Raw genomic sequence first — 57,671 nt, 5'->3', positions numbered from 1 at the left:
GTCGTCCCGCCATCGCAATGATCGACCGCCCTGATCGCATCAGGCGCGAAGTCCAGCCCCCAGATCAGCCCTGGCCCCATGCCCGGAACCGGCAAGACGATAGGGATCAGCGGGTCATTCCGGTCGCCGATATGCCGCTCCTGTCGATCAGAAGATCTGCGCGAAGACGATATATAGCAGCCCTGCGAGCAGGATCGAACAGGGCAATGTCAGCACCCAGGCCATCAGCAGGTTGCGCACCGTCGCCATCTGCAGACCCGATCCATTGGCTGCCATCGTGCCCGCCACGCCCGACGACAGGACATGGGTGGTCGATACCGGCAGGCCCATATGGTCCGCGCCGAAGATCGTCGCCATCGCCACCAGTTCGGCCGAGGCTCCCTGCGCATAGGTGAGGTGCGTCTTGCCGATCTTCTCGCCCACCGTGACCACGATCCGCCGCCAGCCGACCATGGTGCCCAGGCCCAGCGCAAAGGCGACGGCAATCTTCACCCAGGTTGGAATGAAGCGGGTGCCGGCATCAAGCGAGCCCTTGTAGGTCGTCAGCGCCTTCATTTTCGCTTCGGAAAGACCTGCCGCCTTTTCCTTGCCCAGCCGCTTGATCGCTTCGGACGCCAGATACATGTCGTTGCGGATGTTGGAGACAGCAGCGGCCGGCACCTGCGCCAGCGATCCATAATTCATCACCTGCCGATCGACATCGGCGATCAGCACCGACAGCGCCGGCATGGTCGTGTCGGCAAAGCGCTTGTCGGCGATATAGCGCGTGACCTGCGCGCGCGCCTCGACCGGCTGCATCATGGCGGGCGCGCGCTGGCCTAGCGCCGCCGTGGCGGCAATCGAATTGGCGTGGAATTCGGTGGTGTAGCGCGCCGGCACCGCGCGGTTGAGTGCATAGGCAGTCGGCACCGTGCCGATCAGGATCAGCATGATGAGGCCCATGCCCTTCTGCCCGTCATTGGAGCCATGGGCGAAGCTGACGCCGGTGCAGGTGAAGATCAGCAGCGCACGGATCCACAATGGCGGCGGCATGCCATTTTGCGGCTCGCGATAGAGCGCCTTGTTGCGGACCAGGACTTTCATCGCCACGAACAGCAGCGCCGCCAGGCCAAAGCCGATCAGCGGCGAAAAGAGCAGTGCCTGGCCGATCTCGGTCGCCTTGCTCCAATCGACGCCGGACGTGCCGCTCTCGCCATGCAACAGCGCATTGGCGACGCCGACGCCGATGATCGATCCGATCAGCGTGTGCGAGCTGGACGACGGGATGCCCAGCCACCAGGTGGCGAGGTTCCATAGGATCGCCGCGATCAGCAGCGCGAACACCATGGCAAAACCGGCGCTGGACCCGACCTGCAGGATCAGTTCGACCGGCAGCAGCGACACGATGCCGAAAGCGACCGCACCGGTCGACAGCAGCACGCCCAGGAAATTGAAGAAGCCCGACCAGACCACCGCGATATTGGCCGGCATCGCATTGGTGTAGATCACCGTCGCGACCGCATTGGCGGTGTCGTGGAAGCCGTTCACGAATTCGAAGCCCAGCGCGATCAGCAGCGCCAGGAACAGCAGCAGGAAGGGCAGATAGGCGGTCGGCGCAACGCCCACAGCCGTCGCATCGCTATAGACGCTGTAGACGACATAGATCAGCGCGGCGATGATGGCGGCGCCAAAGCCGATCGAGCTGGCCATGCCCAGCCCCTTGTCCATCTCGGGCCGGCGTGCCCAGTCCATTGCCACGCTTGCATTCATCGAATCGTCCCCGAACGGCAAATAATATTAACCGTCTAGGTCCGCTGCATGACAGCCGCGTTGCGGTGCTGAAATCGAAGGAAAATTCGCCCCCGGCGCTTGCCCATCGGCAATCCGTCCGCCTAGGGTCGCTCCACATATAAGTTGGAGCGAAGATTTGGACGTCATTTCGGTCGTATTATTCCTGTTGCTGGCTGTCGTCGTCAGTGGCGCCTTGTCGCGCATGATGCCGATTTCCATCCCGACACCTCTGGTCCAGATCGCCCTTGGCGCGATCATCGGGCTGTCGACATCGCACAGGGTCGCGCTCGATCCCGAAATATTCCTGCTCTTGTTCCTGCCGCCTCTGCTGTTCCTCGATGGCTGGCGCATTCCCAAGGATGAACTGCTCAAGGACGCCTCGACCGTGGTCGAACTGGCGCTGGGACTGGTGCTGACCACCGTCATCGGCATGGGCTTCTTCATCAACTGGATGATCCCGGCGATGCCGCTCGCCGTCGCCTTCGCCCTCGCCGCCGTGGTCTCGCCGACCGATCCGATCGCCGTGTCCGCCATCGCCGCGCGCGTGCCCATTCCCAAGCGCATGATGCACATCCTCGAAGGGGAATCGCTGCTCAACGACGCATCCGGCCTGGTCTGCCTGCGCTTTGCCATTGCGGCGGCGCTGACCGGCAGCTTCTCGGCCGGCGATGCCGCGCTCAACTTCCTCTGGCTCGCCTTTGCCGGCATCGCGATCGGCGTCGGGGTCACGCTGGTCGTGTCGCGCGCCAAGGCCTGGGTCACGCGCCGCTGGGGCGAGGAAACCGGGTCGCAGATCCTGGTCAGCCTGCTGATCCCCTTCGGCTCCTATATCCTGGCCGAACATGTCCATGCCTCCGGCATTCTCGCCGCCGTCGCCGCCGGCGTAACCATGACCTTCGCCGAAATCTCGCGCGAGGCGATGGCCGAAACCCGGATGCGCCGCAATTCGGTGTGGGACACGATCCAGTTTACGCTCAACGGCATCATCTTCGTGCTGCTGGGCGAACAATTGCCCGGCATCCTCGCCGAAGCGAAGCGCACGGTGGCGCTGACCGGCCATAGCGAACCCGGCTGGCTGGCACTCTACACGGTGGCGATCGTCGTCGGCCTCGCTGCGCTGCGCTTCCTGTGGGTGTGGCTGTCGCTGCGCTTCACCATCCTGCGCAACCAGTATCGCGGCGTCGATGGTCCGCGCCGGCCCAACTGGCGGCTGGTGGCGGCGACCTCCTTCGCCGGCGTGCGTGGTGCCATCACCCTTGCCGGTGTGCTCACCCTGCCGCTTGCGCTCAACGACGGCACGCCCTTCCCCGCGCGCGATCTTGCCATCTTCCTGGCCGCCGGGGTCATCATCCTGTCGCTGATCCTGGCCAGCGTCGCGCTGCCGCTGCTGCTCAAGAATCTCGACATGCCGGCCGAAGCCAGCAAGGCCGCGGAAGAGGACGCCGCCCGCATCGTCACCGCCGAGGCAGCAATCCAGGCGATCGAGCGGCATCAGCATGACCTGGCCGAAACCCATGGCCATGCCGAACGCTATGCCGAGGCTGGCGCGCGCGTAATGGACCTGTATCGCGAGCGGATAGAGGCCCTGGGGGCCGCCGAAGCCGACAGCCTGCGCGCGCAGGGCGCCCTGTTCCGCGATTTCCGCATGGTCGGCGTCGCGGCGGAACGCGCCGCCCTCCTCACCCTGCTGCGCAGCCGCAAGATCGGCAGCGAGGTCGGGCGCAAGCTCACCCGTGAGCTTGACCTGTCCGAAGCGCGCCTGCGCACATGAACGGCGGCGATGCGAACAAGCCGGCCCGGCGGCCGCGCCGATCCTCGGCGGAGGTCGCCAGCCGGCTGATCCTGGCAGCGCAGGAGGAATTTCGCCGCCATGGCTATGCCGGCGCGACCACCGCCGCCATCGCCCGCGCCGCCGATACGACCGAGGCGCAACTGTTTCGCAGCTTCGCGTCCAAGGCCGCCCTGTTCCAGGAAGCGGTGTTCCGCCCGCTCAGCCAGCATCTCGAACGCTTCAATGCCGATCATCCGGTGCCGCAGGACGATGCCAGCCGCGCCGACACCGCGCGTCTCTACATCGCCGAACTGCAACGTTTCGTCACCGAGCATGAGGCACTGCTGCGGGCGATGATGCTGGCCGGAGGCCCGGCGGGGGACAGCGGCAATCCGATCGAGAGCCTGGCCGCCTATTTCGAGCAGGGCGCCGCCGTCCAGTCGGCCCGGATCGAGGGTACGCCGCGCGTCGATCCACGCCTGATGGTCCGCGCCGCCTTTGCCGCAGTGCTCGCAAATCGGCTGTTTCGCGACTGGCTCTATCCGGCGGGCCTGGCGGACGATGCCAGCATCGACGCAGCGATCGCCGATTTCGTGCTGGACGGGATCAACGCCAATCGCGGCTGAGCGCCCGCCCGCATTTCCAGCCTATGTGTCAGCGCCGACAAAATCCCCGGCCCATCCCGTGATAGCAGGCCCTTCTGTCTGCAACGGGAAGGACCGGCGTGCTGGAATATCTGGGAAAGGGCGAGCATCTTCTCTCGCTATGGCTTGGCCTGTTTGTCGCGACCGGGATCGGCGCAGGCATCGTCAGCGGCTATTTCAAGGCGCGCAAGATCCAGCCGCGCGGCTTCAAGTGGAAGATTTTCCGGAACGAGGCCGGCTTTGCCGTCATCAACCTCGCCATCACCGGCCTGCTGCTCGGCACGATCAAGACCAGCCTGGTCGAAATCGGCGCGATCAGCTTCAATCCGGCGCCCGCCGTCTGGTGGACGATCGCGCTCGAATATGCGCTCTATTTCTTCCTGTTCGACACCTATTTCTACTGGCTGCACCGCTGGATGCACAAGGAACCGGTCTATAGCTGGGTCCACAAGCTGCACCATAAGTCGACCTCCCCCAACCTGCTCACCACCCTGTCGGTCAGCCCGCTGGAATCGCTGATCAATGGCGGCTTCGTGCCGCTGTTCCTGACCGTCTTCACCGTCCATGATGCGACCGTCGCGCTGATCGTCCCCACCAACATCATCATGGGCCTCTATGTCCATTCCGGCTATGAGATGCTGCCACGCTGGTGGAACCGCAGTTGGGCGACCAAATGGTTCATCTCCGCCACCTTCCACGATCAGCATCATCGCTATTTCACCGGCAATTTCGGTGGCTACACGACGATCTGGGACCGGCTGTGCGGCACCATGCGTCCGAAGTTCGAGGCCGATTTCGACAAGATCAAGCAGCGCCGGAAGACGGATGACGCCCCGGTTAGCACCGCCAGCGAAACTGCCTGATCCATGCGCGACATCGCCCTTCTGCTCGCCCTGCTGCCCGTTGGCGCGGCCCCGCTTCATGCCCAGACGGCGCCGCCGGTCGGCGCGACCCTGATGGCGCCCGGCCTGCCCGTGGCCAATCTCGACAAGGCGCTGCGCTTCTATCAGGTCGCGCTCGGCCTTGTCCCTGCCACCACGCTGCAACATGGGCCAGTGACCGAAGTCATGCTCTGCGCCGATGGCAAGGCCGGCCGGCTGACCCTGATCCTGCTGCACGACCAAGCGCAGAAGGCGCCGCCGGCCGAAAGTAGCATCGCCAAGATCGTGCTGCGCGTGCCCGACCTGTCGGGGGTTGCATCCCGCATGCAGGCGGCAGGCTATCCGGTCGGTGCGATCCGCGCATCGGGCAAGGGGCCGGCCATATTGATGATCCACGACCCCGACGGCCATGAACTGGAACTGGTCGGCAATCCGCCGAACCCGGCCTAACGCCAAAGCGATATCTCCGCCCCCTGCATGGTCAGGTGCGGGTGGCCTGGGTTAGCCAGATGCCTCAAGGAGAGAATGGATGAGCCAGACACCCAAGGTCGCGGTCGTCACCGGCGCCAGCCGAGGCGCAGGCCAGGGCATTGCCACCGCACTCGGCCAGCATGGCTGCATCGTCTATGTCACCGGGCGCTCGGAAAAGGCCGGCGACGCCCCCCTGCCCGGCACCATCTACGAAACCGCCGCCGCCGTGACGGCCGCCGGTGGTCAGGGCATCGCCGTGCGTGTCGACCATGGCGATGACGAGCAGACCCGCGCGCTGTTCGACCGGGTGTGCGCCGAACAGGGGCATATCGACATATTGGTCAATAATGTCGCCGCCATCCATGACGAACTCACTTTGCCGGGCCGCTTCTGGGAAAAGCCGCTGAAGCTGGCCGACATCATCACCGTCGGCATCCGCAGCTCCTATGTCGCCAGCTATCATGCCGCGCCGATGATGGTCGATCGCGGCCAGGGGCTGATCGTCTTCACATCGGGGTCGGGCGCCTCCCATTATGTCTATGGCCCCGGCTATGGCGCGCACAAGGTCAGCCAGGACAAGATGGCGGCCGACATGGCCATCGACCTGCGCGATACCGGCGTCACCGCCCTGTCGATCTGGATGGGCGCGCTGCGCACCGGGCGCCTGCTGCAACTGATCGCATCGGACCCGGCCAAATATGCTTATCTGGAAAAGATGGTCGAAACGCCCGAGTTCACCGGCCATGTCATCTGGGCGCTGTCGCAGGATCCGGCATTGGCGGATCATGCCGGCCAGACGCTGATCGGCGCGGAACTGGCCGAACATTATGGCCTGCGCGACGTGGGCGATCGCCAGCCGCCCTCCTATCGGCAAAGCTATGGCGTCGCGCCGCTGCCGCAATATGACCGGATTATCCGCTGACCCGATCGGCCAAGCATCGCCATGGCGACGCCCTTTTCAGGTCCGCCGGGCGCCCGGCTGGTTTACACCGAAGTTGACAGAGAGGAGGCCGTCATGAGCGACGACAGTTCCGCCGCCATCCGCGACACGCGCAAGGACTGGATCAGCGAGCATCGCGACATGTATCTGCGATCGGGCGGGGCGCAGGGCCATATCATGGACATCACCGCCGTCGGCGGCCATGGTTTCACCACCCACTGCATGATCCGCTATACCGGCCGCAAGAGCGGCAAGACCTTCATCACCACCCTCATCTATGGCGATATCGGTGGCGAAGTGGTGATCGTCGCGTCCAAGGGCGGCGCCGACCATCATCCCGCCTGGTATCTCAACATCCGCGACAGCGAGACGGTCGACTTCCAGGTCGCGACCCAGGCCTTCCGCGCGACCTGGCGCGAGCCGCAGGGCGAGGAACGCGATCGGGTCTGGGCCTTCATGTGCCAGGTTTTCCCGGCCTATGCCGGCTATCAGCAGTCGACCGACCGCCTGATCCCGCTGGTGATGATGAAGGCGATTGAACCGATCGACGGCTTCAAGGCGTCGGACGCTACCGGCGAACGGCAATATTGAGCGCGGGAGGAGAGCCATGATCAAGCAGATCGTCTTCCTCAGGAAGCGTGACGATCTCTCCATGGACCAGTTCATGGACTATTATGAGAACCAGCATTCGCGCCTGTCGCAGAAGATGGGCGCCAAGCCTGCCCTGCCCAATGCCCAGCGCTATGTCCGCCGCTATGTCACGCCCCAGCCCAACCCGCTGACCGGTGAGATCATTGATCCCGGCTATGACTGCATCATGGAAATCTGGTGGAACAGCCTGGCCGATTATCAGGCCGCGATGAAGGGCCTGTCAGACCCTGCGATGCTCGACATCCGCAAGGCCGACGAACTGCAACTCTTCGCCAGCAACAGCAACCCCGTCTGCCTGGTCGAGGAACATGACAGCCCGATGGGGCCAAATGGCGAAATGATGCAGGTGCAACTGGTGCCGCAGGACTGAAAGGGAAAGCTGGAGATGGACCTTGAACAGGAAGTCGCCGCGTTGCGCGCCACCGTGCGCGACCTGCAGGACCGGCAGGCGATCCGCGATTGCATCCTGCGCGAATGCCGCGGACGCGACCGGCAGGATGTCGACATCATCAACAGCTGCTGGTGGGAGGATGGCGTGGACGAGCATGGACCCATCATCACCCGCGCGCCCGAGTATGCGGCGCGGGCCAATATGGGCCATGGCAAATTCTTCCTGTCGACGAGCCACAACATCACCAACCATCTATGCGAGATCGACGGCGACACCGCCTATTGCGAAAGCTACACGGTCGGCGGCCTGTTCTGGCAGGATGGCAAGACCACGACGATCGCCTTTGGCCGCTATATCGACCAGTTGGAGCGGCGCGGCGGCGAATGGCGGCTGCTCACCCGTCGCTGCACGATCGAGATGACCGCCGACACCGATGCGAACTGGGTCTATTCCGCCAATGTGAAGGGCTTCCTCAAGCCCCACTGGAGCAGGGAAGACGCCTCCTACCAGCGCCCCGTCATCGCCTCGACCCAGGGCGAACGCTGGTAGCCCGGCGTGGCGAATTTCAGCACTAAAGCGCCCCCGCAGAAAAATTCTGCTTGCTTCACATAAGGTTCATGGACCGGACCTATAGATGTGGCTGTCACTTCTTTCCCCCCTTGGAGTGACACCTCCCTGAACCTCGGCCCCGTCGCATCCCTTGTGCGACGGGGTCTCTTTCTGTTCAGGCCATGGCGCGGGCGACGCCCAGCAGCCCCGCCAGCGTTGCGCCGTCATCGTCCCGCCGCCAGGCAAGGCCAGTCTCCAGGATCGGCGCATCCTGCAGGTCGAGATAGCGCACGCCGGTCCGCGCGAGGTTGCGCAGCGACGCCGGCACCAACGCGATGCCCATGCCCGCCGACACCAGGCTGATGATCGTCTGCATCTGGATCGCCTCCTGCCGGATCAGCAGCGGCTGCCCCCGCCCGGCCAGATAGCCGCTCACCAGATCATGGAAGGCCGGCGCCACCCTGCGAGGGAACAAGATCAGCGGCCGGTCGAGCCAGGGATCGCCCTGCGCCTGATCGTCCGCCACCCAGCCCTCCGGCACCGCCACCACCAGCGGCTCACGCAGCAAGGGCATATAGGCGAGCGCGTCGGGTAGCGCGCCATCGGGCGCGATCAATATGCCGGCATCATTCACCCCGTCGATCAGGTCGGCAATCTGCACGTCGCTGGTCGCCTCGGTCAGCGCGATCTCCACCTCCGGGAAGCGGGCGGCATAATCGCGCACCAGCGCGGGCAACAGGCTATAGTCGGCGGTGCTGACAAAGCTGAGGCCGATCTGCCCCGCGCTGCCGTCGCGCAGGCGACGGGCGATGTCCGGCAGCGCGCTCACCGCCTCCACCGCCGGACGAACATGCTCCAGCCATTGCCGGCCAAAGGCGGTCAGCGCAACATTGCGCTTCGACCGGGTAAAGAGCGGCCCCCCCAGCTCCCGTTCCAGCGCCAGGATCGACTGGCTGAGCGGCGGCTGGGTCATGCCCAGGCGCTGCGCCGCCTGACCGAAATGCAGCGTGTCGGCAACAGCCAGAAAATGACGCAGCGGGCGAAGGTCCATGGCAATAAAGTCTCCTTCCGACCTTATATCGCTTCAATAATATATTTCACAACCTTTGCGCAAAGGCGTAGGGGGCAGCCATTGCAGGGAAACAAGATTACAGGAACGGCGCAAAATGCCTCATTATCGTTCACGCACCAGCACCCACGGCCGTAACATGGCGGGCGCGCGCGGCCTCTGGCGCGCCACCGGCATGAAGGACGAGGATTTCGGCAAGCCGATCATCGCCATTGCCAATTCATTCACACAGTTCGTGCCCGGCCATGTCCATTTGAAGGATCTGGGCCAGCTGGTCGCGCGCGAGATCGAGGCGGCCGGCGGCGTCGCCAAGGAATTCAACACCATCGCGGTCGATGACGGCATCGCCATGGGCCATGACGGCATGCTCTATTCGCTGCCCAGCCGCGATCTGATCGCCGACAGCGTCGAATATATGGTCAATGCCCATTGCGCCGACGCGCTGCTGTGCATTTCCAACTGCGACAAGATCACGCCGGGCATGCTGATGGCCGCGATGCGCCTCAACATCCCCGTCATCTTCGTTTCGGGCGGCCCGATGGAAGCCGGCAAGGCCGATATTCGCGGCAAGACCGTGGCGCTCGACCTGGTCGACGCGATGGTCGTCGCCGCCGACGAAAATTACACCGACGAGGAAGTCGCCGCGATCGAGAAGGCGGCCTGCCCCACCTGCGGCAGCTGCTCGGGCATGTTCACCGCCAACTCGATGAACTGCCTGACCGAAGCGCTGGGCCTGTCGCTGCCGGGCAATGGCTCGATCCTGGCGACCCATGCCGATCGCGAGAAGCTGTTCCGCGAGGCCGGCCACACCATCGTCGATCTCGCTCGCCGCTGGTATGAGCAGGACGACGCATCCGCCCTGCCCCGCAACATCGCCTGCCATGCAGCCTTCGAAAATGCGATGAGCCTGGACATCGCGATGGGCGGATCGACCAACACGGTGCTGCATCTGCTCGCCGCCGCGCATGAGGGCGGCGTCGATTTCTCGATGGCCGATATCGACCGGCTGTCGCGCCGCGTGCCGTGCCTGTGCAAGGTCGCCCCGGCCAAGCAGGACGTGCATATGGAGGACGTCCACCGCGCCGGCGGCATCATGGCGATCCTGGGCCAGCTCGAACGCGCCGGCCTGCTCGACACCAGCCTGCCGACCGTCCACGCCACCACCATGGGCGAGGCGATCAACCGCTGGGACATCAGCCGTACCAACAGCGAGGCGGTGCAGGAGTTCTTCAAGGCCGCGCCCGGCGGCGTGCGCACCACCCAGGCCTTCAGCCAGAATAATCGCTGGAAGGAACTGGACATGGATCGCCAGACCGGCGTGATCCGCAGCGCCGAACATCCCTTCTCGAAGGATGGCGGCCTGGCCGTGCTGTTCGGCAATCTGGCGCCCGAGGGCTGCATCGTGAAGACCGCCGGCGTCGACGACAGCATCCTGACCTTCCATGGCACCGCGCGCGTCTATGAAAGCCAGGACGCGGCGGTCGCGGGTATCCTGGGCAATGAAGTCAAGGCAAACGACGTCGTCGTCATCCGCTATGAAGGGCCCAAGGGTGGCCCCGGCATGCAGGAAATGCTCTATCCTACCAGCTATCTGAAGTCGAAGGGACTGGGCAAGGCCTGCGCGCTCATCACCGACGGGCGCTTCTCCGGCGGCACGTCGGGCCTGTCGATCGGCCATGTTTCGCCCGAGGCGGCCGAGGGCGGCCTGATCGCGCTGGTTGCGACCGGCGACCCGATCCTGATCGACATCCCCAATCGCGGCATCCAGCTGCTGGTCGACGATGCCGAACTGGCGAAGCGCCATGAGGAGATGGTCGCCCGCGGCAAGAAGGCGTGGAAGCCGTTCGGCCGCAAGCGCAACGTCTCGCCCGCCCTGCGCGCCTATGCGGCGCTCACCACCAACGCCGCGCGCGGCGCGGTGCGCGACGTCAGCCAGGTCGAAAAGGACTGATGGAAAAAGGCCCGGTCGTTCATCGACCGGGCCTTTTTTTTTGCTTATTGCGCCTTGGCCGCTTCGGGGGCCGCGATCGGGCCGCCCTTCACTTCCGGCGCGCCTTTCAGATAATGGGCCAGCCAGCCCTGCACCTCGCGGTAGAATTGGCGGCTATCCTCCGGCTTGGTGATCCAGTGCCAGGCATCGGGGAAGATCAGCAGGCGGCTTGGCACCTGCATCCGCTGCAAGGTCGACCAGGTTTCCAGCGTGTTCGCCAGCGGCACGCGGAAATCGCGCTCACCCGCGGTCAGCAGCATCGGCGTCTTCCAGTCCTTGCCATAAGTGATCGGGCTCTGGTCACGCCACACCGGGCTGTCGCCCCAGGGCGGACCGCCGCTCGCCACTTCGCGGCCATAGTTGAAGTCGCTGGTGCCCCACTGGGTCAACAGGTCGACTTCACCGGCATGGCTGACGATGCACTTGTAGCGGGTGGTGGTCGCCTCCATCCAGTTGGCGAGATGGCCGCCATAGCTGGCGCCGCCGATACAGGCATTGGCCGTGTCGATAAAGGCATAGCGCTTGCCGGCCTCATCCACTGCCTGGTTGATCTCGTTCGCCGGGCCACGCAGCGGATCGAGCTTGATCGCGCGCGAGAAGGCCTCGCCATAGCCGGTCGAGCCGGTATAGTCGGTCATCAGCACGACATAGCCGGCGCTCGCGAGCAGGTGATAATTCCAGCGCAGGCCGATCTGGTCCATGTTGGACGATGCCGGGCCGCCATGCATCAGCACCATCAGCGGATATTTCTTCGCCGGGTCGAACGCCGGGGGCGTGACGATCATGTTGTGGATGCGCCGGCCCTTGTCGGTGGTGAACCAGAAATGGTCCGGGCTGGCCCAGTCGATCGTTGCGGCGAGCGCCGTGTTGACGTTTGTCAGGTTCTTGTGCCGCTTGGCCGCCGGGTCGATCCGCACGATTTCCGCCGGGTTCACCGAACTGCCATAGCTGGCGATGATCTGCGTCGACTTGGCGTCCGACGGAATGTCGATGCCGGCATAGCCGCCGACCTTGGGCGCGATCACCAGTTCAGGCGTGCCGCCGCTCACCGGCACACGATAGAGATTTTCCATCCCCGCGTCCGGCACGGTCAGATAGAGGCTGCGGCTGTCAGGCGTCACGGCATAGCTGTCCACCGCGCGATCGAAGCCGCCGGTCAGCAGCGTCGCTGCCCCGCCCGCCGGCCAGGCAACCCGGTGCAGCTTGGCCAGATCATAGACTTCCTGGCCCTGCGTGTTGAACTGGAAGATCAGGCTCTTGCCGTCCGGCGTGAACTTCATGTCGCCATATTCGCCCGGCGTCGGCGTCACCAGCACCGGCTCGCCGCCATCAGCCGGCATGCGATAGAGGCCGAAATTGACGCGGGCGTGCGCCGCATTCCAGCGTTCGGTGGTGGCGGTGAAGATGATTTCCTTGCCGTCCGGGCTCCAGACCGGCGCCAGCGTCATGCCGCCGTCGCTCTGGGCATTGCCGCCAAAGCCATCGGCCTGCGCCAGCTTGGTGGCGGACAATATGTCGCGCGCCGGCGCACCCTCGGCCAGCGGCTGGACCCACAGGCTCGGCCGCTTGTCGTCCAGCCAGTCGTTCCAGTAGCGGATCGGGAAATGCTCATAGACGCGCATATTATATTTGCGCGCCTTGCGCTCCTCGGCCGTCTTCTTGTTGGCGGCGGCGTCCATCGCGCCGGGATAGACCGCGCTTTCGAACAGGATCGCCTGACCATCGGGCCGCCAGATCGGCTTGCCCGCGCCGGTCGGGATGCTGGTCACGCGGCGGGCTTCACCACCGGCCAGGTCCAGCACATAGATTTGCGCGACATCGTCGCCCTCGCGCTTGGCGGAAAAGGCGATGCGGCGGCTGTCGGGCGCCCAGGCCGGATCGCCCTCGCCCGCCTTGGTCGCGGTCAGGCGGCGCGGCGCAGCCGATCCGTCGGCCGGCACGATCCACAGGTCGCTGACCGCGCCATCCTTCTCATAGGATGGTTCGCTGAGCGCATAGACCACCCATTTGCCGTCCGGGCTCGCCACCGGCGCGCCGACGCGCTTCATCATCCACAGCGTTTCGTGGGTCAGCACCTGCTTGGGCTGTGCGATTGCCGGCGCGGCGCAAGCGCCCGCCACCATTGCCGCCGACAGCAGCAAACGGGATATCATTGTCACGGTATCAAACCCCTGTTCTGACATTGGGCCGAACGGCCAGGCCGCATGGTCAGCACGATAGGCGCAGGATTTCAAGCAACAAGCGCGGCGACAACGGAGATGGCACGCCCCGTCCCACAGGCTGACGCCCCGGTAAAAACCCCCATTTCCAATTTTCCGCCAATCGGCATCATGCGCCGATGACATGCCCACCTCCTGCATTGCCGGTCGATGCGCCGACCAACCTGCTCGATATCCCGTCCGGACATGCGGCCGAGGAACTGTTCGAGGATATAGTGTCGATGCCGGGCGTGCGGATCGAACGGATTATATCCCACGGCCACAGCACACCGCCGGAGCGCCCCTATGTCCAGCATTGGGATGAATGGGTGCTGGTGCTGACCGGGACCGCCGAACTGCTGCTGGAAGGGATCGGCACCTATCGCCTGGAACCGGGGGATCATCGACTGATTCGAGCGGGCATCCCGCACCGCGTCACCCATACGGACGCGCCGACCATCTGGCTTGCCATCCACATCGGCGAAACCTGAAAAACCGGCGGAAAAGGACGAAAATGCGCCCGTTCCGCAAGCGCATGCATATGCACAGATTTTTTTCAGGAATGGCGAAAGCAGCGCTTGCCATTTGGGACAAGCCGCTGCATATGCGCGGCCTGCCCGGCGCAAGCGGGGCTGCTCCCCGATAGCTCAGCGGTAGAGCATTCGACTGTTAATCGAATGGCCGTAGGTTCGAATCCTACTCGGGGAGCCACTATTTCAGCCCTTGGCAAAGCCGGACTGGCTCCAGACAAGCAAAAATTCAGCGCATCGTACGATTGCGACGCTCGCCAACCATGGCTGGCGAGCGCATGCCTTCAGATTCTGCCGCGCAGCGTCACCAGAATATTGCGCGGATCGCCATAGGCATCAGTCGAACCCCAGCGGATATCATATCCGATCGCCTTGTAATAATGCTTGTCGAACAGATTGTTGACGTTGGCCTGAAGATCGAACCGGTCGCTGATCTTGTATCCCAGCATCAGGTCGGCAACGGCATAGGCCCCCTGTTCGACGCGAAAGGCGACATTGTTGAAATTGGCGCCGTTATTGTCGTTGTAGATGCGGTTCTGCCAGTTAAGTCCGGCGCCGATACGCAGCTGGTTGAGCTTCCCCGGCAGCGTGTAGAAGGTCGACAGTTTCGCCATGTGGCGGGGCATGTCGGTTTCGAAATTCTTGCCGCCATTTTCAGGGTTGGTGTCCCGCACAAATTCGATGCTGGTATAGGTATAGCTGAGCGAAATGTTCCAGTCGGGCGTAATCGCGCCCTGAAGTTCGGCATCAATGCCCTTGCTGCGCACCAGACCTGCAGCCGTCGAGCAACTGCTGGCCGGGAAGCTGGGACAACCGCTCTGGTCGGTCGGCACGAATGCCCTATTCCGTTGGTCGATGCGGAAAAGCGCGATCGCCGCATTCAGCGCCCCGTCGAGATATTCGCCCTTGATACCCACCTCGTAATTCTGGCCGGTGATCGGCTTCAGGATCGCCTGGCTGTCGGTGTCGACAGCAAAGCCCCTGGCCGTCTGCGGCTGGAAAATGTCGGTGAAGCTGGCATAGAACGAATGATGACGATCGATTTCCAGGATCGCGCCGGCATAGACGGTCTGGTGGGCATCGACCTTGTAATCGCCGGTCGCAGCCGTGCGGTTATCATAATCATACCAATCCAGCCGCCCGCCCAGGATGATCTTCAGCCCGTCGAACGGATTGAGCCGGGTCGAGGCATAGAGACCGCTCTGGGTGATGACGTTCCGGCTGTAGGTCGTCGGCACGAAATTGGGCCGAGTACCGCTGGCCGGGTCGAAATCGAACATGTCGACATTGCCTGCGAGCAGCCCTCCCCCGCTGTAATTTTGCGTGCCTGTTGAGGTCTCGCGTCGGCTAGCGCCGAATGTCAGATCATGGTCACGGCCAAACAACGTGACCGGCCCGCTGGCATAGAGGTCGACACTGGCCTGATCCTCGTCATAGGCGGCCTGATAGGCGGAATGGGTGAGCGTCAGGTCGGGCCGCCGATAGACATAGGTGCCGGAGAACATAGCATCCTGCCACACCTTCATGCTCGCCAGCCGGACGCTCCAGTCGTGGCCGAAACGATGGATCAGTTCGCCAAAGACGGTGTTCGACTTCTGGCTTTTGCCTTCCCAGTCATAGCTGGGCCGGGTCGAGCGCGGCAGATCGAGATGGGCGCCGGTGGCGCTGAGCGGCAAGCCGCCCCAGAAGCTGTTGAAGAAATCATCCTGATGTGTGACGCCCACCATCAACGTCGTATCGGGACCGATATCATATTCGCCGATCGCATGGATCAGGCCGCGATGAATGACCTCGCCGTCGCGGAAACTGCTGCTGTCCTGATAGGAGCCGATGACCCGCACCCGCAGATTGCCGGCCTGATCGACACCGCCCGACATGTCGATCTGCCCGCGATAATTGTCCCAACTGCCGGCCGATCCTTCGAGATTGAACTGAAAGTCGCGGGTCGGGCGCTTACGCACCAGATTGATCGCCGCCGATGGATTGCCGCTGCCGGTTACAAGGCCCGTAGCGCCGCGCACCACCTCCACCCGGTCATAGATGGCCATATTGGCCTGACTGCCCACGACCCATCCCTGATAGCGGGACGGTAGGCCGTCATACATGATATTGTCGATATCGAAGCCGCGCGCGGTAAAGCTCGGGCGGCCGGGCCCGCTGGAATAGTTGAGGAACAGGCCTGGCGTATTTTTCACCACGTCGGTGATGTTGGTCATCACCTGATCATCCAGTCGCTGGCGGGTGACGACGGTCACCGACTGCGGCGTCTCCCGGATCGACATGGGCAGCTTCGTCGCGGTCTTCATCGACCGGGTCGTGTAAGAGCCGGTCCCCTCGGTAGATGCTAGATCGCTGGTCAGCCCATCATCAACGGCCTCCCCTTCGACCCGAACCGACCCGAGCATGACAGCCTGACCATCCTGACTGGCTTGTTCCTGCCCAAACGCAGGCACCACGGCAGCAACAATACCGCCCCCAGAAAGCAGGCCCCCCATCCATCGCATATGTCGCATATCAGCCTCTTTATTGATATTGATTCGCATATGCGAATTAAGGACTGTGATTTATGCTGTCCAGCAAGGAGCACATTACGCCTTCGACAAGGACTATTTGCCGTGCCGCGGCAGGCTTTGCGAACCGCGCAAAAATCAAATGTCTTGTTTTGCAAATAAATCGCATTTGCGTTAATGGCACCATCCCAACGTGGCGATGCGCAAAGCGAACCACTCGCATGGGGTATGCATTTTGTAGGCGACGGGGCGGCTTTCCAATTTTTCTCGACGTTTTTCTTTGGAAATCCAGTCACGCAAAACGTCAATCGAACAGGGCATTGATGAGCATTAGCGAACAGCGGGTTAGGCACGAGCACAGGTCAGTAGAGATCGCTGGAGGCAAGGCATCGGCTGCCTGGTGGACAGTTGTCAGCAATGCGACCAGTGCGACCATGGCGAGGAGCAATATTGCCGCAACGGCCGCACTGACAGCTATAATTCCCCCGATCGCATTGATGGCGAATTGACCCGTGGCGGCTATGCCAAGCATCTGATCGCACGCGAGGAGTTCGTGCTGAAAATGCCGGACGGGCTGGATGTGGCCAAGGCAGCGCCGCTGCTCTGCGCCGGGATCACCACCTATTCGCCGCTGCGTACCTGGGGCGTCAAGCAGGGCAGCCGGGTCGGTGTCATCGGCCTGGGCGGGCTTGGCCATATGGGGGTCAAGATCGCGGCGGCCATGGGGGCGCATGTGACCATGATCAGCCGAACCCCCGACAAGCAGCAGGACGCCGCGGAGCTGGGCGCCCACGCCTTCCTGCTGTCGACCGATGCCGAGGAGATGGCGCGGGCGGCCGACTGTTTCGACCTTATCATCGATACCGTCCCGGTCGATCATGACATCAACCCCTATATGCCCCTGCTCGATATCGACGGCACGCTGGTGCTGGTGGGACAGGTCGGGCCGATCGGCCAGCCCACGACCCTGCCGTTGATCTTCGGCCGCCGCCGCATCGCTGGCTCGCTGATCGGGGGTATCGCCGAAACCCAGGAGATGCTCGATTTCTGCGCCGAGCATGGCGTCCTGCCGGATGTGGAGATGATCCGCATGGACCAGATCAACGAGGCGTTCGACCGGCTCGACCGCAGCGACGTCCGCTACCGGTTCGTGATCGACATGGCTTCGCTGGAAGCGGCTGCCTGATCAAAAGCGGGCGGTGCGTGTGGCGCGCCGCCCACCTTTTTTTCAGAAACGGAGGTTGGCATGACCAAATCGTCCATGATCGGTGGCATGATGGCGCTGGCGGCCAGCGCCGCTGGCGAGGCCGCCAGTGCGCAAAACAGGACAGGAGCATCGGTTGCGCCACCCCTGATGCAGGAAGTAGCGCCACAACTGGCCGACTATACCGATCGCGTCCTTTTCGGCGACATCTGGGAACGCCCCGGCCTTGCTAAGCGCGACCGCAGCCTAGTCGTCGTCGCGACCCTGATAGCGACCGGCCGGACTGGTCCATTGGCTGGCCATATCGGCCGAGCGCTGGACAATGGCGTGCCACCAGCCGCCATTTCCGGGCTGATCACCCATCTGGCCTTCTACATGGGTTGGCCGAGTGCGGTTGCGGCGCTGGAGCCGGTACGGGAGGCCTTCATGGCGCGCAAGATCGATCTTGCGACGCTGAAGTCGGATAAGGACGCGTTGCTGCCGGTGCCGCCAGGCGACGCGGAGCGCGCCGTCGCCGTCGACAAGGCGATGGCGGAATCTGCGCCTGCGCTTGGCGATCTGACCAATGATGTCCTGTTCGCCGACCTTTGGCGTCGATCCGATCTGTCACCGCGCGATCGGAGTCTGGTCACCATCGCTGCGCTCGCCGCGACGGGTTCAGCCGATCAACTGGATTTCCATATTCCGCTCGGGCTTCGCAATGGCCTGACCCGTACGGAACTGGCGGAGGCAATCACTCATCTGGCCTTCTACGCCGGATGGCCACGGGCGATGAGCGCGGCCGGCAAATTGGGATCGGAACGGCCGGCCGCCAACACAGAGATGATCGTCGTCCGCGCAGGCGAGACTCCCAGCCAGGGGGCGGCCGATCGCTTCACCGGGACGGTGTCGATCAGTTCATCGTTCTCGACCGACACCGGTGCTAGCGGGGGCACGGTCCGGTTCGAGCCTGGAGCACGCAGCAACTGGCACAGCCATGCCAACGGGCAATTGCTGGTGGTCACCCAGGGCGAAGGTCGGATGCAGAGCGAAGGCGGGCCGGTTCGGGTCATGCGCGCTGGCGACGTCGTATGGACGCCAGCAGGTACGCGCCACTGGCATGGTGCAGGCCCAGTGACGGCAATGACCCATGTCGCAATCGTCGACCGTGGCGATGTCGTCTGGCAGGAGCCGGTCACAGACGCCCAATATCGCGCTTTACCCTAGGCGCGGCACGAAACTTCCTGTCATCGCTGCCGAAACCCGTCCTCTTCGTTGTAGCCACAATCCAACGAACAAAATCAAGAAGCAGACGGTCCGCACCTAGGAATGAAAATTTGGCAGCTAGATGACCGTTAAGGGTCGTTTACACGGACCACGATGTTCGCAAATGCCGTTATTTTTCGTCGGGCGGAATGAATGTTCCGTGGTATATTTCGCGGATGATCTGATTTGTGAATGTCAGCCGCTGTTCATCCTTATGGAGATATTTGTCTTCGTCCACGACGCCGATGATCCGCGAATCCGCGCATTCACCACGCTCGATGCGTGAGAGTTGCGCAGCAGATACGCCTGACCATGCAGCGACTTGTCGCAGGGTATATTTCTTCGTCTTTCGACATTTCCTGAGATACCGGCCCATGTCGTGAATTGCGTCTGCCCGAAGTGTGTCGAAATTTGGCTCCGCGCGCCCCGTCGCCCTCTCTCCAGGTTGCCGGGCCACAGCCAATTGCTCACCGAAAACTTCAAAATAGTCCTGCAATGCTTCGAACGTGTCGGGGCGTGGCCAGCTTTTTCCGTTTTCAAACCTGGCATAGGCGGTCCGGGTAATCCCAATGGCATCGCCAGACACAACCTTCGCCAGTTGTCGCTTCCAGGCATACAGCGAATGCTGACTGACGCCGAGCCGCTCGGATACCTCCGCTACCGGATACCCACGTTCCGTAATCTGGGCCACCGCATCACGCTTGAACTCATCGCTGAAATTGGACTTCCCCATCGTCGTCTCCTGTCCTCAAAATTAGGATAGAAGGCGTCCAGAAATCTAGGGGCTACTCATACGCCTTAAACGACAACACCGCCCCAGGAAGACCCTAGGGCGGTGTTTGTAGTTCTATGGCGTTGGTTGCGGGAGGGCGATCTAACAGAGACCGACAAACCAGTGAAAAATCTGGTTTGTCGGTATCGGTGGTTGCGGGGGAGGGATTAAACCGGGACCGATACTCGAGTTCGTCTCCAATGTCGGCAGCGGTGTTTGCGGGGAACTACAACTGCCGACGTCGCCATTCTCTAGAAGTCGCAATCTGAATAAATTGTAGAAGTCCGCTTAACCGTCCTTGTTTGTGCCTCGCAACCGGAGTGGGCCATGGCGCTAGGGTGAACGGCTGGAGGATGCCGGCGCTGCTGCCTTAAAATATGCGGGGCACAGCGTTCAAAATTCGATCCGCTTTGCAACGCGACATCGATCACTACAGCGCAGCCCTTCACGATTAAGGTCCTGTACAGCGGCAAGGGGCTGGCCAACGCCGACGTGAGGTTGTTCCAGGAAGCCGGGTTCTATGATGGAAAGAAAGTGGCGGCCGACCTCCACACCAATGCGTCGGGCAAGTTCACCGTTACCTCGCCGGATGCCGGTCGCTATCTTCTGCTCGTGCGCCACCGCGACATGGCACCCTCGGGCGCCGCAGCCCACTACTATAGCTATTCCTTCACGCTCGCAGCGATGTAGCTGGCCAATGTTTCCAGCGTTAATTATGTGTCCGCATCGGCTCGTGAAAGACGCTCTCGCCAAAGCGAATTTTCATCCGACGTGCGACCGAACCTGAATATCTGCGCTGCCGCCAAGTAGTCGGACTGTGATAAAGGCCAATTGCCGCCCAGTAATCTTTCGCCGCTCGTAGGCCGGAGAGAAAGATCCATCGCGCAGCTTCGGCGTTGAAGCAGGGATCGAAGCGCAGCCAATGTCGTACCTGCAATTCGGAGTGCCCGACTTGCGCGGCGATGCGCGGCACCCACCAGCTGTTGATCTGCAAGGGGCCAAGATCATGCGAGCCATTGCTATTGCGGACTTCAGCTCCGATCCAGCCTGCTTCCTGGTCTCGCAGGCCCCAAAGCGTCTTCTCCAGCCACGCATGACCCATCGACGCGTGACGGATGCAGGTAGCTATACGCTGTTCCTCCTGCACTTTTTCGGGCGCGGCCATGGCCCGTTCCGGCGATGCTGCCAGCAAGGCAGTGACTGCCCATGTCGTGCTCGAGAGAAGGCGCCACATCACCGTGCCCGCCACGGCGTGGCTCGATGAGATTTCGCGGGAAGCACGGCACGGCCTGGTACTTCAGCCACTGCTATCGGGCCGCCTGTCACCAGGGCAAGCAGCCTCCGCCCGGATAGGATCTCGACGTGGCTGCTGTTACCGATGGATTCTCGGCTCTGCGGCCCTGTTCGGCCGGTATGGATGAAAAGGCCGCGACAGTTGCTGGCCCGGCACAGCGCATTGAAGGCGCTGACATGTTCGGGCCGGATGGCCGTTGCATAGCGCTTGGCCTGGATGAGCCACAGAGCGCCGTCGATCATCACCTTTCCATCAATGCCGCCATCGCCAGTGTAGCGATGGTTTCTGATGACCCTGAAACCACGACGCTCCAAACTTTCGAGCAGCAATTCCTCAAAGGCGAGCGGATCCATGCTTCTTAGCCGGGCGTAGAGGAGCTGGGGCGGTTGCAGGCGATCACGGCGGCGCAGTTGCTGCACCATGAACCTTGCCTGCCTGCGACGCCAGCGATGCCGCAAGGGCACGTGAAAGCGGTGCAGGACAAGGGCCAGGAGCATCAACGCGACAGCGAGCAGGATGAGGAGCATGGGACGAGCCTCTATCGTTCGGGACCGTGGGAGGGTTCGGGTTGAGGTGCGGGGGATGGCGACTGCCGTTCAGCATGCGTCGCCGGGGGCTCGATCCGGGTGCGAGCACGATCGAGAATACCCTCGAGAAACCGGTAGAGGACCTGCGCGACGCTTCGGGCGCCTTCCGCGATATACTCTGCTGTCCCTTGCGGTCCGCGATCCCGGCGAGACAATTGCCTTTCAAGGGCGCGATCTCCACGCGACGCCCGGTCCTTTTCCTGTTCGGCCTTCAGCGTTGCCAGGCGCGCGCGCTGCCGGTTCGTGAACGGGCCGACGCGGTCCTGGTCCATGCGTCCAAGGCCCTCGGTGGAGGAGGTCTTCTCACCCGACTGTCGCTCCAGCTTGGCGACAAGTTCCTTGACGTTGTTCGTCCAGAGCCTGACGCCGTACTTGGCGCGCGTAATGGCAGTGTAGAAGTTCTGGGCACTAACCAGCGGCGAGTCCACGGGCGCCAGCAGGAAGACCCGCGGATAGGTCTTCGACTGGGAGGAATATACCGTCTCGGCATAGCCATGGTCCCAGGTCTTGTGCTCTGTCAGGTTGACCTGCTGTACACGGCCGTCCCGGTCCCATCGTATGGTGGCGAGGTCGCCGTCCAGCTTTTCGACCGTGCCGCGCTCGGCGTTGCGCAGATCGAGATCGCGATTGACCAGTCGCCACTGGATACGATCCCCCTCGGCCAGATCACGCTCTTCGGGGTTGAAGACATTGATGTGCCGGGCCCGTGTCGTCTGCGGATCCCAGCGGATGATGCGACCCTGTTCATCGACAAGGCGCACGACCTGCCGGCCGTTGGGCTCCCGTCCGAGCCCTACGACGCGATAGTCCGTGTGCCGGGCAACGCCGAGACCAGCGATGTCGCGGTCGAAGCGCACCACCTGCCCTGCTCCGTAGAAGCGGCCCATATGTTTTTCGATATCGGTGAAGCCTGCCGGGGCAAGGATCGAGAGCCTGCTGTCTTCGGCTGCCAACCCATTCTCGTTCCTGAGCGCTTCGCGGATCTTGCTGTTGACGATGAGGCGCGTGGCGTTGTCGAGCACGAGGATGTTGGTGCCCGCACGGGAGTCGGGCTTGAGCCTCACCCAGGCGTTGACCACCATCGCGGCCATGGCCTCATTGTCGGTGACGGTCGTCACGCTGTCGAGATTCTTGAGCGACTGCTCGAAATTGCCGGCCCTCGCCTGAGCGACCGCTTCTTTGATCGTACGGGTTTCCTGGCGAACCGCCTCGGTCAGTTCCACCACCGGCAATCCCAGCCGGCGCATCAGCCAGAAGGGCTTGCCTTGTTCGATGGCGCCGGTCTGCTTCTCGTCACCAAGGAACAGGAGCCTTGCTCCGGTTATCCGGCTGATCTCGAGCAGCCTTCTAGCCTGACGGTTGCCAAGCTGACCGGCCTCGTCGAGCACGAGCACATGGCGATCCGTTATGCCATGGCCGCCACGCGCTACAAAGCTGGCGACCGTGTGCGCCTCGATACTGGCCTTTTGCCCCAGTTCCGCAGCCGCCGATGATGTGGGCGCCAATGCTATCAGCGTCGTTCCTGGTTCCGCCGCTTCGCCCAATACCCGCACCAGTGTCGATTTGCCCGAACCGGCAACGCCGTGGATTCCGGTGACGCGATCCCGTGACATAGCGGTCTCGACCAGGGCCCGCTGCTGCTCCGCATTGAGTGTCGTCTTTTCCAGCACGGCCAAGAGCCGGTCGCCCGACGCGATCGGCCGGGCGTCGTCGAGGCCAAGTGCAATATGTTGGGTAAGCGCCAGTTCCAGCCGCCATGACTTGCGGGTGGTGCGTCCATGCGTGAGTACCCTGTCGCCCGTTTGCTCGTGGGTCGGCAGCAGTTTTCGCATGAGTTCATGCATCGCGACCCGAGGACGCAGATCCTCCAGCCGCATTTCCCCGACATGGGCTGCGAGCCCCGTGCGCAGGATATCGCCGAGATTGTTGACGGCTTCGGCGGTTTCGAGTTGCCGCAGGCCGAAAAGGGCAGCGCGTGAAGCCGTGCGTTCGGTAGGGGGAGAATGTTGCCCCTCCCGTTCGCGTGCAACGGCAGCGATTTTATCAAGCGTGTCGAGTTGGTCGCCAGTCCGTTCATGCCATTGTACAGTAAGTTCTTGCGCGCCGATCTTCACCTTGGCCTTGCGGGTGGCATAGAAGGAGGCGCGCTGGGCCTTTTGGCCGACCAGGCCATGTTCCCGGGCATGCTCCTCGATCGCCTCTGCGCGCTGCGAGAAGCGCTCGATGAGCTCCTTGGGCACGCCCCGTATCTCGAATAAGCCAGTGCGAGGATCGAACTCGACCTCATAACCAGCCTCGCGGAGGCTGAAGGCGAGCGCATTGCGATAGATCTGCCCGGCGACGCGCTGCTCACCATACATGACGCGACTTTCCAGGCTCGCCATCGGGTCGCCATCCTGGCGATTGGTCATGTTGAGAACGACCAGATGGGTATGGAGGTGCGGGTCGAGTTCCCGGCTGCCATGCTCGGTGAAGCGCGTGACGAGAATGCGCCCCGTGGTCTCATGAACGATCTTGCCTTCCTCGCGGCGGCGAAGTTGTGCCTGTTCCTCCAGATAGGTGATGGCAGCTGTGACAGCATGTTCATGCGCGGCGAGCACTCGCTCATCCCCTGCCACCAGCGCCATGATGGATACGGATTTCGGGGCATTGACGGCAAAGTCCCAGCCGGGATGATGCTGAATTTGCCCGTCAGTGCGGTGTCGCCCCAGTTGCTGATCGCCGACTTTGCCGGCAAGCAGGTCACGAAACTGCCTGGCGTCGACGGGACCGGAAAGGCCGAGGTCGGCAGCAAGTTTGCCACCCCATTCGGACGGCTCGTTGCCGCCCTTGGTATAATAGTCGCCAACCGTATAATATCGGGCGATATTGGCGGGCTTGCCGTGGAGACGTTGCGGCTGGATCATGCCGGTCGCGACGGTTCGCGCGGACCATCGTCCCGCTCATGTTGCACCAGGTCGGAGCGGATTTCGCCCTGCTTGCCCGCCAGGATCGTCCAGGCGAGCCGGGGCGGAACCGGAAGGTCAGCGTCCTCCTCGTTCAACAGGATGTCTTCAACCCGCTGCGCATCGACGTGCGGCTCAGGCGGCTGGAACAGGTCCCGTTGCTGCGGCGGAGATTGCGGCGGTTGTTCACCGCTCGGCGGCTCGTCTGGGGAACTGGCCGGCGGTTTCGCGGGCGGCGGCGGTGTTTGCGCCGCTTCCCGCTCGATCACCTCTCGGACGCGCGCTTCGGCGTGAGCGATCCGGACGAGCTTCTTCGCCTTATCGATCTGAATGGGGGACTCCGTACGCTCGAGAAAGGCGGGGCCGAGTGAAGGAATTTCGTTGAAACGGCTGTCGAAGCGGACAACCGGCAGATTGCGGCCGAAGCGCAGAAATCCGACCAGGTTGGGCAGGTTGGTGACTTCGGTCGGCATCACCAGCGGCCGCGTCACCTGCATCCGCGAGAGGTTGACGCCATCACGCATGTCGTTGACGCCATAGGACATGCCCTCATTGGCCTCGACCTGCTCGACCTGACCCAGATTCTCCGACACATGTTTGGCCGTCGCGGTATCGTTGGCCCGTAACGCTACCCATGTGGAACAGTAGCCGGTGATGGCAGCGGCATCCTGAATGCCGTAAGTGGCTTCAAGCTGGGGATAGGACTGGAACCCCAATATGCCGCAGCCGCCATATTTGCGGGCCCGGGCAAGGAAGTCGGACAGTGACGGCAGCTTCTGGAGCGTCGGCAGCTCGTCGATCACGCAATAGAGGCGGCGATCGCGGTCGGGCGTGAGGCTCATGATCGCGCTGATCGCGATATCGAGCCAGACGGTGATCAGGGGCCGCAACGACGGCAACTGATCTGCCTTGACGGTGATGAAGAGCCAGCTCCCTTCCTGCCCCTTCTCCACCCAGTCGCGGATCGAAAAGCCATCTTCGGTATCGTCGAGATACCCGAAGCTGCGCATGACCGACGCGAGTTCCGCTTGAATGCCTGCCGACGTCCTTTCACCTTCGGTGCTGATAAAGGCTGCTGCATCCGTCCCGGACACGAAAGCGGCGAGATCCTTGAGTTTGGAGCGTAGCAGCCGGTCGAGCAGCACCGAGACATAGGTGTGCTTCTGCCGCGCGACCTTGCGCATGACCGCGACTAGGGTGCCTCGCGCGGCCTTGGCCCAGAATGGATCGCCATGCTTGTCGGGGATCGTCGACTCGGCGATCTGATCATAATGATAGTCGCGCGGCACATCGACCCAGGGCGACCAGCGCGCCGTGCGCTGGTCGAGCGGATTGAGCAGCATGTCCGTGCCTTGGCGATAGAATTTCTCGACGAAAGTACCCGCCGTGTCATAGACGATCGCTCGCCTTCCCGACTTGCGAATGCCATCGAGCATGCCGTTGATGAGGTTGGTCTTGCCTGTCCCCGGCGCCCCGCACAGAAGGATATGTTCGGGTTCGAAGGCTTCCGGGACCGGGACATTGCCTACGATCAACGGTCCCTTGCCTTGCCGCCAGAGTGCGCGCTTCACTTGCCTGATGGTACCGAAGCGGGCGCCGCGCAGATATTCGTTGGAGCCAAGGCCCCTGCCCGTCCGCGTGAAGTAGAACCAGGCCCATCCGAGCATGGCGAGGGTGAAGAGCCCGGATAGAAGAGCGCCGTGCAGAAGATAGATCTCGAACTGGTGCAGCGTCTTCTTTGCCAGGGTCGAAGCGGCCAACCAGTCCGCGGACGTCCAGTAGGATTGGCCTGTCGGCGTGCGAAACTGGACCGGATCGTTGGGGCCGCCCGCTGCGTCGACCTTGATCATCGCCTCCGCGAGCTTGACCAGCACGAAGCGCTCATATTCCGTCGATTTTTCGAAGGCATACCAAAGCGTGCCGATGATCCAGATGATCAACCCGGCCAGCATGGTCTGGTAGAAGACCTGAGTGGTCATGCGGACATTGTGGACGATCGCTTGCCCGCCCCGCGTCCACGATCCCAGCGTATCGTTCCGGAAAATGCTCATGGGCGATCCGCCTCCCCGAGGAGGCCGCGCTCCAGAAGTATGGATCGCGCCTGGGCCATGCCTTGTTCGAGGGCCTTCGGCGACTGCTGGCCCACGGAGGTCGCCAGGATCGAGAGTATCTGGATGGAGGTGGCGAGGATTTCATCTTGCGAGGAGAAGACGTAGCGCTTGCGCTCGTCGACCGCCTGTTCCAGCGCCTGACGGATAAATCCTGACAGAGAGAGGTTCGCGCCACGCGCGCGTCGCATCAATGTTGAGTGCAGCGACTCGTCGAGGCGAAAGTTAACCTTGGGCACGCGATAAATCTCCCAACGGGAAACCTTCGCAGATGTCATGAAGCCCTGATGATTTATCAAAACGTTCGCTCAGGCGCAACCGTCCCAGTATCCATTACTCATAATCATGTGGTTATTCGTTGATTAGGGTGGGTCGTGTCCCGCGAGGTTCCCTAATCGCCACTGTCAACAGCTGATCTCTTATGCGGTTCGTCACGCGCGTGGTGGGCTCCAGGGTTCTCTCCGCGGTCGTCGCGCTGGACGCCGCATGTTAGCGTTCAAAGTAGGGTGAATCTAAGTGGTGTGCGCGGTCCGTGCCGCACTCGCGGGAACGATTTCACCCTCGCTAAGCGTCCCAGGAGGACGCGTTCTGTCGCGCTTGAGTTCAGCGTATTGTTTCGGATTTAGGTCAGGCCATAGCGGCCTCCCGGAAGGCCGTATTGGTACACCACATTGCGTGCAATGTTACCGCCAGCTTCCTGGCCAGCGCGACTTTCGCTTTGCGAGGCCCGGTTCGGCCGGCGATCGCCTGTGCCCACTCACGCAGGCGAGGGCCGCCAAGCTTTCGAGACAAGATCGCATTCGCCGCTTCGTACAGGCATTTCCGAGCGAACCTGTCACCGCTTTTCGAGATGCGCCCGTTCCGGCTGATTTCGCCAGATTCGTAGCGCCTTGGCGTCAGACCGAGATAAGCGCCCGCGCTGGAAGATCGGTTGAAGCGTTCGGCGTCGTCGAACGCTGCAGTTACCGCCATCGCGGTGATCGGTCCGACTCCCGGTGCTGTCATCAAAAGACGTACCGTACCATGCTGTTTGGCTACGGCCTGAATTTTGCCATCGAGAGCGGCAATGTCCTCCACGTTCGACTCCGGCCGAGCGCCGAAGCGGCAATGTCCTCCTACCGCAACGAAGCGGAGGTCGAGTGTGGCGATTACGTTAAGTGGTGTAGGAAGGTTTCCCTGAGAGGGTGGCCACCGTCGATCTTCTGGTAGGGTTCGGATGCGAACTCGAACCTGGAGAAGACGATGACCGATGACAGAATGGCCCTTGTCGAGCTGATTGAGCAAGGGGCTGATAGCGATTTGGTGGGTGAGATGCTGGCATTCGCCGCAGAGCGCATGATGGATCTGGAGATCGAGGCTAAGACGGGCGTGCCTTGCGGATCACGCAGCCCGGAACGGCTGAACCACCGCAACGGCTACCGCGAGCGCGGTTGGGATACGCGAGCTGGCCGGATTGATCTGGCGATCCCGAAGCTTCGAAAAGGCAGTTACTTCCCAAGCCTCCTGGAGCCACGCCGCACCGCCGAGAAGGCCTTGGCGGCAGTTGCCGCGCGACAAACAGGATGAGAGGCCTCTCATCCAGATCGTCGCGCTATAGGGTACGACGACATCCGTTGGCAAGAAAACCGTAATGACGGATGCGATGGAAGCGGTCGGGCAGAGTGTGGAGCAGGAACCGGCGGATAAACTCGTCTGCGGTCAAAGCCATATGCTTTTGGGCATTGCCATGCCGATAGTCGCGCCAACGGAAGGTGACGGTAGCATCGACCATGCTGACGAGACGGCTGTTCGCGATAGCGACACGGTGGGTGTAGCCGGAACGGTCGCATCTCGAAACGCGGAGATAGGTTCACGCGGAAATGCCTATTTGAGGCGGCGAACGCGATCGTCTGTCGGGACCTTGGTGGCCCACGCTTACGCAACTGGTCCAAAGCTATCGCCGAAAGGACAGGAACCCGAAAAGCCAAGGTGGCTCTGGCGCGGAAACTTGCTGTAACATTGCATGCGATGTGGCGCACTAACACGCCCTTCCGGGAGCCAGCGATGGCATAGATCGCAACCGAAACGACACTGATCATCAGCACAACGGAATGCGTCCAGCCGGGACGCGCGGCGAGGGTGAGATCGCTCCCGGGTTAGCGGCAATGACCGCGCACACCACTTCGATCCCCCGAACTGGAACGCAAACATGCGGCACCCGACGCGGTGACCGCGGAGAGAACCCAAGAGCCCGGCACGCAGGATGGATCGCTGAGAAATCAACACTTGACCTTGGCGATTAGAGAACCCCTCGGGACACGATTTCCGCTCGCAATGGCGGCGAGGGTTTGTAGCGCTGCGCATGGTAGGAAGCGGCGGCGTTGGACGACGGTTGATCAGACTGTGATGCGCGGGTTGGATACCGCAAGACCGCGTATTCGTCTCGGGCCTGCCTCTGTCTCAAGTCGGGCGTCGGTTTTGACCGGCCACAGAATCACATCGAGGAATGCCCTACCGTGCCGCCGCTTCCATTGATGAGCAGCGCAGAGTGTGTGTTAGGTCGTGAACCCATAAACGCGATTCAGGCTGGGATGTAGAAGCCCCATACACCGTTGGAGAGTTCGCCAGCCGCGAAGCGGATTAGGCTATCTGTAGGCCCGACCTCGTAAATATCGAACCGATGGCGCTGATGCTGGTAGCTTGGATGAGGGAGTTGAATGGCTTCTTCCCCAGTGCGTCGCCAATTTTGCTGCCAGACTGCAATGCCGCTGATTTTCACACCGTCGCCCTCAAAGCCAACGTGAACATCTCGCCACTCGCTCATTTCAACACTGCCTTTGACCTGGATACACGCCGGATAGCACATAATGGGTTTTGTCTCGCTTCGACTTGTGATTCAGCGGCGGCATGAGCCGATATGACCTAACCGATTTTGAGTGGCGCGTGATCGAGCCGCTGCTGCCCAACAAGCCCAGAGGCGTTCCGCGTGTTGACGACCGACGCGTCCTGAACGGCATTTTCTGGGTGCTGCGATCCGGTGCTCCGTGGCGCGATCTTCCCGAGCGCTATGGGCGGCGCACCATCTGCTATAACCGCTTCGTGCGATGGCGAAAGGCTGGCGTCTGGGACCGGATGATGGATGCCATCACCGCTGCGCACGACAGCACCTCTGTTCGGGCCCACCAGCAGGCCGCGACGGCAAAAAGGGGGATCGAGATCATTGCCTCGGTCGCTCCCGAGGCGGGCTTACGACCAAAATCCACGCGGTCGTCGATGCGCAAGGGCTCCCGATCCGGCTTGGCCTAACGGCGGGACAGGCGCATGACGGGCAGGTCGCGGACACGCTGCTCGACCATCTCGGGCCGCGCACCATCGTGCTCGCTGATAAAGCCTACGATGCCGACCGCATTCGCGCACTGATCGAAGAGCAAGGAGCTACGCCTAATATTCCGGCCAAATCCAATCGAAAATGGAAACCCTGCTTCAGCAAGCGCCTCTACCGCGAGCGCAACCTGATCGAACGGTTCTTCTCGAAGCTGAAGCACTTCCGTCGCGTCGCAACCCGCTATGATAAACTCGCCGACAACTTCCTCGCCATGGTGCAACTCGCTTCAATGCGCCTCTGGCTCCGTGCTTATGAGTCATCGTGTAATTGCGGCTGCTTCCTCGGACCCCGGTGGAGGCGCACACTTCTGGTTGTCGAATCCTGAAGGAAGGAAGCAGCCATGAAGCACTATGCCGGATTGGACCTGTCGATGGAAACCACGCAGGTCTGCATCGTTGATGAAAATGGTCGGAAGCTCGTGTCGGAGAAGGTCGAGAGTTCGCCAGAGGCCCTGGCTGAGATGCTCGAACGCAATGGCCCGATCGAACGCGCGGTGATCGAGACCGGCCGCATGTCGCCGGCGATCTGCCTTGGACTGCGCGAACTCGGCGTCCTGGTGGTGTGCATCGACGCCCGGCAGGCGCACCAGAGCCTGAAGGCAATGAAGGCGAACAAGACCGACCCGCACGATGCCGCCGGGCTCGCGCAACTGGCTCGAACGGGGTTCTACAAGGAGGTGCACGTCAAATCTCCTGCAGCGCATGGCGTCCGCAGTGTGATTTCCGCGCGTGGCCACCTGGTCGAGGCCCGTGTCCGTCTCGATAACATGATCCGCGGTCTTTGCGCCACGTTCGGCTATCGCCCCGGCGCTGGCCAGGGAAAGGCATTCCTCCAACGGATCAAGCAGGCCGCGCATATCCCCGGCCTTGGCGATGCCATCGCCTCTTTGCTGTCGGTGCGCGCCGAACTGGTCGAGCAGATCAAGGAAATGGACCGTCGCCTGCGTGTTATCGCCAGCCAGTCACAGGCCTGCGAGATCCTCATGACTATCCCCGGCGTCGGCGTGCAGACATCCGCCGCATTCGCGGCCGCGGTGGATGAAGCGGGTCGCTTCCGACAATCGCGCAATGCCGGCGCCTACTTCGGCCTGGTGCCCAGACGCCACCAATCGGGAGAACTCGACTGGACAGGCCGGATCACCAAGCAAGGCGACGGGACCGTCCGCAAGCTGCTCTACGAGGCGGCCAACTCGATCCTCACCCGCAGCCGCGAGACCTTTGCCTTGAAAACATGGGCTCTGAATATCGCCAAGCGCCGCGGCCTGAAGAAGGCCCGTGTCGCGCTTGCTCGCCGGCTCGCGGTAATCATGCATGCCATGCTGCGTGATGGCACTTTGTTCCAAGCATGAGGTAGAGTAGAACCTGTTTGCCAGCGGTGAAGCGTCAAAGTTGATCCGAGGGCGGTGTTCCGCGAGGGAACGCAGGGACGAGCGATCTGCGAAGCTGCGTAGTGGGTAAACAAGCCCGCATCGAGTCAATGCAACGTTCGGCTCTGTGAGACCCGATACAGCACGGCCAGGCCTCGGCCCGGTTAGTGCGGACAGATCCATGAAACCCTCAAGGGATCACACCGCCTCGCTCTGCAATTACAGATCTACGGCCTAGCTAGTGCAGATGCTCCTTTTGCTGCTGCGGGTTAATTAGACTGGTTGTTTGAGGCTAGTCGCTATGGCCCATACGAAGGCGGCCAGTTCGCGGGCGATGGCGACGTTGACGACGTTTGCCGATTTGCCGGCGCGGGTCATACGGCGATGACGAGCACAGAGCCTGACCTGCGCCTTCCAGGCGATATCGCGGATCGACTGGTCGAGCCCCTGATTGCGTTTGAGTATGGTCTCTCCGATCCGCGCCGGGAGTCTGTAAGTCCAGGCACTCTCGACCAGCATGCGTCGCGCACGAGTATTCCCGGCCTTGGTGATGTTTCCACGCGCGGTTTTGGCGCCGGAAGAATGCTCGCAAGGCACCAGGCCGAGGTAGGCCATCAACTGGCGGGGGTTGGCGAAACGGTGGAAATCGCCAATCTCGGCCACGATGGTGATCGCCGCGATCAGGGCAATCCCACGCAAGGCCTGGATAACAGTCACGACCGGCGCCAATGACCACGACGGCACCAATGCCTCCATCTGCCGGGCAAGCCGATCCCGGCGGGCCTCGGCTTCATCAACGACCTGGACCATCTCCTCGAAAGCAATCTGGCGGGCAGGATGTTCGAAGCCTTGGGCTGCCAGCCATCGGCGATGCTTTCCGGTCCAGTGATTGCCGGCGCTGTATATCCGGCTTTGGCGCAGCAAAAAGCCCAGCACCTGCTGGCGGGTCCGGCGCAATCCCTGCATCGCCATCTGGCGGGCCCGGCACAAGTCCCGCATGGCCTCATGAGCTTCGTCCAGCACCTACACTGCGGTCAGTTCGGCGGAACGAAACAGCGCGGCAATAGCGGTGGCGTCGCGACGATCGGTCTTTACCCGATCGCCGGGACGTGTCGGAATGAGTGAAGGAGCAACGACAACGCACTCGTGGCCGAGCTGCGTGATCTGGCGATGAAGGCCGTAGCCGCACGGCCCCGCCTCGTAGCAGAATGACAAACGGGCATGACGTGCCGCCAGCTTGGCAACCATCTTCGCCACTGCTGTAGGATCACTGGATATCTCACCGATGTAGCGGACCTCCCCGCGCCGACCTGCCTCCGCGACCGATACCGCTATCGTCTTTTTGTGCGTGTCCATCGCTACATATGTCGTAGAATATTCCATGGCTCGTCTCCCATGCATGAGGATAGGACCTGATCTTTGGTCAACCCTCGATACTGCATGCCGGGGACGAGCTACCAACCGCGAACATAGCGTCTCAAATACTTATGGGTAATCGCAAGCCTCACCGGATGGCTACGATCATAACAAAACCCGATCGTACACCATTACGAGAGCGTTCTGACGCTGCCTCTAATCGGTCAAAACGCTCATGATGCGGATCAATCACTTACCCGCTTCAGCGAATGAGGGTCGTTAAGTCCCGCTTCTTCCGCAAAAACCGCCGCAAGCTTGGCTGGCGTTTCCGGCTCGTCAATTGTCGCGGGGATATCGAAGGGTTCGCGGTTCACGATCTTACGGAGCAGGCTACGCAAGATCTTGCCAGAACGGGTCTTGGGCAATTGCTCAACGACCAGAACTGCCTTCAGCGCCGCGATAGCCCCCAGTTCGCTGCGCACGGAAAGGACTGAGCGCTCGACAAGGCTCTTGTCCGTCGCATAGCCGGCTTGCGGGGTGACGAAAGCAATCGGTACCATACCTTTGAGGTTATCGTCCGCACCGACGACGGCGCATTCAGCGACACCTGGTTGCCGCGACACGATCTCTTCCATCTGTCCGGTCGACAGCCGATGACCGGCGATGTTGATGATGTCGTCGGTTCGTCCCATGATGTGCATGAAGCCCTCACTGTCGCGAAAGCCTGCATCACCGGTTTCGTAGTACCCAGGGAACGTCTCGAAATTTCGGACAAACGTGGCGTTGTTGTTCCACAGCGAACGGAAGGTGCCGGGCGGCAGCGGGGTTTCGATAACGACATTGCCGCTTGCCCCGTCGGGCAGAGCAAGTCCATCGTCATCGAGGATGGCGAACTGGTAACCGGGCACCGGAAAGCCAGCGCTGCCAGGCTTGCGGCGCAGGTCCCCCATCGCGAAGCATGAAGCGATGGCCGGCCAGCCAAGCTCGGTCTGCCACCAGTGATCGATCACCGGCAAACCGCTTAACCGCTCCAGCCACGCGATCGTTTCCGGGTCCGCGCGTTCTCCGGCCAGAAACACCGCGCGGCACGCTCCGGTGCCAATCTCCTTCAGGAACCGGGCATCGGGATCTTCCTTGCGGATCGCCCGGATGGCGGTCGGCGCAGTGAAGAAACTCTTGACATTATGGCGCGCTATGGTCCGCCAGAACGTGCCGGGATCGGGTGTGCCGACAGGCTTGCCTTCGAACAGGACGGTCGTGGCCCCAACCAGCAGCGGGGCATAGACGATGTAGCTATGCCCCACCACCCAACCGACGTCCGAGGCAGCCCAGAACGTGTCCCCTGCCCCGATGCCATAGATGTTGGCCATCGACCACGACAGGGCCACGGCATGTCCGCCATTGTCGCGCACCACACCCTTGGGAGTTCCTGTGGTGCCCGAAGTGTAGAGGATGTAGAGCGGATCGCCGGAGGCGAGAGGAACGCATGGAGGCACCGGCATATCGGCGGTCCTCCGCCGCAGATCGTGCCAGTCAATGTCTCGGACGGGCATCAAGTCCGCGGTTAGCTGTTCGCGCTGGACCAGGACGACATGCTCGACCGAGTGGGCGGCAAGGACCAGCGCTTCGTCGACCAACGGCTTGTAGGCAATGGTGCGGCTGCCCTCGATTCCGCACGAAGCGGTGAGCACCAGTTTGGGGGTGGCATCGTCGATCCGCTTGGCCAGTTCGGGTGGGGCGAACCCGCCGAACACAACGGAATGGATCACACCGAGCCGCGCGCAAGCCAGCATCGCGAAAACCGTCTCGGGGATCATCGGCATGTAGAGGATTACCCGATCCCCTTTTTTCGCGCCGAGGCTCGCCAGCATCGCCGCCGTACGTTCGGTTTCATGCAGCAGTTCGCGGTAGGTGTAATGGCGGATGGTTCCGGTTACCGGGCTGTCATAGGCAAGCGCCAGCGCATCGCCGCGTCCGGCCTGGACATGCCGGTCGAGGCAATTGTGGCATGTGTTCAGGATGCCTTCGGGAAACCAGCCCATGCTTTGGTCGTGGGCGCGCGGCGGATTTTCGACCCAGTCGATCGCCTTTGCGGCCTCGAGCCAGAATTGGTCAGGGCGGTTTGCAGCCCACCGCACTGCGCCATCGTAGGCCATCGCCCCGGTCTCATCACTCATGGTTTCCGCTCTCCCCTGTTTTCCGTCTGGCCTGCTGCTGCTCGGCGCGATACGAATATCGCGGCCAAGACAATGGCCGCTCCGACCATGTGATAGGTTTCAAGTCTCTCTCCCAACAGCAGCACCGCCAAGAAAACACCGAACACCGTGGGGAGATTCATGTAGACGCCGACTCTTACTGAACCGATCAGGATTACCGCACGGTTGAAGAAGGCATAGGCAATCAGCGAAGGAAAGATGCCTACATAGAGCACCGCGCCAATCACTTCAATTTGTGGCTTGGCGACCCCGCCATCGGCCAGGCTCACCAGGTAAGGTACAGCCAGCGTTCCCATGCCGACCGCGAACAGCACAGCGAGCAGAGTGATGTGGTGTATGGCGGGCACCTTGCGCAAGAACGTCGCGTAGGCCGAGTACAGGAAGACCCCGGTCAGGGCGAGCAAGTCGCCATGGTTGAGTCCGCCAAGATGCAACGCGAAAGGCTGCCCTCTGGTCACGATCCAGACGACTCCGGTAAGAGACAGCGCCGCACTGGAAACCAGCAGCGGTCTGATCCGCTCCCCGAACAGAATGCTCGGCATGACCAAGGTCATGATCGGCATGGTCGATTGCAGCAGCAGGCTGTTGGTGGCTGTGGTGAGTTGCAGGCTCCAGTAAACGATGAAGGCGAACACCCCCACGCCGAACACGCCCAGCACCGCCAGCAGGCGCCAGGAATCGCGCAGGACCCGACGATCGGCCACGACGTGCCGCCAGGCAAAGGGCAGAACGAATAGCAACGCGACCACCCAACGCCAAAAGGCCAGCGCCAGAGGAGAAAGCAAGTCGCGCGCCGCCCGGCCCACGATGGGGTTCAGCGCCCAGAATAGCGAAGCGAGAGAAAGCAACAAGACTGGTGAGCTCCATACGTAACGAAGGGCCTGCCGCCATCCAGAAGAACCATTGCCAGTACCCATCAGAACGAACGGTCCGTCACTCTCAATCCCACTTGCGTGGCATCGGCTTTTTGCATATCGTACATCGCATTGCCCTTAGTGTACGAATCTGCAGACGACAACCGCAGTTCGTGAAAACCGGAGAGAGCCATGAGCAGCGACGCCACACTCGTAGACACCGTGAATGCCAGCCAATCCCGTCAGGTGTTTTGGGATGAAGATGTTTACGCTCTTGAAATAGAGAGGATTTTTTCACGCGCTTGGCTGATGCTCGGTCACGAATCGCTTGTGCCCAAGCCGGGCGATTTCATCACCACCTATATGGCCGAAGACAAGGTCATCCTCTCGCACCAAAGCGACGGGACATTCCGCGCCTTCATCAACTCCTGCAGCCATCGCGGCAACCAGATCTGCCACGCCGACAGCGGAAATGCCAAGGCGTTCGTCTGCAATTACCATGGCTGGGTGTTCGGCCAGGATGGATCGCTGGTCGATGTCCCGCTCGAGTCGCGCTGCTATCATAACAGCCTCGACAAGCAGAAATTGGCGGCGAAGTCCGTTCGGGTTGAAACCTACAAGGGTTTCATTTTCGGTTGCCACGATCCCGAAGCGCCCAGCCTGGAGGACTATCTGGGTGAGTTCCGCTATTACCTCGATACCATCTGGGAGGGTGCCGGCGGCGGAATGGAATTGCTTGGCCCCCCGATGAAGAGCCTGCTCCAGTGCAACTGGAAGGTACCGGCCGAGAATTTCATCGGCGATGGTTATCACGTCGGCTGGACCCATGCCGCCGCGCTCAGCCAGATCGGCGGCGAGTTGGCTGGCCTGGCGGGCAATCGCGCCGACATTCCCTTCGACGATCTCGGCCTGCAGTTCACGACCCGGCACGGTCACGGCTTCGGGGTGATCGACAATGCCGCGGCCGGACTCCACATCAAGCGGGAGGGCTGGACCAAATTTCTCGAGGACACGAGGGGTGAGGTGCGCCGCAAGTTCGGCCCGGAGCGCGAACGGCTCTATCTGGGGCACTGGAACTGCTCGATCTTCCCAAACTGCTCGTTCCTCTACGGGACCAACACCTTCAAGATCTGGCATCCACGCGGACCGCATGAAATCGAGGTGTGGACCTATACCATAGTTCCGCGCGATGCCGATCCAGCTACCAAGAGCATGATCCAGCGCGAAGCGATCCGCACCTTCGGCACCGCCGGGACGCTGGAAAGCGACGATGGCGAAAACATGTCTTCGGCAACCTACATCAACCGAGGCGTGATCACGCGCAATGGCAGAATGAACTCCACGATGGGGGTCGGCTACGAAGGGCCGCATCCAGTCTATCCAGGCATCGTCGGGATCAGCTTCATCGGCGAAACCTCTTACCGGGGCTTTTACCGGTTCTGGAAGGAAATGATCGATGCACCCGATTGGGCTAGCGTGAAAGCAAATGACGACACTTGGGATTCGGTTTTCCCGAACCGCAATTTCTGGAACGAGAAGCTTAACGCGGCCGAATGAGCGCCCCAAGCGGTGGTTCGAAAATCATAGAATAAGGAGAGAATATGTCGTCTGAACAAATTCCGGTGACGCCGGACGTTCACTATGATATCGAAGCGCACTATCGCGCTGAGGTCAGAATGTTTCAAACCGGGCAGTACCGGGAATGGCTCCAGGGAATGGTCGCCGAAGACATCCATTACTGGATGCCAATCTATGAACAACGGCTCACCAGGGACCGGCGCCCCGACCCGACGCCTGACGATGCGGCAATCTACAACGACGATTTCGGAGAGCTCAAGCAGCGCGTCGAGCGGCTTTATTCAGGCCAGGTATGGATGGAGGATCCGCCGTCTAAGATACGGTACTTCGTTTCGAATGTTGAAGCATTCGAGGCCGGTAACGGCGAATTGGACGTTCTGTCGAACATCCTTGTGTACCGCAACCGCCGCCAGACGGAAGTGACGGTGCATACGTTGGGGCGCGAGGACAAGCTGCGTCGGGATGGTAACGGCTTCAAGGTCTTCCGGCGTAAGCTCATCCTCGATGCGAGAGTCACGCAAGACAAGAACCTGTATTTCTTTTGCTAATAACGCGCGATTGCCAAAAACCCGGGAGAATATGCATGGAAGCCTACGCCGCGATCATTGAACGCCAAGGCGGAGAATTCGTCCTCGATAACGTATCGATCGAAGACCCCCGCGATGGTGAGGTGCTCGTCAAGGTTGCGGCGGCGGGCATATGCCACACCGACCTGACCGTCCGCGACCAGTATTACCCGACCCCGCTGCCGGCCGTGCTCGGCCATGAAGGTTCCGGCGTCGTCGAAAAGGTCGGCCGTGGGGTTTCCACTGTCAAGCCGGGCGATAAGGTGGTTCTGTCGTTCAGCTATTGCGGCACCTGTCCGGCTTGCCTCAAGGGGCATCAGGCCTATTGCCCCAGCCTTTTCCCGCTCAATTTCATGGGCCGCCGGCTCGACGGATCGACCCCGATCACCCGCAACGGCGAGGACGTGAACGCCTGCTTCTTCGGTCAGTCCTCATTCGCGACCTATTCGATTGCGAGCGAGAACAATTGCGTCAAGGTTGCTGACGATGCCGAGATCGAATTGCTCGGCCCGCTGGGCTGCGGTATCCAGACAGGCGCGGGCGCAATCCTCAATTCGCTGCGGCCGGCTCCAGGTGCCTCGATTGCGATCTTCGGCGTCGGCTCGGTCGGTCTCAGCGCAGTGATGGCCGCCAAGTCATCGGGCTGTCTCAAGATCATTGCGGTCGATCGCAACCCGGCTCGGCTCGAAGTCGCGCGCGAACTTGGTGCAACCGATGTGATCGACGCGTCGACCACCAATGCCCAGGAAGCGATTGTCGCGATGACCGGCGGCGGTACCGATTTTGCGATGGACACGACCGCGATCCCGCAGGTGCTGCGTTCAGCGGTCGAAAGCACCCACAACATGGGGGAAACCGCAGTCGTGGGCGGCGCCAAGCTGGGCACCGAATTTTCGCTTGATATGAACAACATCCTGTTCGGTCGCAAGCTGCGCGGGGTAGTGGAAGGCTCCAGCACGCCGCAGGTGTTCATCCCGCAGCTGATCGCGATGCAGAAGGCCGGCCTGTTCCCATTCGAGAAGCTCTGCTCGTTCTACGATTTCGATCAGATCAACCAGGCTGTCGAAGACACCGAAAAAACTGGCAGCGCGATCAAGGCCATCCTCCGGATGTAAGGACCGTGTTCGCCAGCCGCCTTGCCGCCCGTGTGGCGGCAAGGCGCGGCATGCCCGGGGACATGTTTGGCAAGAGCGGCACATTCCCCGGGGAAACTAGCAGCAAATGAAAACCGTCTACACGTTCGGCCCCGGCATTGCCCATGATGACTCGCGCGCCCGCGACAAGGCGGTAGTGGGCGGCAAAGGCGCCAATCTCGGCGAGATGGCGCGGATCGGGTTGCCTGTCCCACCCGGCTTCACCATCACAACCGAAGAATGCCTTCATTTCCTGCGCGATCGCCACAGCCAGTCCGCGCGCCTCGATGGCGAAGTCAGGTCGGCGCTGACCCATATCGAGCGCACGGTGGGCAAGAGGTTCGGCGATCGGCACGATCCCTTGCTGGTATCGGTTCGTTCCGGCGCCCGGGTCTCGATGCCGGGCATGATGGACACGATCCTCAACCTGGGCCTCAACGACCAAACGGTGCGTGGCTTGGCTGCTTCGTCTGGCGACGAGCGGTTTGCCTGGGACAGCTATCGCCGCTTCGTCCAGATGTACGCAAGCGTTGTGCTCGGGATCGATCACGCGCGGTTCGAGGACGCGCTGGAAAAGGCCAAGGAAGATCGCGGCGTCTCGCAGGACGTGGACCTGAGCGCCACCGATCTTCGTGACTTGATCGGCGAGTTCTTCGGCATCGTCGAGGCCGAACGCGGCGCTCCCTTTCCGCAGGACGTCGACGAGCAGCTTGCTTCCGCAATCGCTGCTGTATTCGAATCCTGGGAATCCGATCGCGCCAAGGTCTATCGCCGCCTCAACGGCATCCCTGGCGAATGGGGAACGGCGGTCAACGTCCAGGCGATGGTATTCGGCAATCTCGGCGAAACCAGCGCGACGGGCGTCGCCTTCACCCGCAATCCGGCAACCGGGGACAAGGCCTATTACGGAGAATGGCTGGTCAACGCCCAGGGCGAGGATGTGGTCGCCGGGATCCGGACGCCGCAATATCTGACGCTCGCAGCCCGCACGGCCGCCGGCGCCAAGCTGCCGTCGATGGAAGAGGCGCTGCCCGCGGTCTTCACGGAGCTCGCCCGCCTGTTCGAGCTGCTCGAGCTGCACTATCAGGACATGCAGGACATCGAATTCACGGTCGAGCGCGGCAAGCTCTATATCCTGCAGACCCGCTCCGGAAAGCGCACGGCCAAAGCCGCGCTGAAGATCGCCGTCGATATGGTCGAGGAAGGCCTGATCGCCGAGGAAGCGGCGATCAGGCGGATCGATCCGGCCTCGCTCGATCAGCTTCTGCATCCCACGCTCGATCCCGACGCGCCACGGACCCTGCTGGGATCGGGGCTTCCGGCTTCGCCGGGGGCTGCATCGGGCGCGGTCGTGTTCGACGCCGATACGGCTGCGGTGCGCGCCGAACTGGGGGAAAACGTCATCCTGGTCCGGCAGGAAACTTCGCCGGACGACATCCATGGCATGCATGTCGCTCGCGGAATTCTGACTGCCAAGGGCGGCATGACCAGCCATGCGGCGGTCGTCGCGCGGGGCATGGGGCGCCCTTGCGTCTCGGGGGCGTCCAGCCTGTCGATCGATTACCAGGCGCGATCAGCGGAGATTGGTGGCGTGCACATCGCCGAAGGTGACCTGATCACTATCGATGGCAGCACCGGCGAGATTTTCCAGGGCGCCCTGCCAACCGTGATGCCTGAGCTTGACCGCGAATTTGCGACGGTGATGGCCTGGGCCGATCGGCATCGCCGCATGAATGTGCGCACCAATGCCGAAACCCCGGCCGATTGCGAAGTCGCCCGCCAGTTCGGAGCGGAAGGCATCGGTCTGTGCCGCACCGAACACATGTTTTTCGACGGCGAACGCATCAACTTCATGCGCCAGATGATCCTGGCCGCGAATGTGGCTGAGCGGCTCGTCGCGCTCGATCGGTTGTTGCCCGAACAGCGTAGCGATTTCGCCCGGATTTTCGAGATCATGCAGGGGCTTCCCGTCACGGTGCGGCTGCTCGATCCCCCACTCCATGAGTTTCTTCCCCATTCCGAATCGGAATTCACCGAGCTGTCCGCCGCCGTCGGCATCGGCGTGGATCAGCTCAGACGCCGGGCCGAGGAATTAGCCGAGTCCAATCCGATGCTCGGCCACCGCGGCTGCCGCCTGGGCGTGGTCTATCCGGAAATCTACGAGATGCAGGCCCGCGCAATCTTCGAAGCGGCCTGCGCGGTGAGCCGGGAGACCGGCCAACCGGTCGTGCCGGAAATCATGATCCCCCTCGTCGGCACGGCCCGCGAACTCGACATGCTCAAGCGGATTGTGATCGGGGTGTCGGAAGCGGTCTTCGCGGAGCAGGGATTGACGGTTGAATTCACCGTCGGGACCATGATCGAATTGCCCCGCGCCGCGCTGGTGGCGGACGAGATCGCCAAGGTTGGCGAGTTCTTCTCGTTCGGCACCAACGATCTTACCCAGACCACGCTGGGCATCAGCCGGGACGATGCCGGACGGTTTCTTGGCAGCTACATAGACAAGGGCATCTTTGCCACCGACCCATTCGTCAGCATCGATGTAGAAGGGGTCGGCAAGCTGATTGCGATGGCCGCCCGTCTGGGCCGCGAGGCCCGCCCCGACATCAAGCTGGGGATCTGCGGCGAACACGGCGGCGATCCGGCCTCGATCGCGTTCTGCGACAGGGTCGGCCTCGATTATGTCAGCGCTTCCCCGTTCCGAGTTCCCATAGCGCGCCTCGCCGCTGCCCAATCGGCACTGGCCGCTACCTAGCGCGGAACCCGGCCAAGAGCTTAACAAGTCAAAGGGTGGAGGAGAAGAACCATGGACTATGATCGCAAGGACGCCAAGAAATGGGCCACCGAGACAGTCCGGGGGTTTTACCAGTGTCCGATCACCCCGATGACCGCGGACCACAAGTTCGACATCGACGGGATCCGCTACAACATCGACAAATATGTCGAAATGGGCCTTGATGGCCTGGTTGTCGGCGGCTTCATTGCCGAATGCTGGAACGTCACTCCGTCCGAATGGATGCGCTATCACGAGATCGTCGCCGAGGCCAACGCCGGGCGGCTCGATCTTTGGACGATCATCCTCGACCCGTCGGTCCACCTCGCGCTCGAAAAGATGCAGTTCGTCGAGGAGCTGGGTTTCAACGGCGCCGAGGTCATCAATCCCGTCGTCCAGCTTCGCACCGACGACGAGATTTTCGCCTGGTTCAAGTATCTGACCGATCGCAGCAACATGGCGGTCTGCCTCTACCGCACGCCGGTTTCGGGCACGGTGCTGAGCTGGAACCTGATGCGCCGCCTGGCCGATCTCGAGACCGTGATCGGGGTCAAGCAGGGTGCGCTCAATCGCGCCGAGACGATCAAGATCCGCAGCCTGATGCCCGAAGGCTTCAACACCATGGAGCCGTTTGAGTATTTCTTCCTCGAAGACCTCCGGCTGGGCGGGACGGTGTGCTGGGGCGAACTGTCGTTCATGCTCTATGGCAAGAAGCGCCACCTCGCGCGCGACTACATCAACCTCGCCCACCAGGGCAAATGGGAAGAGGCCCGCACCAAGTGGGAAGGCCTGCACGACGTCCGCGAATATTACCATGACCAGTTTGTCTGGGATATCGCGCGCACCGCGACCTATGCTTCGGCGCTGGCGAACATCAAGGCGTGGTATGAGGCGATCGGCCTCAAGGCCGGCCCGATCCTGCCGCCGGTCGCGGACGTGACCCCGCAGAAGAAGGAAGAGATCAGGGCCAAGCTCATCGAGCTCGGCATCGCCTGATCGGACGCGGGACATCGGCAATGACCAGGCAACTGCACTTCTGCATCCACGGCGCAGGCGGACTTGGTTCCGTTATCGGCGGCTTCCTGGCCCGCGGCGGACACAAGGTAACGCTGATTGCGCGCAAACCCCATGTCGAGGCCATCCGCCAGGGTGGTCTGCAAATCGAAGGGGTGCGGGCGCAGTTCGTGCAGCGCGCCAACCTGTTCGCGGTCGAGACCCCGGCCGAGGTCGAGGGCGCGATCGACTATTACATCCTGCTGACCAAGGCGAAGGGCACCGATCAGGCGCTGGCCGATGCGGCGGTGCTGGTTGACCGGACAGCCTGCGCCCTCACCTTGCAGAACGGGGTTGGCAAGGAAGGCCGGCTGCAGGCCGCGTTCGGCAAGGACGAGGTGATTGGCGGGTCGATCATGGACGGCGCAACCCTGCTCGAACCCGGCCGGGCGCTCAACCACATGGCCGTCCCGGTAACCGCCTATTTCGGCGAACTAGGAGGCGGAGAAAGCGATCGCACCCGGACCATGGCCGAGGCGCTGGACTCAGCCGGGATGGGGTCCCGCTCGACTGCCGACATCACCCATGTCCATTGGGAAAAACTGGTCCAGGTCGGAAGTGCTTCATCGTGGAGCGCCAGCACCCTGGGCGGCATCAAAGAGCTCGATTTCATCGACGGTGTGGCGGTACGCGAAGGCGCGGCCCAGTATATCCTGATCGTCAAGGACCTGCTGGCGATCTACAAGGCGCTGGGGTACGAACCGCAAAATTTCTTCGCGCCCGTCTCACGGCTCGTCGAGATCAACGGAGAAAGCTTCGCGCTCGCCGGGGTGATGGCCATGGTCGGCCGGTTCAAGCCGGAGAATCGCCCGGTCCGGACCTCGATGCACGATGACCTGGTGGCAGGACGGCGCATGGAGGTTGACGAAATACTGGGACCGCTCGCCGAGGCCGCCGAACGCCTCGGCGTCGATGCACCGACATTCCTGGGGGCTTACCGGATCCTCAAGACCCTGAACACCTACCTTTGACCTTTCGGCACGGGAAACCCTTTTGAACCGCTATACCATAGCCAATATTCCCGGCGACGGCACCGGCCGCGAGGTTCTGCCCGCCGGGGTGCAGGTCTTGTCGGCGGTAGCGCAGCGATGTGGCTTTGCGCTCGAGTTTCGCGACTTCGACTGGAGCTGCGAAACCTATCTCGCCACCGGGAAAATGATGCCCGATGACGGGCTCACCCGGCTTGCCGATCATGACGCAATCTTCCTTGGCGCGGTCGGTTACCCGGGGGTGCCCGATCACGTCTCGCTGTGGGGCCTGCTGCTGCCGATCCGGCGCGAATTCGATCAATATGTCAATCTCCGGCCGGTGCGGTTGCTGCCCGGCATTCGCTCGCCGCTGCGCGAAAAGAGCACCGGCGATATCGACTTCTGGGTGGTGCGGGAAAATTCGGAAGGCGAATATTCCCAGATCGGCGGCCGCACCGGCACCGGCGAGGATGAAATCGTCATCCAGCAGGCAGTATTCACCCGCCGCGGCACCGACCGGATCCTGCGTTACGCCTTCGATTTCGCGCGCAAGCTTGGCCGGCCGCATGTCACCTCGGCCACCAAGTCGAACGGGCTCTACCATTCGATGCCGTTCTGGGACGAGCGTTTCGCGGCGATCGGCGCGGAATATCCCGGGATCGCCACCGACCAGTACCATATCGACATTCTGGCCGCCCGCTTCGTGATGTCACCCGAACGGTTCGACGTGGTGGTCGGATCCAATCTGTTCGGCGACATCCTGTCCGATCTCGGTCCCGGCGTAACCGGGACGATAGCGGTCGCGCCGTCGGCCAATCTCAATCCGTCGCGGCGCTATCCGTCGATGTTCGAACCGGTGCACGGATCGGCTCCGGACATTGCCGGCCAGGGCATTGCCAATCCGATCGGACAGATCTGGTCGGGGGCGATGATGCTCGACCATCTGGGAGAAGCGGAAGCCGCAGCGATGGTGCTGGCCGCGATCGAAGCGGTCCTGCGCGATCCGCAAGCAGTCCTGACCCCCGATCTGGGCGGCAACGGCAGTACAGCGGTCCTGACCCGCCAAATATTGGAAAAGCTGCAGGGAAGGTGATCCCCGGCAGTCTTCGCGAGCCTGAAGGAACGAAACGCATGAGCCTGCAACGTCAGCTTCACCTCGGCGCGTTCATGCGGCCGGTCAGCATCCATACCGGCGCCTGGCGCTACCCCGGGGCAATCCCGGATGCGAATTTCAACTTCGCCGCGATCCGGCAATTCGCGCGCAAGCTGGAAGCAGGCAAGTTCGACGCCTTTTTCATGGCTGATCATCTCGGGGTCCTGAACATGCCGGTCGAGGCGCTGCGGCGCAGCCACACCGTCACCTCGTTCGAACCCTTCACCCTGCTGTCGGCGCTGGCTGGCGCCACCGAACGGATCGGGCTGGTCGCCACTGCCTCCACCACCTTCGACGAACCCTTTCACGTCGCGCGCCGCTTTGCCTCGCTCGATCACCTCAGCGGCGGGCGGGCCGGCTGGAACGTCGTCACCACGTCCAACCCCGAGAGCGCCAAGAATTTCGGGTTCGAGGTGCAGCCCGATCATTCCGGCCGCTACGGGCGCGCCCGCGAATTCTACGACGTCGTGACTGGCCTGTGGGACAGCTTCGCGGAAGACGCCTTCGTCTGCGATGCGGAAAGCGGCATCTATTTCAATCCCGCGCGGATGCACGTCCTCGATCACAGAGGGCTGCATTTCTCGGTCCTCGGGCCGCTCAACATCGCCCGCCCCCCGCAGGGCTGGCCGGTCATCTTCCAGGCGGGGGCCTCGGACCCTGGACGCCAGCTTGCCGCCGAAACCGCCGAAGTCGTCTTTGCCGCTGGATCGAATCTTGCCGCCGCCAAGAGCTTTTATTCTGATGTGAAAGGGCGGATGATCCCGATCGGACGCAATCCCGATCATCTCAAGATCCTGCCCGCCGCGCTCGTCGTTGTCGGTGACACGGTCGAGCAGGCCAAGGCCAAGCGCGCTCACCTGGACAGCCTGGTTCACTATGAAAGCGGGATTCACTCGCTGTGCGGCATGCTCGATCATGATGTTTCGGGGTTCGACCCCGATGGCCCCCTCCCCGAAATACCCGATACCAACGCCAGCAAGACCTCTCGTGAAATGCTGGTCACGCAAGCCCGACAGTACAACCTCACCATCCGCCAGCTCGCCGCGAAAGCCGGCAGCTATGCCGGGCTCGCCTTCGTCGGCACTCCGGCTTCGATCGCCGACGAGATGGAGCAATGGCTGGAGGAGCGCGGTTCGGACGGGTTCGTCGTGATGTTCCCCTATCTGCCGGAGGGGCTCGACGATTTCGTCGATCGGGTCGTGCCCGAATTGCAGCGCCGGGGCATTTTCCGCAAGGACTACCAAGGCACGACCCTGCGCGATCATTTCGGGTTGCCGCGCCCCGGCAATCGATTCTTTTGACGCGGCGAACCGAAAGCCGCAGACCAGACCGCTAACGACACGGAGGGAACAACCATGGCCGCCTATTTCATCGCTTCCGTCACCTCGCACGACGATGGCTGGGTTGCGGACTACCAAGCCAATGTTCCGCCGATGGTTGCGCGGTTCGGCGGCGAACTGATCTGCCGCTCCAACCAGTTCGAACGCTTCGAAGGCGAAGGCGCGGCGCCGCACTATACGGTGATCATCCGCTTCCCTGCGATGGCGGATGTCCAAGCGTTCATGGCCTGCCCCGACTATGCGCCGTTCAAGGTTGCACGGATCGCCGGCGCAACGTCCGACATTTTCGCGGTCGCCGACTGACCGGCGCAGCCTTTGGAGATCGAACCATGCAAAGCCTGCGCATCTTCTTCATCGCCAGCGGAATCTGGTACCTGTGCAATCTGGTCCTGCTCTGGCCGCCGGTCTATGCAGGGGCCCTGTCCCTGATCTATCCGGGAATCGATCTGGGCCAGGGCCAGCCGGTGTTCGATCTGCTGCTCGATGCCTGGCTGATCGTCGGGATACAGCTGGCCGCGATCGGTATCGTCGCCCTGTGGGGCGCGCGGCAGCCGTGGAAATACATCGCGCTGGTCCCGGTGATCGTGCTAACCGAAGCGGTCGGCGCGGCATGGGACATCTACAGCCTGTTGTGCAGCGGCGAGGCGGAATGGGTCGTCTTCACAACGCTGGCGGCTCATGCTGTGATCGTACTCGGAGCCTGGTACACCTGGACTGCGGCGCACCGGGAAAAGGCGCAACAAGGCGCAGTGACCTCATAGATTGAAAAACGGCCAAGGCGAAGAACGGACGCGGAACGTTATGGAGTTCGCGCGGCGTCTTTGACGGCGAAGTTGTTGACGATGCGACTGATGGTGGCGCGATGGACGCGGAAGAGGCGGGCGATATCGGCTGTCGATCTGCCAGCGGTGAGCATGGTGATGACCTCGGTCTGTTGGTGGGGCGAGAGCTTGGGTTGTCGGCCGCCACTGCGCCCCTGGGCACGCGCCGAGCGCAGGCCAGCCTGCGTTCGTTCGCGCACCATGGCGCGCTCGAACTCGGCGAACGAGCCCAGCATTTGCATCATCATGCGACCGGATGCCGTTGTGCTGTCGATATTTTCGGTCAGCGAGCGGAATCCGGCGCCGGCCTTTTCGACGCGGTCGAGGATAAGCAGCAGATCTTTCAGCGACCGCGACAGCCGGTCAAGTTTCCAGGCTGCGAGAACATCACCGGGCTCGAGACGGTCGAGCAGTCGGTGGAGTTCCGGTCGATCCCAGCGGCCGCCCGAGGCATGTTCTTCGTAGAACCGGGTGCAGCCCGCGGCTTCGAGTGCTTCGATCTGCGGGGCGGTATCCTGGTCTTCGGCCTTGGACACGCGAGCATAGCCGAGCAGCTTGGGTGATGCTGCATTTATCTGTTGCTTTTGCATGTCGTTTGGCAACAGCTTTGTGCGACGAATAGCGCGTTGTTTTTGCTGGACCGGTCTGGATGCTGCGCAAACGACCGTTTGCGCGCGTTCGTTCCTCATGACTGGCATCCGCGATGTCGCGGCTTCAGCCCCGTGCTTCTTTCGGCCAGCCAGTCGATGGCGCCCGGGATGGCACGCCAGGCGGCGCCGTTTTCCTCGACATAAGCGGTCGCCTCATCCTCTCCGCCCATACTGATGTAGCCGTCGCGAGAAGGAACGAGGCGTTTGAGGCCGGCCAACATGGCAGGCACATGCGAGTTGCTCTCCCAGGCTTCCCGGACAATCGCCGGACCGCGCGGGTCCTGTTCGCGATAGGCTATCAGCGCCAGCGTGTAGGCCCAGGCGGCACTTCCATCTCCTTCATACTGGCGCAGTAGCACCTTCAGCCCAGCGAGATCGTCGCGCTGGAGCAAGGCGCTTGCCAGCAGGTAGCGGATGCCCTGATTGTCATTGGGATTGAGGATCAGCATCGCGCGATAATGGTCGATCGCCGCCTGCTGCTCGCCCGTGCGCCATAATGTCATCGCCAGTCCTGCTCGCGCCCGCATATAGGGTCTGGTCTGCAGGAACCCCCAGAAGTGGCCAGACAGTTCCTCGAATTCATTGCCGAGCGCGCGCTCGCCTGCCTCCACGCCTTGACGGTAAAGGGCTAGTGCGTCCGGTTGGGATCGCGCGTCTTCCTCCGCAAGCAGGACATAGGCGTCCGCGCATAGCGGAGAGATGTCGAGTGCGGCCCTGGCGAGAGCGACACGCGCGGCACCGCTCGCTTCCCACGCATCGTACATCATTTCCTGCGCATCATCGACGGCGCCGTTCGTATCGGCCTCCACGCGGCCGAACAGCCCGGCCATGAAACCTTCCATGGCACGGCGGTCGGGGAACACTTCGGAAGCTCGCTTGGCCGGGGTCGATATGGGCCTGTTCCGTGTCTTCCTGGTCTTTGGACGCCGGGGAGGTGGAGATGCTTTTTTTCATCGCAGAGGCCTTTGCGAATTATGCTGTCAGCGGCAGATCGAAGTCGATGCGCCGATCCAGATTGGCCTCGAAACGGCCATAAGGATTGATATGGGCGTGGATGGCCGGCGTCAGACCGCGATGGTCTTCGGCGGTCATCCGCTTCATCCAGGCGGGCTCGGTCAGAACCCGCTGCAGCATCCGCGTGTTCACGTAGACCAGGCAGTTCTGTAACAGATGGAGCGCCAGCACCGCCAGTTCCTGATCCTCCAGGCGATTGGCGGCAATCTCACCGCCCTTGCCGAAGAAGATGAAGCTGTGCGCGCCGTTCCAGTTTTCGACGACGTTGAGCCCGGCATGGATGTCGCGGCGCAGATCCTCCGAACCGATATAGCCGCACAGGAAGATCGTCTTGATGACCTTGCCGAGTTCGGCAAGCGCCGCATAGGTCGGGTGCTGGACAGCCGCGCTGGCAAAGCGGCGCAGAATCGCCTCGGGGTCGGCGGTGCGGTGTTTGAGCGCCGCGGTATATTTGATCATCTCGTCATACAGCCGCTCGATCAGTGGCCAGTTGATCTCACGCGCCAGGATCGGCGTGAGATTGCCGAGCGTTTCGCGCATCGCGGTTTCCGGCACATAAAGCTTCTGGCGGGCGATCGCCTTCAGGCGCGGCGCCAGCTCGAACCCGAGCAGGTGGCAAAAGGCGAACCCCACCTCGCTCTGGCCATGACTGTCGACATAATGACGCTGGATCTCCTGGTCGGTGCAATGGCGCAGCACGCCTTCGATCATCGCGCTGACCTCGGAGGAAGAACAGCGTTTGAGCTGCGAGTAGATGCAGGTCGCCTGGCGCTCCATGTGCCAGTAGATCATGACGCCACGGCCGCGGTAGCGGACATGCCATTCCGCCATCAGATTCTGATCCCACGCACCGACCTTCGTGGAATCCGACGCGCATGCGGTCCCCGCCTCACCCCAGATGCGCTGGTCGCGCGTCGCGAGGATCGCGTTGGTTACCAACGCGGTTGCGCTGCGCAGCGCCTCCTTGTGGATGAAGCGACGCCGGACGTGCAATAGTTCGGCATAGCTCGCGGCCTCCGTTCCTGTGCTGACCCGCTTCAGGCCGGCATTGGTGCCGAGACCGTAGAGGCACAGGACAAGACGCCGGCGGAGTGTATCGGCATCGATAACGACCCGGTCGCCCGACGCCGTGAACTCATCGAGGAATCCGGTTTGCCGGGCGGTCTCCATCAGCACGTCGATCAGGTCCGTCATCGGCCAGCGCCGTTCGAGTTCTGTCTTGATAGCCTCCAGATTGAGCGCTGCCGGCAGCGGCTCGAACGGTGTGATCGAAATCCGGTTCTTGCCCTGCTGTCGAAGTCGCACCTTGGCATTGCGCGGCATCTTCCGGTTCAGCGCGCCGAGCGCTTCGGTCATCTGTGCACGAAGTCCGGCGACAAACGCCCCTGCGGGACTGTCAGGAATTTCGTGTGCGGCGAGGCATAATGGGCAACAAGGAGACCCAATATGTCACGACGGAAAGAACCCTCGATACCCAACGACATTCTCGATCAACTGCTGGCCGGCACTGACGCAGCAGCAGCGCTCAGCCAGGGCGGCCTGCTCGATACATTGAAGAAGGCATTTGCCGAACGGGCGCTCAATGCGGAGATGGATCACCATCTTGGCCAGGAGGAGCAAGGGACCTACAGCCGGAACGGCTATGGCCGCAAGACGGTGACGACCGACGGGGGACGGATCGAGATCGAGGTGCCGCGTGATCGGGCGGGCAGTTTCGATCCGCAGCTGATCGCAAAATATCAGCGCCGTTTCCCCGGTTTTGATGACAAGATCATCTCGATGTACGCGCGCGGCATGAGTACCCGTGAGATCACCGGGCATCTGCGCGAACTGTACGGCATCGAGGCCTCACCCGACCTGATCAGCACGATCACGGACGCTGTGCTGGAGGAGGTCACGGCCTGGCAACAACGCCCGCTGGACTCAGCCTATCCGCTGGTTTTCTTCGATGCAATCCGGGTCAAGATCCGCGACGAAGGCATGGTCCGCAACAAGGCGATCCATATTGCCCTGGGCGTCATGGCCGACGGCACCAAGGTGGTCCTTGGTTTGTGGCTGGAACAGAATGAAGGGGCCAAATTCTGGCTGCGCGTCATGAACGAACTGCGCAACCGCGGCGTCGAGGATATCACTGGCCGTCGTCGATGGCCTGAAGGGCTTCCCAGACGCCATCACCGCCGTCTTCCCCGAAGCGATGGTCCAAACCTGTATTGTCCATCTGCTGCGCAACTCGATGGATTTCGTGGCGTGGAAAGATCGCAAGGCGCTCGGAACGGCCTTGAAGGCCATCTATCGGGCCGTTGATGCTGCGACCGCCGAAGAAGCCCTGACAGCGTTCGAAGCCAGCTTCTGGGGACAGCGTTATCCCGCCATCGGCCAGAGCTGGCGCCGGGCATGGCCCGAGGTCATCCCATTTTTCGCCTTTCCCGACGAGGTCAGACGGATCGTCTATACGACAAATTCGATAGAGGCCCTCAATTCCAAGCTCCGCCGCGCTGTTCGTGCCCGGGGGCATTTCCCCAATGATGAGGCCGCCACCAAGCTCCTCTATCTGATCTTGAACCGATCGGAAAAAGAGTGGAAAATGCCGCCGCGTGAGTGGAACATGGCGAAGGCGCAATTTGCCGTGCTCTTCGGCGAACGTTTCATCAGGGCCATGACGGCCTGATGGTCAACCGCCTCGCCGCACACGAAATTCCTGACAGTCCCGTGCAAGGGCCTGCTGCGCACCGAGCACCTCGTTGCGGCCGGGCGCCAGGCGCTGACCAATCACCAATCGGGCTTCGGCCGCCCATATGTTGACCAGATGGAGGGGCACAGCCTTGCGACCGCGCTCATAAACGCCGCGCAAAGCCTTGCCGTCAATCGCCACCACGCCCTTCAACACTCCGGCAAAAGCCGCAGAAAACCGGGTAAAGGCCGCCTCGAACGGCTCCGGTGCCAGCAGACCATCAGCCGCGCATCGTCGAGCTGGTGATCGCCGCTCGCGACGCACGCAACGCGCCCTCCTGACGGGACGCGCTTGCGCGCGACAATGCCGTGCGGAGATCCGCACCGCGTATCGTTCACCGCTCGCGCTGCGCGCGATCGGCGCCAGGGGAACACCAAGGGCGCCGCCCTTTCGTTCCCGAACGACAATCGACCGCCCGTGTAATCCGCCAAGCGCGGCGCCCGTCGCGTCGCGCCGGCCGCGCTAGAGCGGATCGCCCGCGCCAGCGGTAGATTCTCGCTCCCCCTCCCCATCCCGTCCTCGCCGGACAGGCAGGGCCGTGAGGCCGAGCGGCCTTGCGGCCTGCCAGAAGGAGGATCAGCGATGTATAGCCCCGAACAACTCGACACCATCCGCCGCCTGAATGACGCAGCGCGTCAGAGCCCCGGCGTCACGTCGTGCGCCAACGTCACGCAGGGCTTTCTTGCCCTCCCCGATGCGGATTGCTTCAAGGCCGTATCGGCGATCGTCGGTTTTACCAAGTTTGACGGCGACAACGACCCCTATGGTGAGCATGATTTCGGCGCGGTCTATCGCCTAGCGAGCGGTGAATGGTCGCAAGAGCGGCCGAGCGATGGCACGGCCATTTCCGAGACGGTTTTCTGGAAGGTGGATTACTACGACAACACGCTGACCTATGGTAGCGAAGCACCGTGGGATGCGCAGCAGACCACGCGCGTTCTGACGGTCATGCTGGCGAGCGAGTATTAACGGCCCCGATCCGGCGATCCGCGCTCAACCAAGCGCGGATCACGGCGCGCATCCGCCTCGCTCACACATGATTTGTTGAGGAGTCGCCTTGGAAGGCGTAGGGTTAAGAGCAGAAAGGATGACGCGATGGCCCAGATCGATCTTGAGACGTTGCGCGAGCGCATCCGCCAGATGGATTTCCAGCGCGGCACCCCCGAGCAGATCGCCCTTTGGCGGGAGGACGTAGCGGAAGCGCGTGCCAATCTCGCCATGGAGGACATGACGCCGACCATCGACGAAGACGCGATGTTCGCGATGATGCTCGACGAGGGCGTTCCGCCTGCCGTCATGCCGTCGATTATCCTCAGTCTCTATCAGCCCGGAACACGCCAGATCGCCGCCTGACCTTGGCGAGCGATCCCTACACGTATCCCGGCACCGAGACGCTTCGGAATCGGCTCGGAATCACCGACGACAAGACGCTTACAGAGGCCGAACGGAGACTGACCCAGGCACGGGGCGCGGAGGCCGCGCGCCTGACCTTTCCAGCCACCGCCGATGGCTATCGGGCGCTCCATAAGCACCTGTTCCAAGACCTCTACGATTGGGCGGGCCAGGACCGCACCGTCAGCATCGCCAAAGGCGGATCGAGCTTTGCCGCCGTCCCCTATCTCGCGCGCGAACTGGACAAGCGGTTCGCGGAGGTAGGAGCGCAGGGCGGCTTCCGGGGGATTCCTCGCGACGAGTTTTTCGATCGGCTCGGCAACCATATCAACGAGATCAACGCTATTCATCCCTTCCGCGAAGGGAACGGGCGCACCATGCGCCACCATGCCGCCCAGCTCGCCCGCGAAGCCGGCCACCCGATCCGCATCGCCGCGATCGACAAGGACCGTTGGATGGAAGCGTCCCGCCACGGCTTTCTGACCGGCGATCATCGCGGCATGGCCGCGGTTCTCTCCGCAGCGGCGATCAAGCGCGACCTCGCGCCCGAGGCGCGCATCGGCCCCGCAGGGATCGCCATGCTCCCCAAGCGTGCCCCGCCCGAGGGGCAACGCTACCGGGTGACGCTGACCAAGGCGCGCGAGGAGCTGGAACGCTATCTGCCGGCCGCCCGCCAACAGGCTGCCGACCGGCTACGCGGGCTGATCAAGGAGGGTGCCCCCTCCCCCGCCATCGCTAACGCGCGCACCGAACTCGCCTATGTCCGTCACGCCAAGGGGCCGATCTACCAATCGCACCTTCTCACCTATCTCGGCGTCCGTCAGGTCGATGCAGTCATTTCGCCCCAGCAGACACCGTTGGAGCGGGTGCGCGAGATCGGTGCGGCGCTCGGCGTCCAGATCAACAACCAGCAGCCGGCGCAGATCCAGCGCGCCGTCCGGTCGCTGGAGCAGCCGATCCTTCCTCCCGGCCACTCGCCAGGGCAGGAGCGCCTTGCCGAGCTGTTCCTGAAGAACACGGCGGAGAAGAACCAAGCCGATCCTCGCCTCGCGCCCGCCCAGGCGATCGTCGACGCGGCGAGGAAAACCGCGCGCGATCGGGGCGAGAGCGCGCGCATGGTCGGAGCGATTGGGGGGGCGACGCGCCAGCTCGTCGCGGATCGGATCAAAGCGGGCGGATCGCTAGACGGCGAAATCGGGCCCGCGACCCCGGCGCCGCGCGATAAGGACCGGAGCCGCTGACGGCGTTGTAAGGACGGGTGAGTGGTTGACGCATGATTGCCTGCTGCGGCCGATAACGGAAGCCATCCGATGGCCCGAAGGTTCTGCCTGTATGGCCTAAACCGCGTCATATCGCTAAGAGGCTGTTTGGAAAATCGTTGACGGGGGTTGTCGTGAGGCTCTGCGTCTGATTCAGGCTCTGGATGTGGACCCATCAGAGCCGAGGGCGCATGGCCCAGATTGCCAAGAAGACGAAGCGCTATCCCAGTGATCTGACCGATGAGGAATGGGATCGCCTGGCGCCGCTGATGCCCAGACCGGGGCGGCGGGGCCGTCCACGCGAGGTGGATTTTCGCGAGGTAATCAACGCCGTGCGCTACCTTGTTCGATCGGGCTGTGGCTGGCGGATGCTGCCGATCCATTTCGGGGCATGGCAGACGGTTTATGGCTGGTTCCGGGAACTGGCTCGCAGGTTCCTGTTCCAGACAATCCACGACATCGAACTGATGCTAGATCGCGAGCGCCAAGGGCGGGAGGCCAGTCCGAGCGCAGCAGTGATCGACAGCCAGTCGATCAAGGCGCCATCGGCAGAAAAGCGTGGGTTCGACGCAGGCAAGAGGGTTGTCGGGCGCAAGCGACATATCGCCGTCGATACCGATGGACGGCTGCTGATGGTCAACCTGACCACTGCGGACATTTCGGACAGCGCGGGCGCCCAGACCATCCTCGATGGCATCCGCAAACGCTGGCCCTGGATCAAACATCTCTTCGCCGATGGCGCCTATGACCGCCTCAAACTCATGGACAAAGCAAGCTATCTGGATTTCGTCGTCGAGGTCATTCGACGCAGCGATCAGCAGCAGGGCTTCAAGGTTCTGCCCCGGCGTTGGGTCGTTGAGCGGACCTTTGGCTGGATGATCCGATGGCGCCGATTGGTCCGCGATTACGAGAAGCGCATTGACGTCTCGAAGGCCATGATCCTCGTCGCCATGGGCGGCAATCTCCTACGCCGAAACGCTCACCCCTGATTTTCCAAACAGATGGGGTGATTGGGGCTCCACGACGAGTCGGTGGAGTGGCTGCTCCTCGCAAATGGTAGAACGTGGTCCGTGTGATCGGCCACAACCATGAGGAGAAGCAACCATGAGCTATTATGCCGGGCTGGATGTGTCTTTGGAAGAGACAGCGATCTGTATTGTCGATGGTACGGGCACGATCGTCCGCGAACTACGCGCGGCCAGCGATCCGGAAAGCCTGATTTCGGCGTTCAACCTGGTAGATTTGCCGATGGAGCGGATAGGCCTCGAGGCCTGTTCGCAGTCGGCCTGGCTGCACCAGGGACTGACGCGGGCTGGTTTTCCGGCATTGTGCATCGAAACCCGCCAGGCGAAAGCCGCGATGGGAGCGATGCCGAACAAAACCGACCGCAATGATGCCCGGGGCCTGGCACAAATCATCCGTACCGGGTGGTATCGCCAGGTTCACGTCAAGAGCGTTCCATCGAGAATGGCGCGTTCATTGCTGGTGGCTCGCCGGACGGTGCTCTGCAAGTTGCGCGATATGGAGAACGCAGTGCGGGCAGTCTTGCGGGAAAGCGGGCTCAAGTTGGGATCACCGGGGCGCAAGCTGTTCTCGGCCAGGGTACGCGAGTTGGCTGATGCGGATCCGACGTTGACCGATATAACCGAGCCACTGCTGGCGATCATCGCGACCATGTACCGCGAACTCGAGCGGCTGACACGGCGCGCGTTGGAATCGGTTCGCGTCGAACCAATCTGCCGACAACTGATGACGGTACCCGGCGTTGGGCCGCTGACGGCACTGGCGTTCCGTGCAACCGTGGATCAACCCGAGCGCTTCCGGCGGTCACGCGACGTTGGCGCCCATCTCGGCCTAACTCCGAGGCGCTATCAGTCAGGCGAAACCGATGTGCAAGGACGCATCAGCCGATGCGGCGACGAGCTGGCCCGAACCCTGCTCTACGAGGCGGCACACACGCTGTTGACCCGCTGCAAGAAATGGTCGGCCCTCAAGGCGTGGGGCATGAACGTCGCAAAGCGGCGCGGTATGGCGAAAGCCCGCGTCGCGGTCGCCCGCAAGCTTGCCGTCATCATGCACCGTATGTGGACCGACCACAGCGAGTTCCGCTGGCGCAAACCGCTCACCGGACTGGCAGCATGAGGAGGCCTGAACCGAATCCCGCCTGACAAGGCGGGCCGTGTCGTTCCCATGGGGACGAAGGGCAAGACGATCTCGCTTAGAGTCCGGAACCTCAGCTTAGCTGAAGGTCGCGAAACAGATTGAGACGTCTCGCTCTCCATGACCCCATTATGCGGCGGCCTTGCGCCGACCGCGGAGAGAAGCGAGTGATCCATGGGAATGATCATAAAGTCGAGAAAGCAGCTTGACCCACTAGGCCCCAATCAGAGAAGACTCTGAGCCGATCCACAAAAGGAACCAACCGGTTTCCTTTTCGTTTGCGGACTTGAATTCAAATTATCAAGATAAGCCACCAGAAAGGAAAATGATGAAGATCGTGATCTCCGCCGCGCTGCTTTCTTTGGTGTCGGTTCCGGCTTTCGCCCAAGCAGTTGCCCCATCCACGTCAGGAACGATGACCAGCGCGGATGTCGGGGTAGAGCCGATTGCCAGCCAAAGCGGCCCAAACTACGTTCTCGCCGCGTCGGACGCGAACGTCTATCAGATAAAGGCTGCCCAGCTTGCCGCAACGCGCGCGCAGCGGGACGACGTCAAATCCTACGCCAAGCGCGTCCTAGCCGAGGCACAAAGCAGCCAGAAAGCACTGATGGCAGCGCTCAAAAACGATCAGCGCACGATCAAGGCACCATCGTCAGCGTTGTCGGCCGACCGCGCTGCTCTTGTCAAGTTGCTGCAAAAGGCACCGAAGAGCGCTTTCGATAACCTTTATCTCACCCAGTCGGCGAAGGTGCAACAAGCGGCGTGGGCAATCCACAAGGGATACGCCCAAGACGGCACCGACCCAGCGCTGCAGCAGATCGCCGGCACGGCTGTTCCCGTGCTGGAAAACGAACTCACCACCGGCAAGTCACTCACACCCTCCGGGCTTGCGGGAAGGTGAACCTAGCTGGGCCGGGCCGCATAGCTCCCGGCGGCCTGGCCCAGCGTTTTGAACACCTTTTTATGATGGCATAATTCGATGAGGATACAACCAGTAAAATCTATCGTTTTCTAGTAAGTGCCAATATGACCACAGCAATTCCCCATGAAGCTAGCGATATGTATATTTGTTGACTAAAGAGAACCGCTCCGCCTACGATCAGACCGGCAGCGAGTATATCTCTTTGGGGCGACGGCCTCTCCTTGTTCGGTGATGGTAATGACACGTGAACCGGGATTGTACCTGACTTTGCTACTTTCTCCACCAGTCCAATCAGGTCGGGAGAGGCTGCGGCCAAGCGGCCGATCCCTGTTGCCAGGCGGCGCCCACCTTTTCTCAGTTCGGCAGGACTAATTCGCTCGCGCGCAAGCTCGCGGGCGATCGGCATCGCCCTAGCCGCGATATCGAACTCTGGGTCTAGAGTCCGTACCAATCCCTCGGCGGTCAGTAATGTGCGCAGGAGC

General features: G+C 62.2%; 49 protein-coding genes, 1 tRNA gene and 7 pseudogenes (2 of these 57 cut by a window edge). 34 read left to right on the top strand and 23 right to left on the bottom strand.

The window, feature by feature from the left end:
• Positions 1–80: the 5' portion of a transporter gene (locus A0U87_RS04140; RefSeq protein WP_048936637.1), read on the bottom strand. 880 nt of this gene lie to the left of the window's left edge; only the first 80 of its 960 coding nucleotides appear in the window; it begins with the start codon at positions 78–80; the stop codon falls past the left edge of the window.
• A 67-nt stretch (positions 81–147) separates the two neighbouring features.
• Positions 148–1,707: an inorganic phosphate transporter gene (locus tag A0U87_RS04135; protein WP_137405238.1), complete on the bottom strand. Its 1,560-nt coding sequence runs from the start codon at positions 1,705–1,707 to the stop codon at positions 148–150.
• Between the two features lie 199 nt (positions 1,708–1,906).
• Between A0U87_RS04135 and A0U87_RS04130 the strand changes: the two genes are divergently transcribed.
• From A0U87_RS04130 to A0U87_RS04095, 8 genes are all read left to right on the top strand, one after another.
• On the top strand, positions 1,907–3,541 hold the full coding sequence (locus tag A0U87_RS04130; protein WP_080993520.1) for a Na+/H+ antiporter: 1,635 nt from the start codon (positions 1,907–1,909) through the stop codon (positions 3,539–3,541).
• Positions 3,538–4,167 (top strand): TetR family transcriptional regulator, encoded by a 630-nt coding sequence (locus A0U87_RS04125; RefSeq protein WP_048936639.1) that lies wholly within the window; start codon positions 3,538–3,540, stop codon positions 4,165–4,167. The genes A0U87_RS04130 and A0U87_RS04125 overlap by 4 nt, the downstream gene beginning before the upstream one ends.
• 98 nt (positions 4,168–4,265) lie before the next feature.
• On the top strand, positions 4,266–5,048 hold the full coding sequence (locus A0U87_RS04120) for a sterol desaturase family protein (protein ID WP_048936640.1): 783 nt from the start codon (positions 4,266–4,268) through the stop codon (positions 5,046–5,048).
• 3 nt (positions 5,049–5,051) lie between these two features.
• Complete coding sequence (locus tag A0U87_RS04115) at positions 5,052–5,516, top strand: VOC family protein (protein WP_048936641.1); 465 nt, start codon at positions 5,052–5,054, stop codon at positions 5,514–5,516.
• A 79-nt stretch (positions 5,517–5,595) separates the two neighbouring features.
• A complete protein-coding gene (locus A0U87_RS04110; protein ID WP_048936642.1) occupies positions 5,596–6,459 on the top strand; it encodes an SDR family NAD(P)-dependent oxidoreductase in 864 nt (287 codons plus the stop codon).
• A gap of 93 nt (positions 6,460–6,552) precedes the next feature.
• Positions 6,553–7,068, top strand: coding sequence for a nitroreductase/quinone reductase family protein (locus tag A0U87_RS04105; RefSeq protein ID WP_010338973.1), 516 nt, complete (start codon positions 6,553–6,555; stop codon positions 7,066–7,068).
• A 16-nt stretch (positions 7,069–7,084) separates the two neighbouring features.
• Complete coding sequence (locus A0U87_RS04100) at positions 7,085–7,498, top strand: EthD domain-containing protein (protein WP_017500654.1); 414 nt, start codon at positions 7,085–7,087, stop codon at positions 7,496–7,498.
• A gap of 15 nt (positions 7,499–7,513) precedes the next feature.
• Positions 7,514–8,068 (top strand): nuclear transport factor 2 family protein, encoded by a 555-nt coding sequence (locus A0U87_RS04095; RefSeq protein ID WP_048936643.1) that lies wholly within the window; start codon positions 7,514–7,516, stop codon positions 8,066–8,068.
• Between the two features lie 175 nt (positions 8,069–8,243).
• Here the strand turns inward: A0U87_RS04095 and A0U87_RS04090 are convergent, their stop codons facing one another.
• The gene (locus tag A0U87_RS04090; protein WP_048936644.1) at positions 8,244–9,119 is read right to left on the bottom strand and encodes a LysR family transcriptional regulator; all 876 of its coding nucleotides are present in this window, start codon (positions 9,117–9,119) and stop codon (positions 8,244–8,246) included.
• Between the two features lie 115 nt (positions 9,120–9,234).
• On the opposite strand from A0U87_RS04090, the gene ilvD reads away from it, so the two are divergent.
• Positions 9,235–11,088 (top strand): dihydroxy-acid dehydratase, encoded by a 1,854-nt coding sequence (gene ilvD, locus A0U87_RS04085; protein ID WP_010338969.1) that lies wholly within the window; start codon positions 9,235–9,237, stop codon positions 11,086–11,088.
• A 44-nt stretch (positions 11,089–11,132) separates the two neighbouring features.
• Here the strand turns inward: ilvD and A0U87_RS04080 are convergent, their stop codons facing one another.
• A complete protein-coding gene (locus A0U87_RS04080; protein ID WP_048936646.1) occupies positions 11,133–13,280 on the bottom strand; it encodes a S9 family peptidase in 2,148 nt (715 codons plus the stop codon).
• A 185-nt stretch (positions 13,281–13,465) separates the two neighbouring features.
• Between A0U87_RS04080 and A0U87_RS04075 the strand changes: the two genes are divergently transcribed.
• Positions 13,466–13,816 carry a cupin domain-containing protein gene (locus A0U87_RS04075; protein WP_199909659.1) on the top strand — a complete coding sequence of 117 codons (351 nt, stop codon included), beginning with the start codon at positions 13,466–13,468 and terminating at the stop codon, positions 13,814–13,816.
• Between the two features lie 145 nt (positions 13,817–13,961).
• Positions 13,962–14,036: transfer RNA gene (locus tag A0U87_RS04070), tRNA-Asn, on the top strand.
• Positions 14,037–14,139: 103 nt separating this feature from the next.
• On the opposite strand, the gene A0U87_RS04065 is transcribed toward A0U87_RS04070, so the two are convergent.
• Positions 14,140–16,260, bottom strand: a complete 2,121-nt coding sequence (locus tag A0U87_RS04065; protein WP_048936648.1) for a TonB-dependent siderophore receptor — start codon at positions 16,258–16,260, stop codon at positions 14,140–14,142.
• A gap of 505 nt (positions 16,261–16,765) precedes the next feature.
• Here A0U87_RS04065 and A0U87_RS04060 point away from each other — a divergent pair.
• Positions 16,766–17,551: an NAD(P)-dependent alcohol dehydrogenase gene (locus A0U87_RS04060; RefSeq protein ID WP_240700499.1), complete on the top strand. Its 786-nt coding sequence runs from the start codon at positions 16,766–16,768 to the stop codon at positions 17,549–17,551.
• Between the two features lie 60 nt (positions 17,552–17,611).
• Positions 17,612–18,775 carry a carboxymuconolactone decarboxylase family protein gene (locus A0U87_RS04055; RefSeq protein WP_137405234.1) on the top strand — a complete coding sequence of 388 codons (1,164 nt, stop codon included), beginning with the start codon at positions 17,612–17,614 and terminating at the stop codon, positions 18,773–18,775.
• 169 nt (positions 18,776–18,944) lie between these two features.
• Here the strand turns inward: A0U87_RS04055 and A0U87_RS04050 are convergent, their stop codons facing one another.
• Positions 18,945–19,400 carry a helix-turn-helix transcriptional regulator gene (locus tag A0U87_RS04050; RefSeq protein WP_240700500.1) on the bottom strand — a complete coding sequence of 152 codons (456 nt, stop codon included), beginning with the start codon at positions 19,398–19,400 and terminating at the stop codon, positions 18,945–18,947.
• Positions 19,401–19,409: 9 nt separating this feature from the next.
• A pseudogene (locus A0U87_RS26600) lies at positions 19,410–19,547 on the bottom strand (transposase); the annotation flags it as partial.
• A 414-nt stretch (positions 19,548–19,961) separates the two neighbouring features.
• Between A0U87_RS26600 and A0U87_RS04045 the strand changes: the two are divergent.
• On the top strand, positions 19,962–20,276 hold the full coding sequence (locus tag A0U87_RS04045; RefSeq protein ID WP_080726995.1) for a DUF4198 domain-containing protein: 315 nt from the start codon (positions 19,962–19,964) through the stop codon (positions 20,274–20,276).
• Between the two features lie 19 nt (positions 20,277–20,295).
• On the opposite strand, the gene A0U87_RS04040 is transcribed toward A0U87_RS04045, so the two are convergent.
• From A0U87_RS04040 to A0U87_RS04015, 6 genes are all read right to left on the bottom strand, one after another.
• On the bottom strand, positions 20,296–20,751 hold the full coding sequence (locus tag A0U87_RS04040) for a lytic transglycosylase domain-containing protein (protein WP_230588527.1): 456 nt from the start codon (positions 20,749–20,751) through the stop codon (positions 20,296–20,298).
• A 68-nt stretch (positions 20,752–20,819) separates the two neighbouring features.
• Entirely contained in the window at positions 20,820–21,407 is a 588-nt protein-coding gene (locus A0U87_RS04035) for a restriction endonuclease (protein WP_052076584.1), read from the bottom strand.
• 11 nt (positions 21,408–21,418) lie between these two features.
• Positions 21,419–24,373 carry a MobF family relaxase gene (mobF, locus tag A0U87_RS04030; RefSeq protein WP_037508570.1) on the bottom strand — a complete coding sequence of 985 codons (2,955 nt, stop codon included), beginning with the start codon at positions 24,371–24,373 and terminating at the stop codon, positions 21,419–21,421.
• Positions 24,370–26,463, bottom strand: coding sequence for a type IV secretion system DNA-binding domain-containing protein (locus tag A0U87_RS04025; RefSeq protein ID WP_037508573.1), 2,094 nt, complete (start codon positions 26,461–26,463; stop codon positions 24,370–24,372). The genes mobF and A0U87_RS04025 overlap by 4 nt, the downstream gene beginning before the upstream one ends.
• Positions 26,460–26,798 carry a CopG family transcriptional regulator gene (locus tag A0U87_RS04020; RefSeq protein ID WP_223178292.1) on the bottom strand — a complete coding sequence of 113 codons (339 nt, stop codon included), beginning with the start codon at positions 26,796–26,798 and terminating at the stop codon, positions 26,460–26,462. Before A0U87_RS04020 ends, A0U87_RS04025 begins: the two co-directional genes overlap by 4 nt.
• A 349-nt stretch (positions 26,799–27,147) precedes the next feature.
• A complete protein-coding gene (locus A0U87_RS04015; protein ID WP_052076585.1) occupies positions 27,148–27,597 on the bottom strand; it encodes an IS110 family transposase in 450 nt (149 codons plus the stop codon).
• 165 nt (positions 27,598–27,762) lie between these two features.
• Between A0U87_RS04015 and A0U87_RS04010 the strand changes: the two are divergent.
• A pseudogene (locus A0U87_RS04010) lies at positions 27,763–28,065 on the top strand (transposase); the annotation flags it as partial.
• A gap of 67 nt (positions 28,066–28,132) precedes the next feature.
• Here A0U87_RS04010 and A0U87_RS04005 read toward each other — a convergent pair.
• Together A0U87_RS04005 and A0U87_RS03995 are read right to left on the bottom strand one after the other, a co-directional pair.
• A pseudogene (locus A0U87_RS04005) lies at positions 28,133–28,339 on the bottom strand (transposase); the annotation flags it as partial.
• Positions 28,340–29,080: 741 nt separating this feature from the next.
• Positions 29,081–29,323 carry a hypothetical protein gene (locus A0U87_RS03995; RefSeq protein ID WP_137405232.1) on the bottom strand — a complete coding sequence of 81 codons (243 nt, stop codon included), beginning with the start codon at positions 29,321–29,323 and terminating at the stop codon, positions 29,081–29,083.
• Positions 29,324–29,406: 83 nt separating this feature from the next.
• On the opposite strand from A0U87_RS03995, the pseudogene A0U87_RS03990 reads away from it, so the two are divergent.
• Both A0U87_RS03990 and A0U87_RS03985 read left to right on the top strand, forming a co-directional pair.
• Positions 29,407–30,128: pseudogene (locus A0U87_RS03990) on the top strand (IS5 family transposase); the annotation flags it as partial.
• Between the two features lie 96 nt (positions 30,129–30,224).
• The gene (locus tag A0U87_RS03985) at positions 30,225–31,232 is read left to right on the top strand and encodes an IS110 family transposase (RefSeq protein WP_037508579.1); all 1,008 of its coding nucleotides are present in this window, start codon (positions 30,225–30,227) and stop codon (positions 31,230–31,232) included.
• 291 nt (positions 31,233–31,523) lie between these two features.
• Here the strand turns inward: A0U87_RS03985 and A0U87_RS03980 are convergent.
• The 3 genes and pseudogenes from A0U87_RS03980 to A0U87_RS03970 form a co-directional block, all read right to left on the bottom strand.
• Positions 31,524–32,633 (bottom strand): annotated as a pseudogene (locus tag A0U87_RS03980) (IS110 family transposase).
• Positions 32,634–32,851: 218 nt separating this feature from the next.
• On the bottom strand, positions 32,852–34,783 hold the full coding sequence (locus A0U87_RS03975) for an AMP-binding protein (RefSeq protein WP_052076586.1): 1,932 nt from the start codon (positions 34,781–34,783) through the stop codon (positions 32,852–32,854).
• Positions 34,780–35,673, bottom strand: a complete 894-nt coding sequence (locus tag A0U87_RS03970; RefSeq protein ID WP_230588528.1) for a DMT family transporter — start codon at positions 35,671–35,673, stop codon at positions 34,780–34,782. The genes A0U87_RS03975 and A0U87_RS03970 overlap by 4 nt, the downstream gene beginning before the upstream one ends.
• Positions 35,674–35,868: 195 nt before the next feature.
• On the opposite strand from A0U87_RS03970, the gene A0U87_RS03965 reads away from it, so the two are divergent.
• The 10 genes from A0U87_RS03965 to A0U87_RS03920 all read left to right on the top strand — a co-directional run bounded on the left by A0U87_RS03965 (position 35,869) and on the right by A0U87_RS03920 (position 47,001).
• Positions 35,869–37,233: an aromatic ring-hydroxylating dioxygenase subunit alpha gene (locus A0U87_RS03965; protein WP_037508582.1), complete on the top strand. Its 1,365-nt coding sequence runs from the start codon at positions 35,869–35,871 to the stop codon at positions 37,231–37,233.
• A gap of 44 nt (positions 37,234–37,277) precedes the next feature.
• Complete coding sequence (locus A0U87_RS03960; protein WP_037508585.1) at positions 37,278–37,802, top strand: aromatic-ring-hydroxylating dioxygenase subunit beta; 525 nt, start codon at positions 37,278–37,280, stop codon at positions 37,800–37,802.
• 35 nt (positions 37,803–37,837) lie between these two features.
• On the top strand, positions 37,838–38,935 hold the full coding sequence (locus A0U87_RS03955; RefSeq protein WP_037508586.1) for an NAD(P)-dependent alcohol dehydrogenase: 1,098 nt from the start codon (positions 37,838–37,840) through the stop codon (positions 38,933–38,935).
• A gap of 106 nt (positions 38,936–39,041) precedes the next feature.
• Positions 39,042–41,708, top strand: coding sequence for a pyruvate, phosphate dikinase (gene ppdK / locus A0U87_RS03950; protein ID WP_037508587.1), 2,667 nt, complete (start codon positions 39,042–39,044; stop codon positions 41,706–41,708).
• A gap of 51 nt (positions 41,709–41,759) precedes the next feature.
• Complete coding sequence (locus tag A0U87_RS03945; RefSeq protein WP_037508588.1) at positions 41,760–42,722, top strand: dihydrodipicolinate synthase family protein; 963 nt, start codon at positions 41,760–41,762, stop codon at positions 42,720–42,722.
• A gap of 20 nt (positions 42,723–42,742) precedes the next feature.
• The gene (locus A0U87_RS03940) at positions 42,743–43,750 is read left to right on the top strand and encodes a ketopantoate reductase family protein (protein ID WP_037508591.1); all 1,008 of its coding nucleotides are present in this window, start codon (positions 42,743–42,745) and stop codon (positions 43,748–43,750) included.
• Positions 43,751–43,772: 22 nt separating this feature from the next.
• Positions 43,773–44,840, top strand: a complete 1,068-nt coding sequence (locus tag A0U87_RS03935) for a tartrate dehydrogenase (protein ID WP_037508594.1) — start codon at positions 43,773–43,775, stop codon at positions 44,838–44,840.
• Between the two features lie 38 nt (positions 44,841–44,878).
• Positions 44,879–46,201 (top strand): LLM class flavin-dependent oxidoreductase, encoded by a 1,323-nt coding sequence (locus tag A0U87_RS03930; protein ID WP_170978351.1) that lies wholly within the window; start codon positions 44,879–44,881, stop codon positions 46,199–46,201.
• A gap of 54 nt (positions 46,202–46,255) precedes the next feature.
• Positions 46,256–46,543 (top strand): DUF1330 domain-containing protein, encoded by a 288-nt coding sequence (locus A0U87_RS03925; protein WP_013834075.1) that lies wholly within the window; start codon positions 46,256–46,258, stop codon positions 46,541–46,543.
• Between the two features lie 26 nt (positions 46,544–46,569).
• Entirely contained in the window at positions 46,570–47,001 is a 432-nt protein-coding gene (locus tag A0U87_RS03920) for a BphX family protein (protein WP_025551201.1), read from the top strand.
• Positions 47,002–47,039: 38 nt separating this feature from the next.
• Here the strand turns inward: A0U87_RS03920 and A0U87_RS03915 are convergent, their stop codons facing one another.
• The 3 genes from A0U87_RS03915 to A0U87_RS03905 all read right to left on the bottom strand — a co-directional run bounded on the left by A0U87_RS03915 (position 47,040) and on the right by A0U87_RS03905 (position 50,129).
• Positions 47,040–47,651, bottom strand: a complete 612-nt coding sequence (locus A0U87_RS03915; RefSeq protein WP_037508597.1) for a recombinase family protein — start codon at positions 47,649–47,651, stop codon at positions 47,040–47,042.
• 95 nt (positions 47,652–47,746) lie between these two features.
• A complete protein-coding gene (locus A0U87_RS03910) occupies positions 47,747–48,541 on the bottom strand; it encodes a hypothetical protein (RefSeq protein WP_080727004.1) in 795 nt (264 codons plus the stop codon).
• Positions 48,542–48,683: 142 nt separating this feature from the next.
• A complete protein-coding gene (locus A0U87_RS03905; protein ID WP_276609685.1) occupies positions 48,684–50,129 on the bottom strand; it encodes a Tn3 family transposase in 1,446 nt (481 codons plus the stop codon).
• A 42-nt stretch (positions 50,130–50,171) separates the two neighbouring features.
• Between A0U87_RS03905 and A0U87_RS03900 the strand changes: the two are divergent.
• A pseudogene (locus tag A0U87_RS03900) lies at positions 50,172–51,393 on the top strand (IS256 family transposase).
• A gap of 42 nt (positions 51,394–51,435) precedes the next feature.
• On the opposite strand, the pseudogene A0U87_RS03895 reads toward A0U87_RS03900, so the two are convergent.
• Positions 51,436–51,669 (bottom strand): annotated as a pseudogene (locus tag A0U87_RS03895) (ISAs1 family transposase); the annotation flags it as partial.
• A 369-nt stretch (positions 51,670–52,038) separates the two neighbouring features.
• Between A0U87_RS03895 and A0U87_RS03890 the strand changes: the two are divergent.
• From A0U87_RS03890 to A0U87_RS03865, 6 genes are all read left to right on the top strand, one after another.
• Positions 52,039–52,425: a DUF3768 domain-containing protein gene (locus tag A0U87_RS03890; protein WP_037508600.1), complete on the top strand. Its 387-nt coding sequence runs from the start codon at positions 52,039–52,041 to the stop codon at positions 52,423–52,425.
• 126 nt (positions 52,426–52,551) lie between these two features.
• Complete coding sequence (locus A0U87_RS03885) at positions 52,552–52,809, top strand: hypothetical protein (protein ID WP_037508602.1); 258 nt, start codon at positions 52,552–52,554, stop codon at positions 52,807–52,809.
• Between the two features lie 2 nt (positions 52,810–52,811).
• Positions 52,812–54,089 (top strand): Fic family protein, encoded by a 1,278-nt coding sequence (locus A0U87_RS03880; protein ID WP_037508604.1) that lies wholly within the window; start codon positions 52,812–52,814, stop codon positions 54,087–54,089.
• A 182-nt stretch (positions 54,090–54,271) separates the two neighbouring features.
• Positions 54,272–55,096, top strand: coding sequence for an IS5 family transposase (locus A0U87_RS03875; RefSeq protein WP_080726996.1), 825 nt, complete (start codon positions 54,272–54,274; stop codon positions 55,094–55,096).
• Between the two features lie 115 nt (positions 55,097–55,211).
• Positions 55,212–56,249 (top strand): IS110 family transposase, encoded by a 1,038-nt coding sequence (locus A0U87_RS03870; protein ID WP_037508608.1) that lies wholly within the window; start codon positions 55,212–55,214, stop codon positions 56,247–56,249.
• Between the two features lie 343 nt (positions 56,250–56,592).
• Entirely contained in the window at positions 56,593–57,168 is a 576-nt protein-coding gene (locus tag A0U87_RS03865; protein ID WP_230588529.1) for a DUF4142 domain-containing protein, read from the top strand.
• 100 nt (positions 57,169–57,268) lie between these two features.
• Here the strand turns inward: A0U87_RS03865 and A0U87_RS03860 are convergent, their stop codons facing one another.
• Positions 57,269–57,671 carry the 3' portion of an AarF/UbiB family protein gene (locus A0U87_RS03860; protein WP_080726997.1) on the bottom strand. It continues 1,178 nt past the right edge of the window, so the window shows 403 of its 1,581 coding nt (coding positions 1,179–1,581); its start codon lies beyond the right edge, outside the window — the gene reads right to left on this strand; its stop codon occupies positions 57,269–57,271.

The sequence above is a fragment of the Sphingobium sp. MP9-4 genome, assembly GCF_005281675.1.
Classification (GTDB): domain Bacteria; phylum Pseudomonadota; class Alphaproteobacteria; order Sphingomonadales; family Sphingomonadaceae; genus Sphingobium; species Sphingobium yanoikuyae.
The sequence above is the reverse complement of the archived record's forward strand: the minus strand, read 5'-3'. Positions and strand labels throughout refer to the sequence as shown.

Bases quoted from the DNA above. Each gene is read 5' to 3' on its own strand.
- A0U87_RS04135 (WP_137405238.1), bottom strand. From the start codon at position 1,707: ATGGACAAGGGGCTGGGCATGGCCAGCTCGATCGGCTTTGGCGCCGCC.
- A0U87_RS04125 (WP_048936639.1), top strand. From the start codon at position 3,538: ATGAACGGCGGCGATGCGAACAAGCCGGCCCGGCGGCCGCGCCGATCC.
- A0U87_RS04115 (WP_048936641.1), top strand. From the start codon at position 5,052: ATGCGCGACATCGCCCTTCTGCTCGCCCTGCTGCCCGTTGGCGCGGCC.
- A0U87_RS04110 (WP_048936642.1), top strand. From the start codon at position 5,596: ATGAGCCAGACACCCAAGGTCGCGGTCGTCACCGGCGCCAGCCGAGGC.
- A0U87_RS04105 (WP_010338973.1), top strand. From the start codon at position 6,553: ATGAGCGACGACAGTTCCGCCGCCATCCGCGACACGCGCAAGGACTGG.
- A0U87_RS04100 (WP_017500654.1), top strand. From the start codon at position 7,085: ATGATCAAGCAGATCGTCTTCCTCAGGAAGCGTGACGATCTCTCCATG.
- A0U87_RS04095 (WP_048936643.1), top strand. From the start codon at position 7,514: ATGGACCTTGAACAGGAAGTCGCCGCGTTGCGCGCCACCGTGCGCGAC.
- A0U87_RS04090 (WP_048936644.1), bottom strand. From the start codon at position 9,119: ATGGACCTTCGCCCGCTGCGTCATTTTCTGGCTGTTGCCGACACGCTG.
- ilvD (WP_010338969.1), top strand. From the start codon at position 9,235: ATGCCTCATTATCGTTCACGCACCAGCACCCACGGCCGTAACATGGCG.
- A0U87_RS04080 (WP_048936646.1), bottom strand. From the start codon at position 13,280: ATGATATCCCGTTTGCTGCTGTCGGCGGCAATGGTGGCGGGCGCTTGC.
- A0U87_RS04075 (WP_199909659.1), top strand. From the start codon at position 13,466: ATGACATGCCCACCTCCTGCATTGCCGGTCGATGCGCCGACCAACCTG.
- A0U87_RS04065 (WP_048936648.1), bottom strand. From the start codon at position 16,260: ATGCTCGGGTCGGTTCGGGTCGAAGGGGAGGCCGTTGATGATGGGCTG.
- A0U87_RS04055 (WP_137405234.1), top strand. From the start codon at position 17,612: ATGACCAAATCGTCCATGATCGGTGGCATGATGGCGCTGGCGGCCAGC.
- A0U87_RS04040 (WP_230588527.1), bottom strand. From the start codon at position 20,751: ATGGCCGCGCCCGAAAAAGTGCAGGAGGAACAGCGTATAGCTACCTGC.
- A0U87_RS04035 (WP_052076584.1), bottom strand. From the start codon at position 21,407: ATGCTCCTCATCCTGCTCGCTGTCGCGTTGATGCTCCTGGCCCTTGTC.
- mobF (WP_037508570.1), bottom strand. From the start codon at position 24,373: ATGATCCAGCCGCAACGTCTCCACGGCAAGCCCGCCAATATCGCCCGA.
- A0U87_RS04025 (WP_037508573.1), bottom strand. From the start codon at position 26,463: ATGAGCATTTTCCGGAACGATACGCTGGGATCGTGGACGCGGGGCGGG.
- A0U87_RS04020 (WP_223178292.1), bottom strand. From the start codon at position 26,798: ATGACATCTGCGAAGGTTTCCCGTTGGGAGATTTATCGCGTGCCCAAG.
- A0U87_RS03995 (WP_137405232.1), bottom strand. From the start codon at position 29,323: ATGAGCGAGTGGCGAGATGTTCACGTTGGCTTTGAGGGCGACGGTGTG.
- A0U87_RS03985 (WP_037508579.1), top strand. From the start codon at position 30,225: ATGAAGCACTATGCCGGATTGGACCTGTCGATGGAAACCACGCAGGTC.
- A0U87_RS03975 (WP_052076586.1), bottom strand. From the start codon at position 34,783: ATGAGTGATGAGACCGGGGCGATGGCCTACGATGGCGCAGTGCGGTGG.
- A0U87_RS03965 (WP_037508582.1), top strand. From the start codon at position 35,869: ATGAGCAGCGACGCCACACTCGTAGACACCGTGAATGCCAGCCAATCC.
- A0U87_RS03960 (WP_037508585.1), top strand. From the start codon at position 37,278: ATGTCGTCTGAACAAATTCCGGTGACGCCGGACGTTCACTATGATATC.
- A0U87_RS03955 (WP_037508586.1), top strand. From the start codon at position 37,838: ATGGAAGCCTACGCCGCGATCATTGAACGCCAAGGCGGAGAATTCGTC.
- ppdK (WP_037508587.1), top strand. From the start codon at position 39,042: ATGAAAACCGTCTACACGTTCGGCCCCGGCATTGCCCATGATGACTCG.
- A0U87_RS03945 (WP_037508588.1), top strand. From the start codon at position 41,760: ATGGACTATGATCGCAAGGACGCCAAGAAATGGGCCACCGAGACAGTC.
- A0U87_RS03940 (WP_037508591.1), top strand. From the start codon at position 42,743: ATGACCAGGCAACTGCACTTCTGCATCCACGGCGCAGGCGGACTTGGT.
- A0U87_RS03930 (WP_170978351.1), top strand. From the start codon at position 44,879: ATGAGCCTGCAACGTCAGCTTCACCTCGGCGCGTTCATGCGGCCGGTC.
- A0U87_RS03925 (WP_013834075.1), top strand. From the start codon at position 46,256: ATGGCCGCCTATTTCATCGCTTCCGTCACCTCGCACGACGATGGCTGG.
- A0U87_RS03920 (WP_025551201.1), top strand. From the start codon at position 46,570: ATGCAAAGCCTGCGCATCTTCTTCATCGCCAGCGGAATCTGGTACCTG.
- A0U87_RS03915 (WP_037508597.1), bottom strand. From the start codon at position 47,651: ATGCAAAAGCAACAGATAAATGCAGCATCACCCAAGCTGCTCGGCTAT.
- A0U87_RS03910 (WP_080727004.1), bottom strand. From the start codon at position 48,541: ATGGCCGGGCTGTTCGGCCGCGTGGAGGCCGATACGAACGGCGCCGTC.
- A0U87_RS03890 (WP_037508600.1), top strand. From the start codon at position 52,039: ATGTATAGCCCCGAACAACTCGACACCATCCGCCGCCTGAATGACGCA.
- A0U87_RS03885 (WP_037508602.1), top strand. From the start codon at position 52,552: ATGGCCCAGATCGATCTTGAGACGTTGCGCGAGCGCATCCGCCAGATG.
- A0U87_RS03875 (WP_080726996.1), top strand. From the start codon at position 54,272: ATGTGGACCCATCAGAGCCGAGGGCGCATGGCCCAGATTGCCAAGAAG.
- A0U87_RS03870 (WP_037508608.1), top strand. From the start codon at position 55,212: ATGAGCTATTATGCCGGGCTGGATGTGTCTTTGGAAGAGACAGCGATC.
- A0U87_RS03865 (WP_230588529.1), top strand. From the start codon at position 56,593: ATGATGAAGATCGTGATCTCCGCCGCGCTGCTTTCTTTGGTGTCGGTT.